53 protein-coding genes and 6 tRNA genes (2 of these 59 cut by a window edge) are annotated in these 56603 nt (G+C 60.2%); 35 read left to right on the top strand and 24 right to left on the bottom strand.

Annotated features, from left to right (window positions below):
* The 5 genes from J2X43_RS25635 to J2X43_RS25615 form a co-directional block, all read right to left on the bottom strand.
* A protein-coding gene (locus tag J2X43_RS25635; RefSeq protein ID WP_112388097.1) for a phasin family protein crosses the window boundary here: on the bottom strand, nt 1-354 show its 5' portion. The gene continues 18 nt to the left of window position 1, outside the view; only the first 354 of its 372 coding nucleotides appear in the window; the start codon lies at nt 352-354; its stop codon lies off the left edge, out of view.
* A 230-nt stretch (nt 355-584) separates the two neighbouring features.
* On the bottom strand, nt 585-1031 hold the full coding sequence (locus J2X43_RS25630; RefSeq protein ID WP_310299078.1) for a DUF3597 domain-containing protein: 447 nt from the start codon (nt 1029-1031) through the stop codon (nt 585-587).
* A 149-nt stretch (nt 1032-1180) separates the two neighbouring features.
* Nucleotides 1181-1384 (bottom strand): DUF3126 family protein, encoded by a 204-nt coding sequence (locus J2X43_RS25625; protein ID WP_112388095.1) that lies wholly within the window; start codon nt 1382-1384, stop codon nt 1181-1183.
* A gap of 138 nt (nt 1385-1522) precedes the next feature.
* A complete protein-coding gene (gene cysE, locus J2X43_RS25620) occupies nt 1523-2356 on the bottom strand; it encodes a serine O-acetyltransferase (protein WP_112388094.1) in 834 nt (277 codons plus the stop codon).
* 132 nt (nt 2357-2488) lie between these two features.
* On the bottom strand, nt 2489-3268 hold the full coding sequence (locus J2X43_RS25615; protein ID WP_310299076.1) for an alpha/beta hydrolase: 780 nt from the start codon (nt 3266-3268) through the stop codon (nt 2489-2491).
* 158 nt (nt 3269-3426) lie between these two features.
* Here J2X43_RS25615 and J2X43_RS25610 point away from each other — a divergent pair, with 158 nt between their 5' ends.
* Nucleotides 3427-3672 (top strand): zinc-finger domain-containing protein, encoded by a 246-nt coding sequence (locus tag J2X43_RS25610; RefSeq protein ID WP_112388092.1) that lies wholly within the window; start codon nt 3427-3429, stop codon nt 3670-3672.
* A 28-nt stretch (nt 3673-3700) separates the two neighbouring features.
* Nucleotides 3701-4843 (top strand): FAD-dependent monooxygenase, encoded by a 1143-nt coding sequence (locus J2X43_RS25605; protein WP_310299073.1) that lies wholly within the window; start codon nt 3701-3703, stop codon nt 4841-4843.
* Here the strand turns inward: J2X43_RS25605 and J2X43_RS25600 are convergent, their stop codons facing one another.
* Complete coding sequence (locus tag J2X43_RS25600; protein WP_310299069.1) at nt 4844-6034, bottom strand: cystathionine beta-lyase; 1191 nt, start codon at nt 6032-6034, stop codon at nt 4844-4846. It lies immediately after the preceding gene.
* A gap of 370 nt (nt 6035-6404) precedes the next feature.
* Between J2X43_RS25600 and J2X43_RS25595 the strand changes: the two genes are divergently transcribed.
* The 4 genes from J2X43_RS25595 (at nt 6405) to J2X43_RS25580 (ending at nt 10675) form a co-directional block, all read left to right on the top strand.
* Nucleotides 6405-7430, top strand: coding sequence for an amino acid ABC transporter substrate-binding protein (locus tag J2X43_RS25595; protein WP_112388089.1), 1026 nt, complete (start codon nt 6405-6407; stop codon nt 7428-7430).
* A 94-nt stretch (nt 7431-7524) separates the two neighbouring features.
* Entirely contained in the window at nt 7525-8727 is a 1203-nt protein-coding gene (locus tag J2X43_RS25590; RefSeq protein WP_310299064.1) for an amino acid ABC transporter permease, read from the top strand.
* A 1-nt stretch (nt 8728) separates the two neighbouring features.
* Nucleotides 8729-9883 (top strand): amino acid ABC transporter permease, encoded by a 1155-nt coding sequence (locus J2X43_RS25585; protein WP_112388087.1) that lies wholly within the window; start codon nt 8729-8731, stop codon nt 9881-9883.
* Nucleotides 9884-9901: 18 nt separating this feature from the next.
* Nucleotides 9902-10675: an amino acid ABC transporter ATP-binding protein gene (locus J2X43_RS25580; RefSeq protein ID WP_112388086.1), complete on the top strand. Its 774-nt coding sequence runs from the start codon at nt 9902-9904 to the stop codon at nt 10673-10675.
* Between the two features lie 59 nt (nt 10676-10734).
* On the opposite strand, the gene J2X43_RS25575 is transcribed toward J2X43_RS25580, so the two are convergent.
* The gene (locus J2X43_RS25575; protein ID WP_310299061.1) at nt 10735-11466 is read right to left on the bottom strand and encodes a hypothetical protein; all 732 of its coding nucleotides are present in this window, start codon (nt 11464-11466) and stop codon (nt 10735-10737) included.
* A 356-nt stretch (nt 11467-11822) separates the two neighbouring features.
* Here J2X43_RS25575 and J2X43_RS25570 point away from each other — a divergent pair, with 356 nt between their 5' ends.
* The 3 genes from J2X43_RS25570 to J2X43_RS25560 all read left to right on the top strand — a co-directional run bounded on the left by J2X43_RS25570 (nt 11823) and on the right by J2X43_RS25560 (nt 12818).
* Entirely contained in the window at nt 11823-12107 is a 285-nt protein-coding gene (locus J2X43_RS25570; RefSeq protein WP_112388084.1) for a hypothetical protein, read from the top strand.
* A gap of 170 nt (nt 12108-12277) precedes the next feature.
* On the top strand, nt 12278-12604 hold the full coding sequence (locus tag J2X43_RS25565; protein ID WP_310299056.1) for a hypothetical protein: 327 nt from the start codon (nt 12278-12280) through the stop codon (nt 12602-12604).
* A 138-nt stretch (nt 12605-12742) separates the two neighbouring features.
* Nucleotides 12743-12818: transfer RNA gene (locus J2X43_RS25560), tRNA-Thr, on the top strand.
* A gap of 40 nt (nt 12819-12858) precedes the next feature.
* On the opposite strand, the gene J2X43_RS25555 is transcribed toward J2X43_RS25560, so the two are convergent.
* The 3 genes from J2X43_RS25555 to J2X43_RS25545 form a co-directional block, all read right to left on the bottom strand.
* Nucleotides 12859-12935: transfer RNA gene (locus J2X43_RS25555), tRNA-Arg, on the bottom strand.
* 49 nt (nt 12936-12984) lie between these two features.
* Complete coding sequence (locus J2X43_RS25550) at nt 12985-13290, bottom strand: ETC complex I subunit (protein WP_112388167.1); 306 nt, start codon at nt 13288-13290, stop codon at nt 12985-12987.
* A gap of 170 nt (nt 13291-13460) precedes the next feature.
* Nucleotides 13461-15104: a phosphoethanolamine--lipid A transferase gene (locus tag J2X43_RS25545; RefSeq protein WP_310299634.1), complete on the bottom strand. Its 1644-nt coding sequence runs from the start codon at nt 15102-15104 to the stop codon at nt 13461-13463.
* Nucleotides 15105-15296: 192 nt separating this feature from the next.
* On the opposite strand from J2X43_RS25545, the gene J2X43_RS25540 reads away from it, so the two are divergent.
* Nucleotides 15297-15373 (top strand) — tRNA-Pro (locus tag J2X43_RS25540).
* A gap of 57 nt (nt 15374-15430) precedes the next feature.
* Nucleotides 15431-15640: a hypothetical protein gene (locus tag J2X43_RS25535; RefSeq protein WP_310299053.1), complete on the top strand. Its 210-nt coding sequence runs from the start codon at nt 15431-15433 to the stop codon at nt 15638-15640.
* 7 nt (nt 15641-15647) lie between these two features.
* Here the strand turns inward: J2X43_RS25535 and J2X43_RS25530 are convergent, their stop codons facing one another.
* On the bottom strand, nt 15648-16124 hold the full coding sequence (locus tag J2X43_RS25530) for a DUF192 domain-containing protein (RefSeq protein WP_310299050.1): 477 nt from the start codon (nt 16122-16124) through the stop codon (nt 15648-15650).
* A gap of 12 nt (nt 16125-16136) precedes the next feature.
* Nucleotides 16137-16715 (bottom strand): cold-shock protein, encoded by a 579-nt coding sequence (locus tag J2X43_RS25525; RefSeq protein ID WP_112388009.1) that lies wholly within the window; start codon nt 16713-16715, stop codon nt 16137-16139.
* A 195-nt stretch (nt 16716-16910) separates the two neighbouring features.
* On the opposite strand from J2X43_RS25525, the gene gloA reads away from it, so the two are divergent.
* The 3 genes from gloA to J2X43_RS25510 all read left to right on the top strand — a co-directional run bounded on the left by gloA (nt 16911) and on the right by J2X43_RS25510 (nt 18834).
* Nucleotides 16911-17351, top strand: coding sequence for a lactoylglutathione lyase (gloA, locus tag J2X43_RS25520; RefSeq protein WP_310299046.1), 441 nt, complete (start codon nt 16911-16913; stop codon nt 17349-17351).
* Nucleotides 17352-17504: 153 nt separating this feature from the next.
* Nucleotides 17505-18572 carry a D-Ala-D-Ala carboxypeptidase family metallohydrolase gene (locus tag J2X43_RS25515; protein WP_310299045.1) on the top strand — a complete coding sequence of 356 codons (1068 nt, stop codon included), beginning with the start codon at nt 17505-17507 and terminating at the stop codon, nt 18570-18572.
* A 187-nt stretch (nt 18573-18759) separates the two neighbouring features.
* Nucleotides 18760-18834: transfer RNA gene (locus J2X43_RS25510), tRNA-Glu, on the top strand.
* A 183-nt stretch (nt 18835-19017) separates the two neighbouring features.
* On the opposite strand, the gene J2X43_RS25505 is transcribed toward J2X43_RS25510, so the two are convergent.
* Nucleotides 19018-19185, bottom strand: a complete 168-nt coding sequence (locus tag J2X43_RS25505) for a hypothetical protein (protein ID WP_016553479.1) — start codon at nt 19183-19185, stop codon at nt 19018-19020.
* A gap of 253 nt (nt 19186-19438) precedes the next feature.
* Between J2X43_RS25505 and J2X43_RS25500 the strand changes: the two genes are divergently transcribed.
* The 6 genes from J2X43_RS25500 (at nt 19439) to rfbA (ending at nt 25122) form a co-directional block, all read left to right on the top strand.
* Nucleotides 19439-19513: transfer RNA gene (locus J2X43_RS25500), tRNA-Glu, on the top strand.
* A 207-nt stretch (nt 19514-19720) separates the two neighbouring features.
* A complete protein-coding gene (locus tag J2X43_RS25495) occupies nt 19721-21706 on the top strand; it encodes a glycosyltransferase (protein ID WP_310299042.1) in 1986 nt (661 codons plus the stop codon).
* An 8-nt stretch (nt 21707-21714) separates the two neighbouring features.
* Nucleotides 21715-22281: a dTDP-4-dehydrorhamnose 3,5-epimerase gene (gene rfbC, locus J2X43_RS25490; protein ID WP_310299039.1), complete on the top strand. Its 567-nt coding sequence runs from the start codon at nt 21715-21717 to the stop codon at nt 22279-22281.
* 18 nt (nt 22282-22299) lie between these two features.
* Nucleotides 22300-23355, top strand: a complete 1056-nt coding sequence (gene rfbB / locus J2X43_RS25485; RefSeq protein ID WP_310299036.1) for a dTDP-glucose 4,6-dehydratase — start codon at nt 22300-22302, stop codon at nt 23353-23355.
* A 2-nt stretch (nt 23356-23357) separates the two neighbouring features.
* Nucleotides 23358-24242: a dTDP-4-dehydrorhamnose reductase gene (rfbD, locus tag J2X43_RS25480; RefSeq protein WP_310299033.1), complete on the top strand. Its 885-nt coding sequence runs from the start codon at nt 23358-23360 to the stop codon at nt 24240-24242.
* A gap of 10 nt (nt 24243-24252) precedes the next feature.
* Complete coding sequence (rfbA, locus tag J2X43_RS25475) at nt 24253-25122, top strand: glucose-1-phosphate thymidylyltransferase RfbA (protein WP_310299030.1); 870 nt, start codon at nt 24253-24255, stop codon at nt 25120-25122.
* A 3-nt stretch (nt 25123-25125) separates the two neighbouring features.
* Here the strand turns inward: rfbA and recJ are convergent, their stop codons facing one another.
* From recJ to J2X43_RS25455, 4 genes are all read right to left on the bottom strand, one after another.
* Nucleotides 25126-26931, bottom strand: coding sequence for a single-stranded-DNA-specific exonuclease RecJ (recJ, locus tag J2X43_RS25470; RefSeq protein ID WP_310299027.1), 1806 nt, complete (start codon nt 26929-26931; stop codon nt 25126-25128).
* A 107-nt stretch (nt 26932-27038) separates the two neighbouring features.
* A complete protein-coding gene (locus tag J2X43_RS25465) occupies nt 27039-28361 on the bottom strand; it encodes a homoserine dehydrogenase (protein ID WP_112388165.1) in 1323 nt (440 codons plus the stop codon).
* 64 nt (nt 28362-28425) lie between these two features.
* Entirely contained in the window at nt 28426-29643 is a 1218-nt protein-coding gene (locus tag J2X43_RS25460; protein ID WP_112388164.1) for an LL-diaminopimelate aminotransferase, read from the bottom strand.
* A 223-nt stretch (nt 29644-29866) separates the two neighbouring features.
* A complete protein-coding gene (locus tag J2X43_RS25455) occupies nt 29867-30283 on the bottom strand; it encodes a hypothetical protein (protein ID WP_112518643.1) in 417 nt (138 codons plus the stop codon).
* A gap of 127 nt (nt 30284-30410) precedes the next feature.
* On the opposite strand from J2X43_RS25455, the gene J2X43_RS25450 reads away from it, so the two are divergent.
* The 6 genes from J2X43_RS25450 (at nt 30411) to sthA (ending at nt 37794) form a co-directional block, all read left to right on the top strand.
* Complete coding sequence (locus J2X43_RS25450; RefSeq protein ID WP_310299023.1) at nt 30411-32270, top strand: class I poly(R)-hydroxyalkanoic acid synthase; 1860 nt, start codon at nt 30411-30413, stop codon at nt 32268-32270.
* Nucleotides 32271-32513: 243 nt separating this feature from the next.
* Entirely contained in the window at nt 32514-33773 is a 1260-nt protein-coding gene (locus tag J2X43_RS25445; protein ID WP_112518645.1) for a DUF2778 domain-containing protein, read from the top strand.
* Nucleotides 33774-33931: 158 nt separating this feature from the next.
* Entirely contained in the window at nt 33932-34768 is an 837-nt protein-coding gene (gene map / locus J2X43_RS25440) for a type I methionyl aminopeptidase (RefSeq protein WP_112518646.1), read from the top strand.
* 7 nt (nt 34769-34775) lie between these two features.
* Nucleotides 34776-35603, top strand: a complete 828-nt coding sequence (radC, locus tag J2X43_RS25435; RefSeq protein ID WP_112518672.1) for a DNA repair protein RadC — start codon at nt 34776-34778, stop codon at nt 35601-35603.
* Nucleotides 35604-35696: 93 nt separating this feature from the next.
* On the top strand, nt 35697-36287 hold the full coding sequence (locus J2X43_RS25430; protein ID WP_112518647.1) for a dual specificity protein phosphatase family protein: 591 nt from the start codon (nt 35697-35699) through the stop codon (nt 36285-36287).
* Between the two features lie 100 nt (nt 36288-36387).
* A complete protein-coding gene (gene sthA, locus J2X43_RS25425) occupies nt 36388-37794 on the top strand; it encodes a Si-specific NAD(P)(+) transhydrogenase (RefSeq protein ID WP_112387995.1) in 1407 nt (468 codons plus the stop codon).
* A gap of 6 nt (nt 37795-37800) precedes the next feature.
* Here sthA and J2X43_RS25420 read toward each other — a convergent pair whose 3' ends face one another.
* From J2X43_RS25420 to J2X43_RS25400, 5 genes are all read right to left on the bottom strand, one after another.
* Nucleotides 37801-38328 carry a PAS domain-containing protein gene (locus tag J2X43_RS25420; protein ID WP_310299018.1) on the bottom strand — a complete coding sequence of 176 codons (528 nt, stop codon included), beginning with the start codon at nt 38326-38328 and terminating at the stop codon, nt 37801-37803.
* 180 nt (nt 38329-38508) lie between these two features.
* Nucleotides 38509-39987, bottom strand: a complete 1479-nt coding sequence (tig, locus tag J2X43_RS25415) for a trigger factor (RefSeq protein WP_310299014.1) — start codon at nt 39985-39987, stop codon at nt 38509-38511.
* 177 nt (nt 39988-40164) lie between these two features.
* A tRNA-Leu gene (locus J2X43_RS25410) sits at nt 40165-40249 on the bottom strand.
* Between the two features lie 153 nt (nt 40250-40402).
* On the bottom strand, nt 40403-40993 hold the full coding sequence (locus tag J2X43_RS25405; protein ID WP_310299008.1) for a GDYXXLXY domain-containing protein: 591 nt from the start codon (nt 40991-40993) through the stop codon (nt 40403-40405).
* The gene (locus tag J2X43_RS25400; RefSeq protein WP_310299005.1) at nt 40990-42093 is read right to left on the bottom strand and encodes a DUF2157 domain-containing protein; all 1104 of its coding nucleotides are present in this window, start codon (nt 42091-42093) and stop codon (nt 40990-40992) included. Before J2X43_RS25400 ends, J2X43_RS25405 begins: the two co-directional genes overlap by 4 nt.
* An 854-nt stretch (nt 42094-42947) precedes the next feature.
* On the opposite strand from J2X43_RS25400, the gene J2X43_RS25395 reads away from it, so the two are divergent.
* Together J2X43_RS25395 and J2X43_RS31150 are read left to right on the top strand one after the other, a co-directional pair.
* Nucleotides 42948-43094, top strand: coding sequence for a DUF1127 domain-containing protein (locus J2X43_RS25395; protein ID WP_112387991.1), 147 nt, complete (start codon nt 42948-42950; stop codon nt 43092-43094).
* A gap of 294 nt (nt 43095-43388) precedes the next feature.
* Nucleotides 43389-43532 carry a DUF1127 domain-containing protein gene (locus J2X43_RS31150; protein WP_074061123.1) on the top strand — a complete coding sequence of 48 codons (144 nt, stop codon included), beginning with the start codon at nt 43389-43391 and terminating at the stop codon, nt 43530-43532.
* Between the two features lie 277 nt (nt 43533-43809).
* Here J2X43_RS31150 and J2X43_RS25385 read toward each other — a convergent pair whose 3' ends face one another.
* Entirely contained in the window at nt 43810-44577 is a 768-nt protein-coding gene (locus J2X43_RS25385; RefSeq protein ID WP_112387990.1) for a response regulator transcription factor, read from the bottom strand.
* An 860-nt stretch (nt 44578-45437) separates the two neighbouring features.
* On the opposite strand from J2X43_RS25385, the gene J2X43_RS25380 reads away from it, so the two are divergent.
* The 7 genes from J2X43_RS25380 (at nt 45438) to trmFO (ending at nt 56421) form a co-directional block, all read left to right on the top strand.
* Nucleotides 45438-46478, top strand: coding sequence for a fibrinogen-binding protein (locus tag J2X43_RS25380; protein ID WP_112387989.1), 1041 nt, complete (start codon nt 45438-45440; stop codon nt 46476-46478).
* A 140-nt stretch (nt 46479-46618) separates the two neighbouring features.
* Nucleotides 46619-48691: a hypothetical protein gene (locus J2X43_RS25375; protein ID WP_310299001.1), complete on the top strand. Its 2073-nt coding sequence runs from the start codon at nt 46619-46621 to the stop codon at nt 48689-48691.
* Between the two features lie 105 nt (nt 48692-48796).
* On the top strand, nt 48797-51145 hold the full coding sequence (locus J2X43_RS25370; protein WP_310299631.1) for a type I secretion system permease/ATPase: 2349 nt from the start codon (nt 48797-48799) through the stop codon (nt 51143-51145).
* A gap of 6 nt (nt 51146-51151) precedes the next feature.
* Nucleotides 51152-52498 carry an HlyD family type I secretion periplasmic adaptor subunit gene (locus J2X43_RS25365; RefSeq protein WP_112518651.1) on the top strand — a complete coding sequence of 449 codons (1347 nt, stop codon included), beginning with the start codon at nt 51152-51154 and terminating at the stop codon, nt 52496-52498.
* Nucleotides 52499-52580: 82 nt separating this feature from the next.
* Nucleotides 52581-53072 carry a hypothetical protein gene (locus J2X43_RS25360; RefSeq protein WP_112387985.1) on the top strand — a complete coding sequence of 164 codons (492 nt, stop codon included), beginning with the start codon at nt 52581-52583 and terminating at the stop codon, nt 53070-53072.
* 186 nt (nt 53073-53258) lie between these two features.
* Nucleotides 53259-54917 carry a GNAT family N-acetyltransferase gene (locus J2X43_RS25355; protein ID WP_310298994.1) on the top strand — a complete coding sequence of 553 codons (1659 nt, stop codon included), beginning with the start codon at nt 53259-53261 and terminating at the stop codon, nt 54915-54917.
* Nucleotides 54918-54987: 70 nt separating this feature from the next.
* Nucleotides 54988-56421 (top strand): methylenetetrahydrofolate--tRNA-(uracil(54)-C(5))-methyltransferase (FADH(2)-oxidizing) TrmFO, encoded by a 1434-nt coding sequence (trmFO, locus tag J2X43_RS25350; RefSeq protein WP_310298991.1) that lies wholly within the window; start codon nt 54988-54990, stop codon nt 56419-56421.
* A 4-nt stretch (nt 56422-56425) separates the two neighbouring features.
* Here trmFO and J2X43_RS25345 read toward each other — a convergent pair whose 3' ends face one another.
* Nucleotides 56426-56603: the end of a hypothetical protein gene (locus J2X43_RS25345; protein WP_310298988.1), read on the bottom strand. The gene runs 293 nt beyond the window's last position; only the last 178 of its 471 coding nucleotides appear in the window; its start codon lies off the right edge, out of view; it ends in the stop codon at nt 56426-56428.

Here is a 56603-nt window from a genome sequence, read left to right as displayed (position 1 = left end):
CGCCTGTGCGGCAGCTTTCGCGGCCTTCACGACCGGGGCCGGAACCTGCGCCTCGTAGGATTTGTAGGCGCCCTTGGCGAGGTCGGAATACATGTCGCCCATCTTGGTGGCTTCAGCGACGAAGCTTTCATAGGACGATTTCACGAAACTGCTCTGCAGGTCGAAGGCAGCCTCGATGCTGCGAACGCCCGAAAGCGCTTCGAAATGCCTGACGGTGTCTTCAAACGATTTCTTGGAATATTCCACGGCTTCGGTGGCAATTGCCTGGAAGCCCTTGGCGCTATCCGAATAGCTCTTGAGCATCGTGTCCATGGCTTCCTTGCTCTTGCGGCTCGTATCGTCAAAGTTGAACATGCGCATCCTCCTCTTCGGCTCTGCAGCAAAAATGGTAGCCGCAAACCATCAGGAGTCAAGAGATTTTGTGCGATGCAAAACGACTCATGCGTGCATTCATGATGCCGCATATTCTCCGAGAAAAGATGAACGTACGTCGGTCGTTGATTTTTCAGACATATATCAGTCACGCGCAACCAGAGGCTTCGCCGGTAGCCAGCGAAGCCTCGAAACACATTGCGTTTACCGGCTCAGTCGAGCAGATCGGCGGGCACCTTGCCGCCATTCTCGGAGAGCTTTTTCATCAGCGCCTTGTGCAGGAACATGTTCATCTTGGCGGAGTCGCCCGTGTCACCGGAGTAGCCAAGCTCGGCTGCCAGCTCCTTGCGCTCGGCCAGGCTTGCATCCATGCCGACGGCCTTCATGAGATCGACGATCGAGCGGCGCCAGTCGAGTTTCTGGCCGCTTTTCTTCACCGCAGCATCGAGGATCGGGACGATATCGACGGCAGCCGCGGCCGCCTTTGGCGCAGCGGAAGCCGCGGGTGCGGGTGCAGCGGCGCCAGACGCAGCTGCGGGCGCTGCTGATGGCGGGGCCGGAGTTGCGGCCGGTTCAGCCTTCGGCGCGGTTGCCTCCGCAACGGGAGCCGCCTTAGCCTCCCCGAAAATCGCGTGCTTGATCTTGTCGAAAATTCCCATGTCCCAGGCCTCCATGATGATTGATCGCATTCGCAATCACTAAAATGGAGCAGAGAGCGGCGCGATCCAGCGTTGAGGACCGATTGCGTGCCATAAAACGCAAACGGGCCGCAAAAGCGGCCCGTCACGCAATGTCAATCGGCGCCGGATCAGAGATCGACGTCGAGGATCGCCATCGAGAAGTTATAGGAGCGATCACCGTCCTCGTCGTCGATATAGACGACACCCAGGAACTCCTCGCCGAGGTAAACTTCAGCCGAGTCGTTCTTGCGCGGACGCGCCTTCACGACGATCTCCGGGTTGAGCGTTTTCTTGAAGTAGGCGTCGAGCTTCTTGAGTTCTTCGGGCTTCACACTTGATCTCCTAGCGGTCTCTGGTGGCCGCTTCTTGCACACGAAAAGTGGCGCTGTAAAGGTTGAGACAAGCCAACGTGCCCGGCTTTCCCCTTGCGATTTTCGCCAGCTTTTTCAGCCTCTGCGAATATGACCGGCTCAGATATCCGCGCCAATCACCTGGTCCATGACCCGCGACGGCTCCGAACACCCTGCGGTGCCAACGACCTTCGCCGGCACGCCTGCGACGGTCGTCTTCGGCGGAACGGCCTTCAAGACCACCGAGCCTGCCGCAACGCGCGAGCAGTAGCCGATCTCGATATTGCCGAGGATCTTCGCCCCAGCTCCGATCAGCACGCCGCTGCCGATCTTCGGATGGCGGTCTGCGCCTTCCTTGCCGGTACCGCCGAGCGTCACGCCATGCAGGATCGAAACGTTGTCGCCGATCACCGCCGTCTCGCCAACGACGAGACCGGTTGCGTGATCAAGAAAGATGCCTCTGCCGATCCGCGCCGCCGGATTAATATCCGTCTGGAAGACGCTGGACGAACGGCTCTGCAGATAGAGCGCCAGATCGCGGCGTCCACGGTTCAGCAGCCAATGCGCCAGACGATGCGTCTGCAGGGCATGGTAGCCCTTGAAATAGAGTACGGCCTCCATGAAGCGGAGGCATGCGGGATCGCGGTCATAGATCGCCTGGATGTCGACGCGCAGGATGTCGCTCCATTCCGGCCAGTCCGACAGCATTTCGTCGAAGGCCTGGCGCAGCAACGTTGCCTGCATATCCGGATGGTCGAGGCGTTCACAGATACGGTGGATGACGCATTCTTCCAGCGAGCGGTGATTAATCACCGTCGAATAAAGGAAAGCCGCCAGTACCGGATCCTTCTCGGCTGCAATGCGCGCTTCTTCGCGCAGGCTGTCCCAGATCGGATCCATCACCTTGAGCGGGCTTGCGGCTTCAAGAGGACGAATGTCTGTCTTCGCGACCATTACCGGTCTCCTCATTTCCCGTGGGAACGTCAGTGTATAGAGCAAAACGGCTGTAACATAAATGGGTCGGGCCGCCAGCGCTTTCTAGAATGATTTTTCCGTGAATATCCGCTCAACGGCGGCATGTCACCGTCAGGCGACCTTCTCGTAAAACTCCAGAACCGCTTTCTTGAAAACCCTGTCGCCGACAGCCAGCATATGGTCGCGGCCCGGGATATCGAGCGCTTCGGCATTTGGCATCAGGGCGGCAAGCTCCTGAGGCGAACCCGCAATGTCGTCCTTTGTTCCGACGCCGATCAGCGTCGGCGCTTCGATCTTGCCCATGTCGGACCGGGCGACGAGATCGCGGGATCCGCGAATGCACATGGCCAGCGCTTCGCGGTCGCTCTTCGTTTGCTCTGCAAAGGCGCGGAACATCCGGCCGCGGTCATGGGTGACGGCATCCAGCGACGGCGCCAGCAGCGCGTCGGCGATCGGGTCCCAGTCGCCGACGCCATCGGTCATGCCGATGCCGAGGCCGCCAAGCACCAGCGAGCGGACGCGGTGCGGATTGGCGAGTGCCGCAAAGACCGAAATGCGCGCGCCCATCGAATAGCCCATGACGTTTGCTTCGGGGATGCCGAGATGATCGAGAAGCGCCATTGCGTCCGCCGCCATAATCCACGGGCGGTAGGCTTCGGCATCATGAGGCTTGTCGCTCGCACCATGGCCGCGGTTGTCCATGGCGATCACGCGGTAACCGGCATCGCCCAGCGTCTTCAGCCAGCCCGGATGCACCCAGTTGACGCTCGCCGTCGAGGCGAAGCCATGAATGAGCAGGACCGGCGCGCCATTCGGGTCGCCTTCGTCGAAATAGGCGAGTTTCAGGCCGTCATGCGTGAAGCTGGAGAATGCAGGCGTATTCAAATTCATAAAGGCAGGCCCCTGTTTGCGCCGGACCATATTTTATCGCTGCCGCGAGGTGAACCCCGGCGGGCAAAAAACCATGCCGCTTGCGGCGCTTTGGCTCTACACATTTGCGGCGAAGGACGGTAATGTCCGGCCAAATTTCAAAGCATTCGGAGACAGACATGGCCGGCCACAGCATTCCTCACTTCCAGAACGACGGCGGACACCGCGTGATCGAAGTCGGTGTGAAGGAATTCATGTGCACCGGCGCATCCGTGCCGTTCGACCATCCGCATATCTTCATCGACATGGGCGACGACAACGAAAAGGTCTGTTCCTATTGCTCGACGCTGTTTCGTTTCAATGGCGCGCTGAAGGCCAACCAGACGAACCCGGCCGGCTGCGTTTTCCATGTGAAGGCCGCCTGATCATTCTCTCCTGAAGATCGGACAAACGATGCCGGTCGAGCACGCCGCCATTGCGGGCGCCGGAATTGCGGGCCTGACAGCCGCGCTGGCGCTGACCAAACGGGGCATCCGTTCCGATATTTTCGAACAGGCCGGCGAACTCGCAGAAGTCGGTGCCGGCCTGCAGCTTTCCCCAAATGCATCGCGCATTCTCCGTGAACTCGGCGTTCTCGCCGAGATCGAAAAATGTTGGCTCGAGCCGGAAATGATCCGGCTCGTTGCGGGCGACACATTGCGGCAACTCGCCGCCGTTTCCGCCGGCCGTTTCGCCCGTGAGCGATGGGATGCGCCATATGGTGTCCTGCACCGTGCAACGCTTCAGCGCGTGCTTCTGGATGCGGTGCGCGCCAATCCGCTCTGCCAGCTGCACCTTGGTACTCCAATCGAATCCGCAGGCTTGCCGTCTAATGGCCCGGGCGTGCTGATCGGCGCGGACGGCGTCTGGTCGAAGACGCGAGCCGCGATCGATGGTTCGCCCTCGCCCCGATTTTCCGGCAACATCGCCTATCGCTTCACGATCACAGCCGCCGCGGCGCCTGACTTTCTCGACACGAACAGCGTCTCGGCGTTTCTCGGTGGATCGGTGCATCTCGTCTGCTATCCCCTGAAGGAAACGGCGAGCTTCAATCTCGTCGCCATCACCAGCGGCAATGAAAACACCGAGCGGTGGGATAGCGGCGCGGCGAGTCACCAGCTGGAGACCTTGCGTTCACGCTTCCGCGGCTGGCATCCCGAAGCTCTGTCCCTGCTTCGCAATATCGAGCCGACCTATTGGCCGCTCTACGAAGCATCCGAGGGATCGTGGCAGGACGGGCGCGACCGCGTGCTGATCGGCGACGCTGCGCATGCGATGATGCCGTTTGCCGCCCAGGGCGCGGCCATGGCAATCGAAGATGCCTATGAGCTGGCTTATTTTCTGGGCAGCAATCCCATCGAGCAGGCCCTGCCCCGCTTCGAGGCGCATCGCGCGCCGCGGATCGCCAAGATCCGCAAGCGCGGCGCATTCAACCGCTTTGCCTATCACGCCCGCGGCCCTGTCAGGATCGGGCGTGATATCGTCTTGTCGATGAAACCGTCGCAAAGCCTCGCGACGGATCTCGACTGGATTTACGGCTACCGGCCGCTCGGCTGATCAGACGGCTTTGGCCGCCGCAAAGCCCCGCTCGATATCGGCCTTGATATCGGCCACGTCTTCGAGACCGATCTGCAGACGGATCAGCGGACCGCCTTCCGGCGCCTTGGCGATGCGGCGGTCGTTCAGGTTGACGTGAACGGCCAGGCATTCGAAGCCGCCCCAGGACCAGCCAAGCCCGAAAATGCTGAGCGCATCGAGGAAGGCATGCGCCTTCGCCTTGTATTGCGCGGCGGAATCGACCTTGAGCACGAAGGAGAAGATGCCGCTGGCGCCCTTGAAGTCACGCTTCCAGATATCGTGACCCTTGAAGCTCGGCAGGGCCGGATGCAGCACCTTGGCCACCTCTTCGCGGCCTTCCAGCCACTTGGCAAGGGCCAGCGCGCTTTCATTGTGACGCTCCAGGCGGATACCCATGGTGCGCAGTCCGCGAAGCACCTGATAGGCGTCGTCAGGTGCGCCGCAGATGCCGAGCGTGACGTTGGCTTCTTTCAGCTGCTCCCAATGCTTGGCATTGGCCGAAACGGTGCCCATCAGGATATCGGAATGGCCGGCCGGATATTTGGTCGCCGCGTGGATCGAGATATCGACGCCGAAATCGAGTGGGCGGAAATAGACGGGGGTGGCCCAGGTATTGTCCATGGCAACGATGGCGCCATGCTTGTGGGCAATTGCGGCAATCGCCGGAATGTCCTGCATCTCGAACGTGTTCGAGCCGGGCGCTTCCGTATGGACGAGCCTGGTATTCGGCTTGAAAAGCTGCTCGATGCCGGCACCGATGGCCGGATCGTAATATTCGACCTCGACGCCCATGCGCGTCAGCATGGTGTCGCAGAAATGGCGGGTCGGCGTGTAGACGGAATCGACGATTAGCGCGTGATCGCCCGAAGACAGAAATGCCAGGAACGGCACGGTAACGGCAGCAAGGCCCGACGGCACGAGGATCGTGCCCGCGGAACCTTCGAGCCCGTCGATCGCCTCACAGAGCGCATCGGTGGTCGGCGTGCCCCGGGTGCCATAGGTGTATTTCTGCCCGCGTGTTTCCATCGCCTTGGCATTCGGAAACAGCACCGTCGATGCGTGGACGACGGGCGGATTGACGAAACCGTGGTATTCCGAAGGGTCGTTGCCGATATGCGAGAGGCGGGTGTTGATACCGGCGTTCTGCAGGAGACCGTCTTTGTCTTTCATAGTCTGAAATAGCCTTTGGCGAGGGATGCAATGGGCGAGTTTTGGACCTCAGGAAAAGTCGGGTCAACCCCGTAGCCGCGACGGGCCGAAAATTACCCGGAACGTTACTTTCGCAGATATATCAGTGAATTGCGCGGTATTTTTCCGCAAAACACTGCCCAAATACTATCCAACTGCCTATCAGAACGGCGCATTTTGCCAAAATGCCGAATTTTGCCGCATTTATTAGCCGCGACACTTGACCGTATTGGCATTTGCGACTGTGATAGAACCACTCGCGCCGGGAGGGTGTCGAGAAATTGGGGGGACAGGGTTTTCTTCGCCTCTCCTCCCACAAAAACATAAGACAACAGATAAAAGGTTGGGAAAAATGAAGATTAAGCTCCTGTCCGCCGCCGTCGGCGCAGCAGTTTTCGCTCTTGGCGCCCATGCGGCCTCGGCAACCACTCTTGAAGACGTGAAGGCAAAGGGCTTCGTTCAGTGCGGCGTCAACTCGGGCCTCCTGGGTTTCGCGCAGCCTGACGCATCCGGCAACTGGGCCGGCTTCGACGTTGATTTCTGCAAGGCCGTCGCTTCCGCCGTCTTCGGCGACCCGACCAAGGTCAAGTACACGCCTCTGTCCGCCAAGGACCGCTTCCCGGCCCTGCAGTCTGGCGAAGTCGATGTTCTCTCGCGTAACACCACCTGGACGATCAACCGCGACACCGCTCTCGGCTTCAACTTCCGTCCGGTCACCTATTACGACGGTCAGGGCTTCATGGTTCGCAAGAGCCTGAACGTGAAGTCGGCTCTCGAACTCTCCGGCGCCGCTGTGTGCGTACAGTCCGGCACCACGACCGAGCTCAACCTCGCCGACTACTTCAAGTCCAACAACCTTCAGTACAATCCGGTCGTTTTCGAGAAGCTCGAAGAAGTCAACGCTGCCTATGATTCCGGCCGTTGCGACGTCTACACGACCGACCAGTCCGGCCTCTACTCGCTGCGTCTGACGCTGAAGAACCCCGACGAGCACATGATCCTTCCGGAGATCATCTCCAAGGAGCCGCTCGGCCCGGCAGTGCGCCAGGGCGACGACCAGTGGTTCGATATCGTTTCGTGGACGGCTTACGCCCTCGTGAACGCTGAAGAATTCGGCATCACCCAGGCAAATGTCGACGAGATGAAGAACTCGCCGAACCCGGATATCAAGCGCTTCCTCGGCACCGAAGCCGATACCAAGATCGGTACCGACCTCGGCCTGACCAACGAGTGGGCCTACAACATCATCAAGGGCGTCGGTAACTACGGCGAAGTCTTTGAACGCAACGTCGGTCAGGGCAGCCCGCTGAAGATCGCACGCGGTCTGAACGCGCTGTGGAACAAGGGCGGCATCCAGTACGCACCGCCGGTTCGCTAAGCTTCTGATATAAATGCCGGAAAGGCGGGAAACCGCCTTTCCATCTTCCAAAGAAAAAAGCCCAAAAACGGGCACATAGGGGATTAGGCTCGGCATGACGCAAGAGGCTGTGCACACGACACCTTTGCCGGAGAGCCGCTGGACGCTCCAGTCGGCACTTTACGACCCCAAATTCAGGGGCATATTTTTCCAGGTTCTGACCGTACTTCTGCTGGCGCTGTTCGTGGCATGGGTCGCTCACAACACCGCGCTCAACTTGCAGCGCAGCAATACGGCATCTGGCTTCGCATTTCTCAACGGACGCGCCGGCTTCGAGATCGGCCAGTCGCTGATCCCGTATTCGAGCGACTCGACATATGGCCGCGCGCTTGTCGTCGGCATACTCAACACCATTCTGGTCGCCGTGACCGGCATCATCACCGCGACGATCATCGGTTTCGTCGTCGGCATAGGACGCCTGTCACACAACTGGCTGATCGCCAAGCTGTGCACCGTCTATGTCGAGGTGTTCCGCAACATCCCGCCGCTGCTCGTCATCTTCTTCTGGTATTCCGGCGTTCTGGCCGTGCTGCCGCAGCCGCGCGAATCCGTGCACCTGCCGTTCAGCATGTTCCTGAACAATCGCGGCCTCGCCTTTCCCAAGCCGATCTTCGATACCGGCATGTGGGCTGTCCTCGCAGCCTTGGTGATCGGCATCGTCGCCACGGTGATCATCGCCCGCTGGGCGCACAAGCGCCAGGCGGCAACAGGCAAGCAGTTCCATACGATCTGGGTGTCGATCGGACTGATCGCCGGCCTGCCGATCCTGGCCTTCCTGGCGGCGGGTCTGCCGATGACCTTCGACGTTCCTGTCGCGGGCAAGTTCAATCTGACCGGCGGCTCCGTCGTCGGGCCGGAATTCATGTCGCTGTTCCTGGCGCTGTCCTTCTACACCGCGGCCTTCATCGCCGAAATCGTGCGTGCCGGTATCCGGGGCGTGCCGAAGGGACAGTCGGAAGCGGCAGGCGCACTCGGCCTGCATCCATCCTCCGTCACCCGCCTCGTCGTGGTGCCGCAGGCCTTCCGCATCATCATCCCGCCACTTACCAGCCAGTATCTCAACCTGACCAAGAACTCGTCGCTGGCAATCGCCGTCGGCTTCTCGGATCTCGTTGCCGTCGGCGGTACGACGCTCAACCAGACCGGCCAGTCGATCGAAGTCGTGGTCATCTGGATTGCCGTCTACCTCACCCTCAGCATTCTGACGTCGCTGTTCATGAACTGGTTCAACGGCAAAATGGCACTGGTGGAGAGATAAGATGTCGGGTTCCAACATTTCTTTCGTCCGCAACGCCATGCTGCAGCCGGAGCCGGCTCCATCCAGCGAACGCGGCGCAATCGCCTGGATCAGACGCAACCTGCTGGCGACCCCGAAGGACATCATCCTGACGGTGATCGCCATCGCAGTTCTTGCCTGGGTGCTGCCGCACATGATCAACTGGCTGTTCATCCAGGCCGTCTGGACCGGTACGGACCGCACCTTCTGCGCCACCACCGTTCAGGGCGGCACGCAGCCGGATGGCTGGAGCGGCGCCTGCTGGGCCTTCGTCAACGCCAAGCTCGACCAGTTCGTGTATGGCCGCTACCCGCTCAGCGACCGCTGGCGTCCGACGCTTGTTTTCATCATGTTCGCCGCCCTGCTGGTGCCGATGCTGATGCCGTCGATGCCGCGCAAGGGGCTGAACGCTCTGCTGCTCTTCGTGGCGCTGCCGCTCGTTTCGCTCTGGCTGCTGTATGGCGGTCTCGGTCTCGAAGTCGTGGAAACCCCGCTCTGGGGCGGCCTTCTGGTGACGCTCGTCGTCTCCTTCGTCGGCATCGCGGTCTCCCTGCCCTTCGGCATCATCCTGGCGCTCGGGCGCCGCTCGAAGATGCCGGTCGTGAAAATGGTCTGCGTCATCTTCATCGAAGTCATCCGCGGCATTCCGCTGATCACCGTCCTGTTCATGGCCAGCGTCATGTTGCCGCTGTTCCTGCCGCAGGGCTGGAACGTCGACAAGCTGCTGCGCGCCGTGATCGGCGTGTCGATCTTCGCGTCGGCCTATATGGCCGAGGTCATCCGCGGCGGTCTGCAGGCCATTCCGAAGGGCCAGTACGAAGGCGCGGATTCGCTTGGATTGGGCTATTGGCAGAAGATGCGCCTGATCGTGCTGCCTCAGGCGATCAAGCTCGTCATCCCCGGCATCGTCAATACGTTCATTGGCATGTTCAAGGATACCTCGCTGGTCTCGATCATCAGCATGTTCGACCTGCTCGGCATCGTCCGTCTGAACTTCTCCGACGGCAACTGGGCATCAGCCGTAACACCGTTGACAGGTCTGATCTTTGCGGGTTTTGTCTTCTGGATTTTCTGCTTCGGCATGTCTCGCTATTCGGTGTTCATGGAACGCCATCTCGACACCGGCCACAAACGATAAGAATTGAGGGTAACAAATATGGCTGAAGCTCAAACCAAGAAGCTCACCGTCTCCACGACCGAGGTCGCCGTCGATATCGTCAACATGAACAAGTGGTATGGCGATTTCCACGTTCTGCGCGACATCAACCTGAAGGTCATGCGCGGCGAGCGCATCGTTATCGCCGGCCCGTCGGGCTCCGGCAAGTCGACGATGATCCGCTGCATCAACCGTCTGGAAGAGCACCAGAAGGGCCAGATCGTCGTCGATGGCACCGAGCTTACCAACGACCTGAAGAAGATCGACGAAGTGCGCCGCGAAGTCGGTATGGTGTTCCAGCACTTCAACCTCTTCCCGCACCTGACGATCCTGGAAAACTGCACGCTGGCGCCGATCTGGGTGCGCAAGATGCCGAAGAAGCAGGCGGAAGAAGTCGCCATGCACTTCCTGAAGCGCGTCAAGATCCCGGAGCAGGCAAACAAATATCCCGGCCAGCTCTCCGGTGGCCAGCAGCAGCGCGTGGCGATCGCCCGCTCGCTCTGCATGAATCCGAAGATCATGCTGTTCGATGAGCCGACCTCGGCGCTCGATCCTGAAATGATCAAGGAAGTGCTGGATACGATGGTCGGTCTGGCTGAAGAAGGCATGACCATGCTCTGCGTGACCCACGAAATGGGTTTTGCCCGCCAGGTCGCCAACCGCGTGATCTTCATGGACCAGGGCCAGATCGTCGAGCAGAATTCGCCGGCCGAATTCTTCGACAATCCGCAGCACGAGCGCACCAAGCTGTTCCTCAGCCAGATCCTGCATTAAGCGGATAACAGATCAGAAAAAGCCGCCGGAGCGATCCGGCGGCTTTTTTGTTTGCGGCTCTAGCGGGATGCCAGCGTCCGCAGCATCTTGCAGAGACCGGTCAGCCCGGCATCATAGCCACCAGAGGCAATGTCGCGGCAGCGAACCAGCATCTTCCTCTGATCACTGGCATCCATCCTGCTGAATTCGCGGGTAACCGCACTCGGCGTCATCCCGCTTCCACTGCCGCCGCCAGATGCACCACCACCGGACGAGCCGCCGCCGATACCAAGGCCGAGATTGGCACCTGCGCCATTTCCGATATTTGCGCCCGCATTGGCATTGATGCCGTTCGCCCCGCCGATCGACGCGGTGACATCCGTATTGAGGATATTACCATTGCTGCCGCCGACAGTTGCGCCGGCATTGGCGTTCACACCGCTGCTGCCGCCAGCCGATACGCCGGCATCGACGTCCGCGAGGCTACCACTGCCGCCGGCATTGGCGCCGACCGCCGCATTCACGCCATTGCTGCCGCCAACGCTGGCTTTCACATCGGCATCAACGAGACCGCCGGACCCGCCGACCGTGGCGTTGGTATTCGCATTGATGCCACCGGAGCCACCGACGGAAGCGCCGACATTGGCGCCAACGCCGCCGGAACTGCCGGAGCCGAGACCGACACTGGCATTGACGCCGTTGCTGCCGCCGATGGAGATATCGAGAGCGTGCACAGAACTGACCGGCATGACGAAAATCGAGCAGGCGGATGCGAGGACGGCGATCGTGGTCCTCGAATGAGCGTAAGTCATGATATTCCTCCGTTTTCTCAATGCCGGATCACCGGCAGCCGAAAATCGACGGAACGCGCGCACCTTCGATCAAATGGACAGGGCCTCCAGCCCGGTCCTTGGACACGGCCGTTGGCCGGTCCGTGGACTTGGCCATCGCGGTCAGATCCATGAAAAGCGAACGCAGTAATATTAGCATTGTTTCACGCAAGAATGAGCCACGGTTACCGCGAAGCAAAGATCCGCCCAAGGCGTGACGGAAGCGTACACTTCTTCGCCAACAGGCGGCGGTTGGCGAATCGCTGTGATACCGGCCATAGACAAGAGCGAGCGAAAGCCTAATTGCCTGAGATAACAAACAACCGACGGAGCGCCCGATGAAACTCTCTCTTGCCGCAGCGATCATCGCGGGTGCTGTTCTTTCCGGCTGTACGGCGACCGGCGATATCTCCGGCCCAGGCCTGGCACCGATCCCGGGCAGCATCACCTATAATGGCCAACCCCGGACGAAGCTGACCAAGTCGCCAATCGGCTCACAGTTTCCGCACACCTTCGTCGACAATCGCGGCCGCGAGGTCGAGGAAACTTACATCATCCGGCCGGACCGCAGCCTAATGATCGCCAATCGCGTCTATCGCCCGATCTTCCGCTGGAACGATTGATTCCGGCAAACAGGCCTGCGTTTCCGGTGACGGTCCAGCGCTCGTCCCTTGCCGCATGGAACGGCTCTGCGATGCTGCCGCGGGCCGGACAACGACAACAGCAATGACCGCCTCGGGAACAAATAAGCGTGAATGTCAGTTTCCCTCCCATGTGAAGAGGAGAAGAGACAATGACATACGATCCGAACAACCTGAATGACCCGAACCGTCCGCTGGATCCGGCAGGCACTCCCGACTACCGGACCACGCCCGTTGGTGCTCAGAAATCCAACGCCTGGGTAGGCTGGGTGGCAGCGATCGCCGTGGTCGCCGTCGCGGCCTTTGCCTATACGGAGTGGAACGGCACGCCGACTACCGACCCGCAGACGACGGCATCGACGCAATCGGAACCGGCAGCACCGGCACCGGCTCCCGTAAAGCCGATGGCACCGGCCGATACAAACGCTACTCCGGCCCCGGCTACGCCGCCCGCAGCCGGTGGCAACACCCCGCAGTAAACGAGAAAAGGCCCGGTTCATCACCGGGCCTTTTTCAATCATCATGCCTTCGGCATCATGTGCATTAAGCTTACCGGCTAACCGTCCGGCGAAGAACGCGTTGAAGCCGCGGCACGCCGGAGGCATACAATGCCTCACGCCCCTCGTAGCTCAACGTCAGAGCAGCTGCACCGTTAGCAGCCGATCCAGGTTCAATTCCTCGGCAGGGGCACCAAGGCGCCGCTTTTGCGTTCAAAATTTTCGGAAAAAAGAAATGGCGACCCCTGCAGGATTCGAACCTGCGACCACCTGCTTAGAAGGCAGGTGCTCTATCCAGCTGAGCTAAGGGGCCATCCGGCCGCTATCCAGCGATAGCGGCGAAACGCGGCATGCACGGACGCTCAGTGCGTCCAGGGCTGTGTGCGGGTATAACGGAAATTATCCGGATAGGCGACGGTCTGGCGGATCGGATCCTTGGGCTGCAGCACCCGGTATTCGATGCCGTTGCGCTTGGCATAGGCTTCGGCCAGTTCCTGGCTTTCGAAGGTCAGCTTGACCTGCTGGCGCATGTCGCCCGAAGAGGTGTAGCCCATGATCGGATCGATCTTGCGCGGCTGCTCCTGATCGAACTCGAGCACCCAGAGATGCGTCTTGGCCTTGCCGGACTGCATGGCGGTCTTGGCTGGACGGTAGATCTTGGCAGACATCGCTGCATTCGCCTCCGGATACGCGGACAACATCCGCTGGAATTTCAAACTGCCGCGCCGTCACCAGCACGGTTCCCTCCGCGCTATCTAACGCAAAGAGATGAATTTTGCTTATCCGCGAATCCCTGCGGTTTCAAGAAAAAAGCCGAGCCGCACCCAACTGCCGCTGCTTACTTGGCGGCAAGCTTGTCCGTGGGCCGCCGGCAGGGGGAGATAAGGTCGAGCGACGCATCGCGAACGCTGGTTTCCACCTCCATCAGGCCGAGAACGCTGTGGAAGAGATTGTCGTGCGAGGCAGGCAGCTTGGCGCGAGCGGCAATGCAGGCGGTGTCGAGCCGCGTCTCGCTGGCAAAATCATCCGACAGCCACAGCGCCATCGGCACATGCGTCTGCTCCTTCGGCGCGATGAAATACGGCGCGCCATGCAGATAGATGCCGTTTTCGCCCAGCGATTCGCCGTGGTCGGAGAGATAGATCATCGAACCGGCCAGCGCGGCCTGATGCGCCTTCAGCTTGTCGATCACCGCGGCCAGCACCTGGTCGGTCATGACAACGGTGTTGTCATAGGCGTTGGTGATTTCTTCCGGCTTGCAGGTGGCGAAATCGGCGGCGCGGCAATCGGGGGTGAAGCGCCGGGCACTGTCGGAATAGCGCAGATAATAGGCCGGGCCGTGGCTCCCCAGCTGGTGCAGCACCAGTACGCTGTCGCCCTTGACGCTGGAAAGCCAGTCATCGAGTTTGTCGAGCAGGATGGTGTCCAGGCACTCGCCGTCCTTGCAGAACCGCGGATCGCGGCTGTCGGGCAGATACTTGTACTTGATGCGGTCAGCGACGCCGTACATGCCGGTATCGTTGTCCCACCATTCGACGCCGACCTTGGCATGGCCGAGAACGTCGATCAGGTTATCGGTCACCAGCCCCTTGCGGTAGCTGTATTCCGTCCGCTTGTAGACGGAGAACATGCAGGGAATGGAGACGGCCGTCTCCGTGCCGCAACTGGTGACATCGGGGAAGAAGGTGACGCCGCGCGCCTTCATCTCCGGATTGGTATCGCGGCCATAGCCGCCGAGCGAAAAGTCCTGCCCGCGGGCAGTCTCTCCGGCAACGATGATCAGCACCCGCGGCTTGGCCGGGGAAGCCGCCGGGATCTGGTGCGCGTCCGTGCCGATCGGCTGGCGCACGAGATTGAGATTGTCGCCATAGGTCGCGGTGAAATAGACGGCGCTGCCCAGCGGAAAATGCGGATTGATCGTCATCATCAAATCGCGATGGATGCGGCCGACGGCGGCATAGGTCGGATAGAAGCCCATGCCGATCACCGCGATGACTGTGATGCAGGGCACGATCACCGCCATATTGTGCAGAAACTTGCTGGGGAACGGCCGGTGGACGACGCGCACGGCAGCAATGAACAGCGACGGCAGGACGCCGGCCAACAGCATGTAGAGAATGAATTTCGTGGTGATCAGGTGCTGCGCTTCCGACTGCGTCGTGACGGCGGCGTTGCGGATCATCTCGCGGTCGATGATGACGCCGAACCTGTCGGTGAACCAGGCGGCTGCGACGGCCGCCAGCAAAAGCAGAATCAGCACCGGCTTGATGAGATATTTGACCGAAACGGTGACGGCGATCGCCACCGTCAGCGCGATCATGCCGATAACGAATCCGACGAAAGCTAACCGGTGGCCGTCGAAATAGACGTAGGCCCGGCTCCAGAACGTGTAGTTGGCAACGGCGAGAATATAGAGCGAAACGATGACGGCGAGCGTGATGCTGCCGATCTTGGGGCGCATCCGCGCCGTCTTCAATGTCATGGCCATGCTATCAGGTTTGCTCCGCGCCGGGCGGACCATCCGACTCAAGCCTCTGGCCGCCCATCTTAAAATCCGGGCGACCATGGAGAGGCTTCCTGACACTATCCTGAATGCAAAAGCCGCATTTAAGGATGGGACAAACGCGTTTTTGATATTGCAGCCCCCCGGCGAAGCGTGTATTGCCCCCTCACACGGAGTGTAGCGCAGTCTGGTAGCGCATCTGGTTTGGGACCAGAGGGTCGGGAGTTCGAATCTCTCCACTCCGACCATTTTTCCCTAGATTTCTATGGTAAGCAGGCGGTCGTCCGCTGGTATGGGAGCCGGTTATGCAAGTCGAAATCCCCTGCCCTAAATGCGGCAAGACCCGTATGAATTTCCCGCGCCCGCAGCCGCTCGATAACGACATCATCAGCTGCTACAGCTGCAATTTCGAGCTTGGAACCTATGGTTCGGTCAAGGCGAAGATGGCGCGCTTCATGGAACGCATGCGTCAGGCTGCGGTGACCCAGACGCAGGCTGCAAAGAAGAAGCAGTAAACTTCCCTTATTTTTTCGTGATTGTCGCGCTGGCGGCCTTGTCGCCTGTTTTGATGCCGAGATTCTTGACGGTTCCGGCGTTCAGCTCGACGACGTATTTCACATCGCCCATCGAATCGATGATGTCCTCCGAAAAGGGCACGGCATTTTCCTTGATGTGACGGATGACGCCCTTGCTGTCGATGAACAGCATATCGAGCGGCAGGATGGTGTTCTCCATCCACATCGTCACCCGGCGCGACTGCCCGAAGTCGAACAGCATTCCGGCATTCTCAGGCATTTCCTTGCGATACATCAACCCATACTGACGCTGCTCGTTCGTCGAGGCGATCTCGACGGTGAAGTTCAGCATCTTGCCGGAGGCCGTTTGCACGGCCAGCGGTTCCTTGTCGAAGGCCATCGGCTGTTGCTGCTGGGCAAAAGCGGGTGCTGCCACAATGAAAAAAAGCGCCAATAAGGCGCCTTTGATTCTATGCATTCTCATCAATCCTGAACATCAGTGGGCGCGGCTTGCCGGGCTCGGCATATCCGGGTGAATCTCGGCGGCCATCAGACCCTTGTCACCGGGCCCGAAGCGCACCAGCACGACCTGGCCGGGACGCAGCTCGGTGAGGCCGAAGCGGCGCAGCGTTTCCATATGGACGAAGATATCTTCCGTGCCTTCGCCGCGCGTCAGGAATCCGAAGCCCTTGGTGCGGTTGAACCACTTCACCAGAGCCCGCTCCAGGCCGCTCGTCGCGGTGACCTGCACATGGGTGCGCACCGGCGGCAGCTGCGAGGGATGGATTGCCGTGGACTGGTCCATCGAGAGGATCTTGAAGGCCTGATAGCCACGTTCGCGGCGCTGGATAAGCGCGACGATGCGGGTGCCTTCGAGGATCGTCTGATAGCCATCGCGGCGCAGGCAGGTCACATGAAGGAGCACGTCCTGCATGCCGTTGTCGGGGACGATGAAACCGAATCCCTTGGCGACATCGAACCACTTAACGACACCGGTGATTTCAATGAGATCGACGCTATCCCCCGATAGCTCTTCGAGCTCAATGAACTCCTTCGATGAAATCCTATCAGCCATGTCGCCAGCCCCTCATTACGCGTCACACTGTTACGGTTAACTGATTCTTGAAATCAAGATTAACATCTTGGTAACGGATAAGCGCAAGTCCTGTTTTCGGTTATTCCCAGTTGCTGATTTTAGCGTCATGTCTTGCCCGAAGCTGACGTCCGCTCGCCTATCCGGGTTATGACCCAACATTCGAAAGGAAATAGAATGCGTTATCTCCATACCATGGTCCGCGTGAAGGACCTCGATGCCTCGCTGCATTTCTACTGCACATTGTTCGGACTGAAAGAAATCCGTCGCTCGGAGAACGAAAAGGGCCGTTTCACGCTCGTTTTCCTTGCTGCCACCAACGACATTTCCGACGCTGAAGCCTATGGCGCCCCCTGCCTCGAGCTGACCTATAACTGGGACACGGAGGATTATACCGGTGGACGCAACTTTGGTCACCTCGCCTATGAGGTGGATGACATCTACGCCACCTGCCAGCAGCTGATGGACAGTGGAATCACCATTAACCGCCCGCCCCGCGACGGCCGCATGGCCTTCGTCCGCTCTCCGGACGGCATCTCGATCGAGATTCTGCAGAAGAGCGGCAGCTTGCCGGCAGCCGAACCTTGGCTTTCCATGGGCAATACCGGCGTCTGGTAGGCCGAGGCTTTAGTGAGGCTTGCGGCTTTTGCGATTTCCGGCCGGAGGTGCCGGTTCGCACTTGCCGCATCGAGCCGCCGCAGGCACCTTCCGGTCAATTCCTGCAGTCGGGCTAGCGCCGGGCTGCTTCAGTTTTGACCGGAGAGCCTGCGCTTGCCCCATCTTCGAACCCGTCCGTGCCTGCTTCTTGCCGCAGTCTCGACGCTTGCGCTTGCAGGCTGCGTGTCCGACCAGAAGGCACTCGATTCTGCGGCTGCTGCACCCGCGCCGGCCGCCGCGCAGCAGGCGGCGAGCGCTCCCGCCGGCCAGCCGGGCGCCAAGACGGCAGGCTATCGCGACCCGATGGTGGCAGCGGCCGGAGGCCAGCAGCAGGCAGCGGCGATGTATCCCAATGCCGCGAACATGCCGCCCGGCGCACCGCAGATGCAGCCCGCCAATATCGGCGGCATGGCTATGCAATCGACCCGCATCAATGCCAATGCGATGAGCATCTTCTCGGCGCAGCCCGCACCGCCTCAGAACAACCGCACCTCGACGGTCATCCAGCCGGCCGATGCAAACGCCTATGCGCCGGTGCAGGGCGGATTTGCAACGTCGCGCGGCGGCGTCTTCGGGACGCCCCAACAGCAACAGCAGCCACCGCAGGGCGAGATCCTGCCGCCGCAACAATCGTCGCAGAATACCAGCACCCAGGTTGCGCCCTATCAGGCAGCGTCGCTGGCAACAGGCAGCCTGCAGGGCGCCTCCACCAACGCGCTTTATGCCGCGCCGAAGCAGAACCTGCTCGGCAGCCTCTCCGGGCTCCTGCAGAAGGCCTCGCTGCCCGGCATGACACGCGTGGCGCCGAATGGCATCCATGTGCAGAACGCCAATGTCGAGGTCAGCTGTTTCAAGCCCAACCTCCTGAACGTCATCAAGACGGTCGAGACCCATTTCGGCCGCCCGGTGATCGTCACGTCGGGTTACCGCGATCCGGAGCACAACCGCCAGGTCGGCGGCGCCGAGGAATCGATGCACAAGAGCTGCGACGCCGCCGACATCCAGATCGACGGCGTCTCGAAATGGGATATCGCCAGCTATATCCGCTCGCTTCCCGGCCGCGGCGGTGTCGGCACCTATTGCCACACGGATTCGGTCCATCTCGACACCGGAAACAATCGCGACTGGAACTGGGGATGCGGCGCCCGGCGCAACACGCCGCCAAGCGCCCGCGCCATCTGACAAACGGCGCGGCTTTTGCCGTAACGCGAAGTCAACCACTATGCGTCTCCGAAAGAGCTTGCGCAGAGCATTGATTTAACTCGAAAAAATCCCGCCGATCGTGGCGTGTCATTTTTTTGAAGGAAATACGAATTTCCCGCTTGCGGGATTCAAAGACCCTGACTATAAGGGCGCCACCACGAAGGAAGCGCCCTTCGTCTATCGGTTAGGACACCAGATTTTCATTCTGGGAAGAGGGGTTCGACTCCCCTAGGGCGTGCCACTTCTCTCTTTCATTTTCAATGATCGAGACGCTTGCGGAGCGATCTGCTTCTTCCTGTTTCCATCCAGAAAAACTGGCTTTTCGAGTATTCTTCGCGACGGCGGATTGTCATCGTTGGATGGCGATTAGAATCCTTTGGTGCGCGGCCGGCAAAGAAAGCCCCGCCGAAGAGGGGCTCTCTCCTTAACCGTCATTGGCTCTCGCCTTCGGACCTTCCTTGCTGCTCACCGAGGCGGTCTTGCCGTCAGGCTGCTGGCCGAAATAGGTTCCGCCGAGATGGCCGCCACCGCTGGTGTTTTCGACCTGACGCTCGGCGCGCTTCTGGATTTCCTTCACATCAGTCTTGCTCATATCTGTCTCCATTGTTGAGGTGGTGACATCTGGAAAACCGGTGGCGGCGGAATTCGTTTCAATCTTTTTGGGTCAGTGGCTGCAAACCGCGTTCTGCCGATCCTACCGCGAGGCGCGGCATCCCCTGTATTCCAGGGACTTCGGCGCCTGCTGCAAGGTATTTCCACAAGCTCAGAAAAAATCTACGGAATTTCGCATTTTACCGCTTGCGGGTCAGAAAGGTGCTGACTATAAGGGCGCCACCACGAAGGAAGCGCCCTTCGTCTATCGGTTAGGACACCAGATTTTCATTCTGGGAAGAGGGGTTCGACTCCCCTAGGGCGTGCCACTTCTCTCTCGATTTCGGAGAGAATATTTTCAAGTTGTCGTGGACTTTCACACTCAGCAAAAACACACTCTCGACGTAGCGATATCCGACCGTCGTGCGCACTGCGCATCCAACAGGGTGGCGCAAGCTTCAATGCCAATAGTCCGGCCCGGATAGCCTCGCGGGAATCTCTCTTTCCAGCGGAGGCGGCATTCGAAGGACGCGACTTTGACGATCAACCAGCAGATTCCGACCACCCTGCCCGCAGGATTGCCGAGCCTTCAGCAATTGACCGGAAAGGCGCAGCAATCTGGATCGGTGATTGTCTACCAGCCTTATCTCGACGCTAAACAGCGGGCGAATGTCGATTCGGCCGCCCTGCCCTTCGACATTTCCTTCAATACGCAATCGACGACGCGCGAATATGAACTCTTCCGGATACTGCACGAGCACCATCTGCAGGCCGGGCTGCAAGAGGACGTGTTCTGGGGACTGCTCTCCAGCAAGTTCGAGACCAAATCGGTCTCCAGCCTGCAGTCCTTCATCACGGAAGCGAGAAAAGCGCGCGCCGGCGGCGGCGATGCCTATCTCTACAATCCGCTGATCGGCCACGCCGCTGTTTACAGCAACGTCTGGGAACACGCGATGATGGGCGGCCATCCCGGTATGGAGCCGGTGTTCGGCCATCTCAAGGATATGGGCTATCCGATCGCGCCGCCGCAGGGCCGCACGTCATTCTTCTTCTGCAACTATTTCGTCGGCAATCAGAAATTCTGGTCCGGCTATTTCGCCTTTTGCGAACATATCCTGCAGGCGCTGGAGCAGGAAGCTGCGCGCGGCACGCCGGCCGGACGTGCCTATAGCGGCACGGCGAATTACAGCCGCGACGGCAATGCCGCAATGCGGCCCTTCGTGATCGAACGGCTGCTTGGGCTCTATATCCCGCATGCGGTGGCAAGCGGCATGAAAGTCTCCGCCTTCGTGCCCTCCGCCGAGGATTTCGAATGGAAGTTCGGCACCCGGACCGGCCAGCTGCTCCACAGCCTCTACGGCCGCAAGGAAGCGTTCCTGCAGACGCGTGATCCGGCGAAGCTCGAGCTGTGGCAGGAAGGCCGGATGCCTATCGTCAAGCAGCCCCAGTTGATCTGGACCGGCGACGATCCGCCCGACTGGACGCCGCGTGGCAATTTCCCCAAGGGCAAGTCGCGGCCGGCGAGCGCGTCGAGCGCCGGCGACCAATCGCTGCCCGCACCGAATGCCGCCGCCTTGCAGGCGATGAGCCAGCCCCTGGCACCGCTCTCTGTCGCAGAACCGGTTGCGTCAGGTCTTTCGGGCTTGCAAGCGTTCGAGGGCGGCTGGGATGCGCATAAGGACCGGCACTGCATCTGGATCGTCACGCCCAAGGGTTACAATCACAGCCATGCCTTCGATGAAGTGGCGCTCGGGCTGCAGGGCGCGTTCGAGGAGCTTGGCGGCTCGGCGCCGATCGTGCGCGAGATGAGCGAATTTGCGGGCCGCTCGCCGATCGTCTATGGCGGCAATCTGCTGCCGCCGGAGATCACCGCGCATCTGCCGAAGGACAGCGTCATCGTCAATCTCGAGCAGGTATCAGACGACAGCACCTGGATGAACGAGCGTTATACCGCCGTTCTCAAGTCCTTTCCCGTGCTCGACTACAGCCCGCGCAACAGGCGGAACCTGGCGGCCAAGGGCATCGATCACGCCGGTGTTCTCGAAATCGGCTATAGCGAGGTGCTGACGCAGATCGAATGGGCGCCGGTGAAGGATATCGACGTCCTGTTCTATGGCTCGATGAACGATCGCCGTCGCGATATCCTCGTGGCTCTCCACGAGGCGGGGCTGAAGGTTGTCCATCTCTTCAACGTCTACGGTGCCGAGCGCGACGCCGCGATCGCCCGCGCCAAGATCGTCATCAACATCCACCACTATGAAAGCGGCGTCTTCGAGATCGTCCGCATCTCCTATCTCCTGGCGAACCGCGTCTGCGTTCTGACCGAAGGCGATATCGAGGATCCGGATCTCGAGCCGTTCATGGGCGGCCTGGCAGTCGAGCTCTATGAGGATCTCGTTGAGCGCTGCAAGGAGCTTATTGCCGATGACGAGGAGCGCGAGCTCATCGCAGCCAATGGATTTGCAGCCATGCAAAGCCGCTCGCAGGCGGATATGCTGATGAGCGTGATGCAGGCCGGATAGAAAAGACCATGCGTATCGAGACCACGACGATCGAGGGTATCCTGAAGATCACGCCGGCGCGGCATGGTGATCACCGCGGCTATTTTTCCGAGGTGTTCAAGGACGGATGGTTTCGCGAGAATGTCGCCAACATTACCTTTGTTCAGGACAACGAGTCGCTTTCGGCACAAGTAGGCACGCTGCGCGGGCTGCATTTTCAGACGCCACCCCTCGCCCAAGGAAAACTGGTGCGCTGCCTTCAGGGCGCCATTCTCGACGTCGCCGTCGATATTCGCCAGGGATCTCCGACATTCGGCCGGTGGGTCGGCGAAGAGCTGACGCCCGATAACGGTGCCCAGCTTTGGGTACCGGCAGGCTTCGCACATGGCTTCGTGACGCTCGCTCCGAACAGCGTGATCAGCTACAAGGTGACGGCGCCCTACAGCCCGGAACACGACCGCGGCGTCCTGTGGAACGATCCTGATATCGGCATCCGCTGGCCGGTCCAGGAGACGGATGCGGTGCTTTCGGACAAGGACCGGAAGCTTCCGAAGCTTTCCGATATTCCAGGCCATTTTCAGTTTTCAGCACAGTAATTCAGGGGATTTCCGGCAATGCGTGTCGTCGTAACGGGGGGAGCAGGCTTTATCGGTTCGGCGCTGGTGCGTCATCTGGTGAGCGAGATCGGCGCCGAGGTGCTGAATATCGACAAGCTCGCCTATGCCGGAAATCTGGCCTCGCTGACATCTGTCGAGAATGCCGCCAACTACCGCTTTCTGCAGGCCGATATCTGCGACCGGGCGAAGATGCAGGAAGCCTTCGCCTCGTTCCGCCCTGACATCGTCATGCATCTGGCCGCTGAAAGCCATGTCGACCGGTCGATCTCCGGTGCTGGCGATTTCATCCAGACCAATATCGTCGGCACCTTCAGCCTGCTCGATGCCGCGCGACACTACTGGGATGGCCTCGATGCGGGACCCAAGGCGGCGTTCCGCTTCCTGCATGTCTCGACGGACGAGGTTTATGGTTCGCTCGGCGATCAGGGCCTGTTCGAGGAGGTGACCGCCTACGACCCCTCCTCCCCATATTCTGCCTCGAAGGCTGCGAGTGACCATCTGGCGATCGCCTGGCACCGGACCTACGGGCTGCCGGTCGTGGTCTCCAACTGCTCCAATAATTACGGACCCTACCACTTCCCGGAAAAGCTCATTCCGCTGATGATCCTCAACGCGCTGGAGGGCAAGCCGCTGCCGGTTTACGGCAACGGCGCCAATATCCGCGATTGGCTCTATGTCGAGGATCACGCGCGCGCGCTGTTCACGATCGCCTCCCGTGGACGCCCGGGTGAAAAATACAATGTCGGCGGCCGCAACGAGCGCCGCAATATCGAGGTGGTCGAGCGCATCTGCGCCATTCTCGACACCGTGTTTCCGGACAAGGCCTCGCATTCGCGCCTGATCACCAATGTCACCGACCGGCCTGGCCACGATGCGCGCTACGCGATCGACGCGACCAAGCTGGAGACGGAGCTCGGCTGGAAGGCTGCGGAGAATTTCGACAGCGGCATCGACAAAACTGTGCGCTGGTATCTCGACAATGAATGGTGGTGGCGCCCTCTGCGCGACAACGTCTATTCCGGCGAACGCCTTGGCGTCTTCAAGGGACGATGACGATGCGCATCGCCGTAACGGGTAGAGAGGGTCAGGTCGCACGGTCGCTTCTGGCGACAGCACCCTCAGGCATTGAGGTGATCGCGATTGGCCGCCCTGAGCTCGATCTTGCCAATCCCGCTAATGTGCTGCCGGCTCTGGCAGCCGCACAGCCCGACGTGATCGTCTCAGCCGCAGCCTATACGGCTGTCGATAAGGCCGAGAGCGAGCCTGATTCAGCTTTTGCCGTGAATGCAGCTGGTGCCGGCGCCGTATCCGAAGCGGCGGCCAAGCTTGGCATCCCCGTCATCCACCTCTCGACCGACTACGTGTTCTCCGGCGAGAAGCCGGCGCCCTATGTCGAGACCGATCTAACCGGTCCGATCTCGGTCTATGGCAGCACCAAGCTCGAAGGGGAGCTGCGGATGGCGGCGGGCAATGCCGATCACGTCATCCTGCGTACTGCCTGGGTCTATTCGCCCTTCGGCGCCAATTTCGTGAAGACGATGCTGCGGCTTGCCGAAACGCGCGACGAGCTGCGCGTCGTCGCCGATCAGCAGGGGTGTCCGACATCGGCGCTTGATATTGCCGAGGCGATCTTCGCCATTGCGGCGCGTTTGAAAGCCGATCCGGATCCCGCGCTGCGCGGCACGTTTCATCTGACCGGGACCGGCGAAGCCACCTGGGCCGATTTCGCCACCGAGATCTTTGCACAATCGCGAGCGATCGGCGGCAACAGTGCCGTCGTTACGCCCATCACCACTGCCGAATATCCGACGCCCGCGAGGCGCCCCGCCAATTCGCGGCTTTCGGGCGACAAACTCGCTGCCACCTACGGCATCCGCTTGCCCGACTGGAAAAGCTCGACGGAAATTGCGGTCAAAGCCATTTTGAAAAATGCGATTTGAGGAGACTAAGATGAAGGGGATCATTCTAGCGGGCGGCACCGGCACCAGGCTTCATCCGATCACCCAGGCGGTGTCGAAGCAGCTGATGCCTGTCTACGACAAGCCGATGATCTACTATCCGCTGACGACGCTGATGCTGGCCGGGATCAACGACATCCTGATCATCACCACGCCGCACGATGTCGAGGCCTTCAAGCGGCTTCTCGGCGACGGTTCGCAATGGGGCATTTCGCTGAGCTACGCGGTTCAGCCCAGCCCCGATGGTCTGGCACAAGCCTTCATCATCGGCGCCGATTTCATCAACGGCCAGAATTCCGCGCTGGTTCTCGGCGACAACATCTATTTCGGTCACGGCCTGCCGGAGATCATGAAGTCGGGGACGGTGCGCACCAAAGGCGCCACGGTCTTTGCCTATCACGTCACCGATCCCGAGCGTTACGGCGTCGTCGAATTCGACGGCAAGATGAACGCGCTGTCGATCGAGGAAAAGCCGAAGCAGCCGAAGTCGCAGTGGGCGGTGACCGGCCTCTATTTCTACGACCAGCAGGTCGTCGATATCGCCGCCAATCTGAAGCCGTCACCGCGCGGTGAATTGGAGATCACCGATGTCAACCGCACCTATCTGGAGCGCGGCGAACTCTTCGTCGAGCTGATGGGCCGTGGCTATGCCTGGCTTGATACCGGCACGCCCGATAGCCTTCTCGATGCGGCCGCCTTCGTCAGCACGCTGGAGAAGCGACAGGGCTTCAAGATCGCCTGCCCCGAGGAAGTGGCGTGGCGCATGGGTTATATCAGCCAGGGCGATCTGGCGAAGCTTGCAGAAAAGCTCGGCAAGAGCGCCTATGGGCAGTATCTCACCAAGCTCTCGGCCGACTGGTAGGGCTCACTTCGCCGGCGCCGCATCGGAAACGCGCAGCTGGATGCGGCGCGAGCCCTGGTAATGGTCTGCGCCGAGCGAGCCTGCAACATGCAGATTGGCGCCGCGTGAATTGAGCAGCAGGTTCCCGAGAGCGGTATCGGCGGCGCGGAAGGCGATGCCATCGAGACGGGCGCCGTCCATGGCTTCCAGCGTCACCTTGACGTGCTTTTCGCCGACCGTCCTGACATCGCGCAGCCGATGGGCGGGGATCGCGAAGACCGGTTGCGAATGGCCGGAGCCGTAGGGGCCAGCGGTTTCCAGCCGGTCGATGAGATCGAGCGTGGCGCCGCTGGCGCCGATCGCGCCATCGATCTTCAGCGTTTCGTTGGCGACCAGATTGGCGACGGTCTTTTCGGCGCGTTCAGTGAAGAAGCTGCGCAGGGCGCCGAGCTTTTCGCGCTCGACCGTCAGACCCGCGGCCATCGCATGTCCGCCGCCCTTGATCAGCAGCCCCTCATCAACGGCAGCGCGGACCATGCGGCCCATATCGAAGCCGTTGATCGAGCGGCCGGATCCTGTGCCGCGACCTGAGGGATCGAAAGCGATGGCGAAGGCCGGGCGCTTGAACTTCTCCTTCAGCCGTGCGGCCAGAACACCGACGATCCCCGGATGCCACTTGTCGCGGGCGGTCACGATGACGGAAGCACCCTGGCCATCGCCATACTCCGCCATTGCCTCGGCCTCCGCTTCCTGCAGCATGGCGGCTTCCATGACCTGGCGGTCGCGGTTCAGTTCGTCGAGCTTCTGGGCGATCGTCTCCGCCTCGCCGGCATCGTCGAGCGTCAGCAGGCGGCTGCCAAGGGCTGCATCGCCGATGCGGCCACCGGCATTGATGCGAGGGCCGACGAGAAAGCCGAAATGATAGGGTGTGACCGGCCCGGAGAGACTGGCCTTGCGAAACAGGGCGGCAAGACCCGCATTGCTCTGGTGGCGCGCGGCGACGAGGCCCTTGACGACGTAGGCGCGGTTTAGGCCCTTCAACGGGACGACATCGCAGACCGTGGCGAGCGCCACGATATCCAGCCATTGCAAGAGGTCGATTGCCAAAATGCGCTTGTCGCCGGCTTCGCGCAGCAATCTGAGCGTGGCCACCAGCACCAGGAAGACCACGCCGGCGGCGCAAAGATGCCCCTGGCCCGAGAGATCATCCTCGCGATTGGGGTTCACCAGCGCGTGGCAATGCGGCAGGGCGTGTGTCACCTGATGGTGATCGATGACGACGACGTCGATATTGCGCGCCTTGGCGGCGTCGAGCGCCTCGTGGCTGGTCGATCCGCAATCGACGGTGACGATGAGTTTCGCGCCGTTGTCGATCAGCTGGTTGATCGCAGCAGCATTCGGTCCATAGCCTTCGAAAATGCGGTCCGGAATATAGATCTCGGCCTTGACGCCGAAATGGGCGAGGAAGCGGTACATCAGGGCCGATGAGGCGGCACCGTCGACGTCATAATCACCGAAGATCGCAACATTCTCGCCGCGCCGGATGGCTTCCGCCAGGCGCTTTGCCGCCTTCTCGCAATCGGTCAGCTTGTAGGGATCGGGCATCAGGCTGCGGATGGTCGGATCGAGGAACTCGACGGCTTCATCGACAGCAACGCCACGGCCGGCAAGCACGCGCGCAATCAGATCCGGCAGGCCATGGACTTGGGACATGGCGAGTGCGCGGTTCTGCCCGGCCTGGTCGAGCCGCGAAATCCAGCGATTGTCGAGAATGGATTTCTCCACCCCGAGGAACGCGCGCTGTACCGGATCAGCGGCTATATCCACCATTCTGCCAATGCCCCATGATGTCACCGCCCCGTGACGGGGCGGCAAAAATTGCATAGCACATTTATGCAGGCTTAAGGCCGGTGGCAACGCCCGGGCTGGCGTTACCCTCAGTCTTCCTTGGGGCGCTCGATGCGGATGACCTGCGGTTCGCCGACGAGATAGCCCTCGCCCTTGATCGCGGCAACCGCCTTGCGAACCGAATCCTCGGTCGTCGCATGGGTCACGAGGATGATCGTCTGATGATGCGACGGCGACAGGTGCTGTTGCGAGCGCTGCACGATCGATTCCAGCGAGATGTGGTTTTCGGCCATGCGCGTTGCGACGCTGGCGAAAACGCCGGTGCGGTCGAGAACCGTCAGGCGGATGAAGTAGCCGCCTTCGTGGCTCTGCATCTGCGCCTTGCGATAGGGCTCCAGCGACTTGGCCGGATGACCGAGAACCGGAACGCGCTGGGCACCCGGCTGGCTCTTGGCGATATCGGCGATGTCGCCGAGAACCGACGAAGCGGTTGCATTGCCGCCAGCACCCGGGCCGACCATCAGCAGTTCGCCGAGAATATCGGATTCGATCGCCACGGCATTGGTGACGCCATCTACCTGGGCGATGACGGAATCAACCGGCACCATGGTCGGATGAACGCGCTGCTCGATGCCGGTTTCGGTGCGCTGGGCAACACCGAGGAGCTTGATGCGGTAGCCGAGATCGGCAGCCGCGCGAATATCTTCGATCGAAATGTTGGTGATGCCTTCGAGGTAGATGTCATCGGCAGCGATCTGATTGCCGAAGGCCAGCGTCGTCAGGATCGACAGCTTGTGCGCCGTGTCGTTGCCTTCGATGTCGAAGGCCGGATCGGCTTCGGCATAGCCGAGACGCTGTGCTTCGGCGAGGCAATCGGCAAAGGACAGGCCTTCCTTCTCCATCTTGGTGAGGATGTAATTGCAGGTACCGTTCATGATCCCGTAGATGCGGGAGATCGAATTGCCGGTCAGCGATTCACGCAGCGCCTTGATGACGGGGATACCGCCCGCAACAGCCGCTTCGAAGTTGAGCAGCGAGCCCTTCTCTTCCGCGATCTTGGCGAACTCGACGCCGTTGTAAGCAAGGAGCGCCTTGTTGGCAGTCACCACATGGAGACCGCGGTCGAGCGCGGCTTTGACGGATGCCTTGGCAGCGCCCTCGGCACCGCCGACGAGCTCGACGAAAACCTCGATATCGGCCTTGGCGGCCAGCTCTTCCGGCGTATCGTACCAGGTGATGCCATCGAGATTGATGCCGCGATCCTTGGTCTTGTCGCGTGCCGTCACGGCCGTAATGTGGATCGGACGCCCGCAGGTGGCGGCAAGCTCGTTGCTCTTCTTCTGGATGATACGGACGAGCGAGGCACCGACGGTACCAAGACCCGCAATGCCGATTTTGAGGGCGTCTGCCATGAAGCGATCCTGAATGTTCATGAGTGGCAGCCGCAGAGCGCGGCTGCCGATTGGGGGGTGTCTATCAGCGGTGTGCGTTCAGAGAGATGACGTTGTGCATCGTCTCGTCGGCCGTCGACAGAAATTTCTTGATGCTGCGTGCGGCCTGGCGGATGCGGTGCTCGTTCTCGACCAGTGCGAGGCGAACATAATCATCGCCCATTTCGCCGAAGCCGATGCCCGGTGCCACGGCAACGTCGGCCTTTTCGACCAGCAGCTTGGAGAATTCCAGCGAACCGAGGTGACGGAACTTCTCCGGGATCTTCGCCCAGGCGAACATCGTGGCAGCCGGCGGCGGCACTTCGAAGCCGGCCTTGCCAAAGCTCTCGACCATGACGTCGCGGCGGCGCTTGTAGACGTTGCGGACCTCAGCGATGTCAGAGCCGTCGCCATTGAGCGCGTGGGTTGCTGCAACCTGGATCGGCGTGAAGGCGCCGTAATCGAGATAAGACTTCACGCGCGTCAGAGCGGCGATCAGGCGCTCGTTGCCGACGGCAAAGCCCATGCGCCAGCCGGGCATGGAAAAGGTCTTCGACATCGAGGTGAATTCGACGGTGACGTCGATGGCACCAGGAACCTGCAGAACGGAGGGCGGCGGTTCGCCGTCGAAGTAGATTTCCGAATAGGCAAGGTCGGACAGCACGATGATGTCGTGCTTCTTCGCGAAGGCGATGACGTCCTTGTAGAAATCAAGCGTCGCGACGAAAGCCGTCGGGTTCGACGGATAGTTCAGGATCAGCGCCAGCGGCTTCGGGATCGAGTGGCGCACGGCGCGCTCGAGCGGCGCGAAGAAATTCTCATCCGGCTCGACCGGGATCGAACGGATCACGCCGCCTGCCATCAGGAAGCCGAAGGCGTGGATCGGATAGGTCGGGTTCGGGCAGAGGATGACGTCACCAGGCGCGGTGATCGCCTGCGCCATGTTGGCGAAACCTTCCTTGGAACCGAGGGTCGCGACGACCTGCGTATCCGGGTTGAGCTTCACGCCGAAGCGGCGGGCGTAATAGGCGGCCTGCGCGCGGCGGAGGCCCGGAATACCCTTGGAGGACGAATAGCGATGCGTGCGCGGGTCCTGAACTACCTCGCAGAGCTTGTCTACAATGGCTTTCGGGGTCGGCAGGTCAGGGTTTCCCATACCGAGATCGATGATATCGGCGCCGCCCGCTCGCGCGCTTGCTTTCAAACGGTTGACCTGTTCGAAAACATAAGGCGGCAAACGCCGGACTTTGTGAAACTCTTCCATTTCATTCCCCATGGAAATGCGGCCACCGCGGCCGCGCTCGAAGTTCGTCCTGTTCCCGGCTGCTTGCGATACGAACTTCAGAATCGCATGCGCCGTATTCATCAGACTGTCTGCAGGCGGCGATTCTTTGACGGATGCCGCAGCTGCGAAGCATTATCGGGAAAATTTACGTCTCCCGCCAGCTGCGGAAGGCTTTGCGTGCAAATTGCCTGAAAGGCAAGGCCTACTTGGTGATTTCCGAGAGTGTGTCGGTGCCGTGATCAGCCGCAAGCTTGCGGTATTCGGCAACGCGGCGCTGATACTCAGCCTCGGAAATCGTGCCCGCCTTGCGCTGCGCGCCAAGCGCAGTCAGCTTGGCCTGCAGGCCCTTGGCCTCGTCATCGTTCATCTGAACGTTGGCGGCCGTCAGAGGCGCACCAAAGGACGGATAACCGTCCCTATAGTGCGAAAGGCCGCTCTCGGCCGGAGCCTCACCCTTGGTGGCGGTCATCACGACCGCCGTGGGGGCCGCTCGCCTGGCGGCAAGGGCTGCCTTCCCATCCGGCGTCGACGTGCAGCCGGCAAGCGTCATCGCCGCGGCCGCGGCAATGATTGCCATGCGGGTTGCGATTGCGATGCCAGAGCTGCCGTTGTTCGTCATGCCAGATCTTCCAAATCCTCAAGCCTCTGCGACTGTTAAATTTGTCGCAGCAACAAAGCAATAGCACGAGCGTGGTTGTGTTGAACTTGTTTTATCGATCTTGCACGATGTACAAATCGATTTCAGGATGATTGCTGCCGCCCGGAGGAAACGTGTGACCGACAGCAAGACAGGCGACAAGGGAAAGCCGCAAGGCTTCGAAACGGCAGACCTCGATCCCTATCTGATGAAGGATCCCGAGGCGATGGCGATGAATTTTGCCCGCGCCCTCGAAAATCTCGGCAAGGCCGCATCGGCATGGCTGGCGCCCCGCGAACGGGGCGATGTCAGCGACAAGGCCGCCGAGCCGATGACCGACATGGTCAAGACGCTGTCGAAGATCACCGAATATTGGATGTCCGATCCGCGCCGCACCTTCGAGGCGCAGACACAGCTGATGAGCAGCTATTTTGGCGTCTGGATGCGCTCGATGCAGCGGATGCAGGGCGAAGCGGCCGAACCCGAGCCCGAGCGCAAGGACAAGCGGTTTTCTGATCAGGACTGGGAGAAGAACCCGTTCTTCGATTTCCTGCGACAGGTCTATTTCATCACCGCCGACTGGGCCGAGAAGATGGTGACGCAGACCGAGGGTCTGGACGAGCACACAAAGCACAAGGCCGGCTTCTACATCAAGCAGATCACCGCGGCGCTCTCGCCCACCAATTTCGTCGCCACCAACCCGCAGCTTTACCGGGAAACCATCGCCAGCAGCGGCGAAAACCTGGTGCGCGGCATGAAGATGCTGGCCGAGGATATCGTTGCCGGGCACGGCGACCTGAAGCTTCGCCAGACCGACATGACGAAATTCGCCGTCGGCCGGGATATGGCGTTGACACCGGGCAAGGTGATCGCCCAGAACGATATCTGCCAGATCATCCAGTACGAGGCGTCGACCGAGACGGTGCTGAAGCGCCCTCTCCTGATCTGCCCGCCTTGGATCAACAAGTTCTATATCCTCGACCTCAATCCGCAAAAGTCGTTCATCAAGTGGTGCGTCGATCAGGGCCAGACGGTGTTCGTGATCTCCTGGGTCAATCCCGATTCGCGCCATGCCGACAAGGACTGGACGGCCTATGCCCGCGAGGGCGTCGATTTCGCGCTGGAGACGATCGAGAAGGCCACGGGCGAAAAGGACGTCAACGCCGTTGGCTATTGCGTCGGCGGGACGCTGCTGGCCGCAACGCTGGCGCTGCATGCCAAGGAAAAGAACAAGCGCATCCGCTCGGCAACGCTGTTCACCACGCAGGTGGATTTCACCCATGCCGGCGACCTGAAGGTCTTCGTCGACGAGGAGCAGCTGCAGGCGCTCGAAGCGCATATGCAATCTGTCGGCTATCTCGACGGCTCGAAGATGGCGACGGCATTCAACATGCTGCGCGCCTCGGAGCTGATCTGGCCCTATTTCGTCAACAACTACCTGAAGGGCGAAATGCCGATGCCCTTCGATCTGCTGTTCTGGAATGCCGATTCGACGCGCATGGCGGCTGCCAACCACGCCTTCTATCTGCGCAACTGCTATCTCAAGAACGCGCTGACCGCGGATGAGATGATCCTCGACGGCAAGACCGTGTCGCTGAAGGACGTGAAGATTCCGATCTACAATCTGGCGACCCGCGAGGATCATATCGCTCCGGCAAAGTCGGTATTCCTCGGCAGCCAGTTCTTTGGCGGCAAGGTGGATTTCGTTGTCACCGGATCGGGACATATCGCCGGCGTCGTCAATCCGCCGGACAAGAAGAAGTATCAGTACTGGACCGGCGGCCCTGCCAAAGGCGATTACGACAGCTGGCTCAACAAGGCCGAGGAAAATCCAGGTTCCTGGTGGCCGCACTGGCAGGCGTGGATCGAAGCCAAGGACGGCAAGCGCGTGCCCGCCCGCAAGCCCGGCGGCGCCTCGCTGAATGCGATCGAGGAAGCACCGGGCAGCTACGTGATGGAACGGGCATAGGCTATACCTGCCTCCGATCGGCCGATTTTTAGCCCGATTTCGCCGCCAGAAGAACCGAACCAGAATCTTTTTTGGGCGGTCCTTCATGCTTATAAAGAAATTGGAAACCATAATCCCGCATAGTTCCAGACAGTTGATTATGTGCGGGATGCCTCAATTAGGCCCTCTTGCTTCATTATCGGCTCCGGCGAAAGCGTCCTGCGTAAGCCGCCGGTAGAGTGACGCGTTTGGAAACCGAGTAATATGGCGTTTGCTGTCGAGACGTGTGAAAGCGTCAACCCTTTCGGCTGGGCGATTTTTGGCTCGGCAAAGCTCCTCCGGCTCGTGCCGGTCATCGCTGCCATCGGCCTTGGGGCCGCTGTATCGACATGGGCGCTCGCATCGGTCGCAACGATGCACTCGTCGGCTATGCCGGAACGCGAAGACAAGCGGCTGTTTGCGGATATCGCCATCGCGCCGATGGCGCCTGTGCATCACAACGCATCGGCTGCCCATACGCTCGTCCACATCGGCAAATTTTCCCGGCTGCCCGGCCAGATCACCGTGTCCGATCGCATGACGGCAGAGGTGCAGTCGAAATCCTCCAAGGACATGGTGGCGCTGATGCAGCGCCGCGGGCTCTCGGCGCTTGCCATGCGCAACAACGGCAGTGAAATTGCCTCTGCCCTGAAGCAGCAGGCGGAAACGATTGCAAGCGCTGCGGCATTCTCTGCCGTCACGGTTCCGGCCTCCCTCCCTGCGCCAGTCCAGGTCGCCACGGTCAAGGCGCCGCAACCGGCGCCGACCATGGCAGCTGCAGAAGCTCTGCCACAACAGAAGCCGGAAGCCGCCGCTGCACCGGCCGTCGAGACCGCGCTTGCCGAGAGCGTCGTTTCCGACGCACCGTTCGGCCTCGTTCTGTCGGAAAGCGGCGACGTGCCGCTGCCGATGGCACGCCCTAACCGGCCGAAGCCTGCTGCCGATGCACCGGTCGCCGCACTCGCCTATGCCAAGGTAGATCAGGACGACGATGACGGCGACATGCCGAAGATCGGCCGGCCGGCGCTTGCCCCAGTCGCCCGCAACGGCATTGCGATCTACGATATTTCCGCCGGCACTGTGTACATGCCGAACGGCGAGCGCCTCGAAGCCCATTCCGGCCTTGGCGCAATGCGCGACAACCCGCGCTATGTTAGCCAGAAGATGCGCGGACCGACGCCGCCGCATACCTATAATCTCCAGATGCGCGAAGCGTTGTTCCACGGCGTCGAGGCAATCCGCCTGCATCCCGTCGGCGGCCCAGGCGCCATCCATGACCGCGTCGGGCTGCTTGCCCACACCTACATGCTCGGCAAGCGTGGCGATTCCAACGGCTGCGTATCGTTCAGGGACTACAAGCGCTTCCTGGCCGCTTTCAAGCGCGGCGAAGTCAAACAGCTCGTCGTCGTGCCGAAATACACCGGCGGCTCGACGGGCTCCTCGCCCAAATCGACGCTGGCATCGCTCTTCTCCAAGCAATCCTAAGTCCAGTATCTGCATTTGATCGATGAGGCGGCCCAGGCAACTGGCCGCCTCATCTGCGTTATGCTGGCACAAATCGCGACAGGCCCATTGATCGGCATGGACGAACCCGGCATAGCTGCATTATGTACGACAAGGACAATTTCCGCTAAGGCCCTGCAATGGTGAATTATATCGAAGCCGCATCGGCGCCGCCGAAAAATACCGGCGCAATCAGGCTCTATGGCCCCGAGGCTTTCGAGGGTATGCGCAAGGCGTGCCAGGTGACCGCCCGCTGTCTCGACGAGCTGGCGGCGATCGTCAAGCCCGGGCTTGCGACTGATGCGATCGACCGTTTCGTCTTCGAATTCGGCATGGACAATGGCGCCTATCCGGCGACACTGAATTATCGCGGCTACACGAAATCGACCTGCACCTCGATCAATCACGTCGTCTGCCACGGCATTCCCGATGCCAAGCCACTGCGCGATGGCGACATCGTCAATATCGACGTCACCTATGTGGTCGACGGCTGGCACGGCGATTCGAGCCGCATGTATCCGGTCGGTCAGCTGAAGCGCGCGGCCGAACGGCTTCTCGAGGTCACCCATGAATCACTGATGCGCGGAATTGGCGCCGTGCGTCCGGGTGCCCGCACCGGCGCGATCGGCGAAGCGATCCAGACCTATGCCGAAGCCGAGCGCTGCTCTGTCGTGCGTGATTTCTGCGGACACGGCGTCGGCGGCCTGTTCCACGATTCGCCGAATATCCTGCATTACGGCCGCGCCAACGAGGGGCCGGAATTGCGGGAAGGCATGATCTTCACCATCGAGCCGATGATCAATCTCGGGCGTCCTCATGTGAAGGTTCTGGCCGACGGCTGGACGGCAGTCACCCGCGACCGCTCGCTTTCGGCGCAATACGAACACACCGTCGGCGTCACCGCCAGCGGATGCGAGATCTTCACACTGTCGCCCGGTGGTCTCGACCGTCCGGGGCTCGCGCCGCTCAACGGGTGAAACGAAGATGGCGAAAGGCCCGGTTCTGACTTCCGATGACGAACTGCCTTTCGACGATTTGCCTGTCGGCGAACCGGATATCGACGAGCGCCTGTTCTTTGCCGAGCAGCCCGCAAAACCCTCGATGGCGAAAGCGGCTTCAGCACCGCCTGCCCTTGGCGGAGAGCAGCATTATCACGGCCACCGCGAGCGGCTACGAAACCGCTTCCGCGAAAATGGCGACGGGGCGCTGGCCGATTACGAAATCCTGGAGCTTCTGCTTTTCCGCCTGATCCCGCGGCGCGACACCAAGCCTATCGCCAAGGCCCTGCTTGACCGCTTCGGCACGCTCGCCGCCGTCTTCGGCGCGCCGGCCGGGCTGCTGCAGGAGGTCAAGGGCATCGGCGAGACGGTGGCGCTGGATCTCAAGCTGATTGCCGCGGTGGCGCAACGCACGCTGAAGAGCGAGCTGCGCAACAAGCAGGTGCTCGGTTCCTGGTCGTCGGTGATCCAGTATTGCCATGCGGCGATGGCGCACGAAACCCGTGAGCAGTTTCGCATTCTCTTCCTCGACAAACGCAACGCGCTGATCGCCGACGAGGTGCAGGGGCGCGGCACGGTCGATCACACGCCTGTCTATCCGCGCGAATTGGTGAAGCGCGCGCTGGAGCTTTCGGCAACCGCGCTGATCCTGGTTCACAACCATCCCTCCGGCGACCCGACGCCTTCGCGCGCCGATATCGACATGACGAAAATGATCATCGATACGGCAAAGCCGCTCGGCATAACGGTTCACGACCACATCATCATCGGCAAGGACGGCCATGCCAGTCTTAAAGGCCTCAGGCTAATCTAGCTACCGTCACAGTTTCCTTCAGGTGTCTGTCAGCTTCGGCTCGCAAAGAGCGCATGCTGCTCTTCTCGCAGCGCGACCCGAGCTTGAGATTCGATGACACTGAGATTTCCGCGCCTGACCATTTCCCCGATCGCCAAACGCATCCTCAGCCTCACCGGCCTGCTCTTGCTGCTGATTGGCGGCTACTATATCCATCTGCTGGCGACGAACAATTTCCACGCCGTCGTGCCCGGGGAAGTCTATCGTTCCTCGCAGCCTTCCGCCTCAGCGATCGCCCGGCTGGAAGGCAGTTACGGCATCAAGACGATCCTCAATCTAAGGGGCGAGAACGGCAGCAAGAGCTGGTACGACAGCGAGATCGCCCAATCGAATGCGCTTGGGATCAAGCATATCGACTTCCGCATGAATTCCTCAAAGGAGCTGACGCCTGAACAGGCTCTGCAGCTCATCGCCATCATGCGCGACGCGCCGAAGCCGCTCCTGATCCATTGCCAGGCAGGCGCAGATCGCACGGGGCTTGCCTCGGCGCTCTATCTCGCTGCCATCGCCGGCAAGAGTGAAAAGGTCGCGGAGGGCCAGCTGTCGCTACTTTACGGCCATATCCCCTACTCGTTTTCGCATGCTTTCCCGATGGATATTACCTTCGAGAAGATGGAACCCCTGCTTGGCTTCGGTAATTCTTGATACCAGCGCCTTAAACCATCTGTAACATTGACCAGCTACCGGTGAATGCGCGACATTTTGCGGCGCAATATTTGATTCCTCTTCCAGCCGGGGCTGAGCCATGTTCCAGTACGATCTCGTTGTTGTGGGCAGCGGTCCCGCAGGCCGCCGTGGCGCCATTCAGGCAGCCAAGCTCGGCAAGAAGGTTCTGGTCATCGAACAGGGCAAGCGGGTGGGCGGCGTCTCCGTCCATACCGGCACGATCCCGTCCAAGACCTTGCGCGAAACGGCACTCAATCTTTCCGGCTGGCGCGAACGCGGTTTCTACGGCCGGGCCTATCGCGTCAAGGACCAGATCAGCGCAGAGGACCTGCGCCGCCGCCTGCTGATCACCCTTGATCATGAAGTCGAAGTCCTGGAACATCAGTTCGCCCGCAACCGCGTGCAGCATATGCGCGGCAAGGCGAGTTTCATCGACGCGGCGACGCTGCAGGTCGTCAAGGATGACGGCGAGACGATCCAGGTCTCTGCGGCAAGCGTGCTGCTTGCCGTCGGCACCAAGCCGTTCCGGCCCGACTACATGCCCTTCGACGGCAAGGCGATCATCGACAGCGACGAGCTGCTCGATATCGAGGAACTGCCGCGCTCGATGGTGGTCATCGGCGCCGGTGTCATCGGTATCGAATATGCGACGATCTTCAGCGCGCTCGACACCGCCGTGACCGTCATCGACCCGAAGTCGACAATGCTCGACTTCATCGACAAGGAAATCATCGAGGACTTCACCTATCAGCTGCGTGACCGCAACATGAAGCTGCTGCTCGGCCAGAAGGCCGACAAGGTGGAGAAGCTCGACAATGGCAAGGTGCAGCTGACGCTCGACAATGGCCGCCACCTGGTCACCGATATGGTGCTGTTTGCCGCCGGGCGCATGGGTGCCACCGATACGCTCAACCTGCCGGCCATAGGCCTCGAAGCCGACAACCGCGGCCGCCTGAAGGTCAATCCGGAAACCTTCCAGACCTCGGTACCGAACATCTATGCCGCCGGCGACGTCGTCGGCTTTCCGAGCCTTGCCTCGACCTCGATGGAACAGGGCCGCATCGCGGCACGAGTCGCCGTCGGCGCCGTTGCCAAGGAGCCGCCGAAATACTTCCCCTACGGCATCTATGCCGTTCCCGAAATCTCGACCTGCGGCCTGACCGAGGAAGAGATGAAGGAGCGCGGCATTCCCTATGAATGCGGCATCGCCCGTTTCCGCGAAACCTCGCGCGGCCATATCATGGGCCTTGATACCGGCCTTTTGAAGCTGATCTTCTCGCTGAAGACGCGGCGCCTGCTCGGCGTCCATATCGTCGGAGAAGGCGCCACCGAGCTCGTTCACATCGGCCAGGCCGTGCTGAACTTGAAGGGTACCGTCGAATATTTCGTCGAGAACACCTTCAACTATCCGACGCTTGCCGAAGCCTACAAGATTGCAGGCCTCGACGCCTGGAACCGCATGGGCGATATCAAATCGGAGCTTTGAGTCGGCTCAGTTAGCCAGCAAACCATCTGGTTTCATCCAGTCGAGTTCGCCGAGCGCCGCCTGCAGGTGCTTGGCAACGGCGTGGTTACCTTCGCGAACGGCGATATCGTAGGCCGTGAGGCAGTATTTCACCAATGGCTTGGTCAGCATCGGCTCATCGGACACCGGACAAATGATGCCGGCATAGAGCGACGGGATGCCCGCCTTGTCGCGGAAGCAGCGGCCAAAGACCATCACATAGCTGTAGCGACCGTCTGCCTGGCGCGTCCGGTAGCTCTGCTGCTCCGGCTCGCCTGTCGCGATCGATTCGTGGATGGCGGCAGCCACATTCGCGCGGTCTTCCGGATGAATGCGCTCGATATAGATGTCCAGCGGCAGTCCGTGCTCGGTCTTGACGTAATCAAGCCCGAAAAGCTCAGCGACCGCACCATCGGCATAGAGCAGGTTCGCCACGATATCCCAGGTGAAAAAGCCGGACTCTGCCGCCTGCCAATCGGCCTGCTCGGACTCAATGGCGCTGTTCTGGAAGGCCAAGATTTTCCCCTTTGCACATCGTCGCAATCCAGAAGTGTAAAGGATCAGCTTCACACTGCAAGGCACTGATTAGCAAATATGAAACTTCTTCACAGCCTCGGAGTCAGGACGCTCGATGACAAACGAAAAGGCCCCGCCGCAAGCGGCGAGGCCTTCGAAAATCCATAAGGGATCAGCCGATTATTCAGCGTCGCCTTCGGAAGCCTTCTTCTTCGGAGCAGCCTTCTTCTTCGGAGCTGCTTCTTCACCTTCGGAAGCTTCAGCCTTGGCAGCTGCCTTCTTCTTCGGGGCGGTCTTCTTGGCGTCCTTGTCGGAGCCTTCGCCTTCTTCGTCGGCGAGCAGCTCTTCCTTGGTGACCTTCTTGTCGGTGACGTCGATTTCGGTCAGCAGATGGTCGATGACCTTCTCTTCGAAGATCGGAGCGCGGATCGAGGCGGCTGCACCCGGCTGGCTGCGGAAGAACTCGAGGATCTGCTTTTCCTGGCCCGGATACTGGCGCAGCTGTTCGTAGATCGCACGCTGCATTTCGTCTTCGGACACTTCGACGCCGGCCTTTTCGCCGATTTCGGAGAGAACGAGGCCGAGGCGGACGCGGCGTTCAGCGAGCGTCTTGTACTCTTCCTGCGCCTTGTCTTCGGTCGTGCCTTCGTCTTCGAACGAGCGGCCGGACTGTGCGAGGTCGTTGTTCACCTGGCTCCAGATGCCGTTGTATTCAGCGTCAACGAGCGACTTCGGCGTGTCGAACTTGTACATCTCGTCGAGCTGGTCGAGGATCTGACGCTTGACCTTCTGGCGGGTCAGCGAGCCGTACTGCGATTCGATCTGGCCGCGGACGATTTCGCGCAGGCGGTCAGCCGATTCGAGGCCGAGCTTCGTGGCCAGTTCGTCGTTGATTTCGGTTTCGCCCGGAGCGGCAACGTCCTTGACGGTGACGTCGAAGGTGGCTTCAGCGCCAGCGAGGTTCTTGGCCGGGTAATCGGCAGGGAACGTCACGGTGATGGTCTTTTCGTCGCCAGCCTTGGTGCCGACGAGCTGTTCTTCGAAGCCCGGGATGAAACGGCCGGAACCGAGAACCAGTTCGGCGCCCTGATCGGTGCCGCCGTCGAAGGCAACGCCATCGACCTTGCCGACGTAATCCATGGTGATCCGGTCGCCGTCAGCAGCCTTGCCCTTCTTGGTTTCGTAAGAGCGGGCGCTCTCGGCAACCTTCAGGACCTGTTCGTTGACTTCTTCGTCGGAGATATCGACGACTTCGCGGGTGATCTTGATGCCCTTGGTGGACTTCAGTTCGATCGGCGGCAGGACTTCGTAGGACAGCGTGAATTCGAAGTCCTTCTCAGCGGCGAGGATCTTCTCGGCTTCGTCCTTGTCTTCGGTCATGGCGATTTCCGGCTGGGTAGCGGACTTTTCGCCACGGCTGGAAAGGATCTGGGTCGGCTGTTCGCGGACGATCTCGTTGACGAGGTCGGCCATGATCGACTTGCCGTAGACCTTCTTGAGGTGAGCCGGCGGTACCTTGCCCGGACGGAAACCGTTGATACGGACCTTGTCCTTCACGTCGGCAAGACGCTCGTTCAGCTTGCTTTCCATGTCCTTGGCCGGGATAACGACCTTGATTTCGCGCTTCAGCCCTTCAGCGAGCGTTTCGATAACCTGCATGTCTTCCTACCTTCATTTCGTTGGCGGCCGTGCCCAGACGCCTTCGTTTCGATGAGCACGACGCCGGACAATTTGGCCGCGCGTGGCTTTGTTCTTCAAATTCCAATACATCCCGCCGTTAAGGGGGACGGCGCCATCCTGCCGGGTAATCGGGATATCCCGCCTGCAAGCCAGCTTTGGTGCGGGTAGAGAGACTTGAACTCCCACGCCTTGCGGCACCAGAACCTAAATCTGGCGTGTCTACCAATTTCACCATACCCGCGTTCGCAAAACCGCATGCATATGCCTGCGCATGAGGCCTTCCGGAGCGCGGCGTCTCTATATCACCCGATTTGGTAGAGGCAAAGGAAAAATGAAGGCCCGATGACAGCGATCAACCGCCCGGCGAGCGGCAATCCACAGGCCTCTCCTCCAATCAGTAAAGCGGCTCCTCATAGGCTGCCTTCCCATCGACGAGAAGGCTCCTGATCTGCGCCGTTCCATCGGCCGAAACACGGGCCGCAACCGAGACCTGACCATCCTGCCGGGCCTCCTCAAGTGGCTTGCCCTCGCCCTCGGGAACATAGTAGCGCTCGATGCCATACTCGAGGCGCATGCTGTCGCCGCCGGCCGGGCCATAACTATAGAAAGGCTGGCTTCTGATAACCACACTGCCGCCCTCTTCCGGCAGCGCAGAGAATGACGATTCGGCGACGTTCCAGAAGCCATCGGCCTGCGGCTTCAACCGCACCCATAGCACCTGTTCGCCGGCGGCCGACGGAAGCCCGCCCTTGACGCTGCTGACCGGCACGGAGGAGATGTCATAGTTCAGGACGACGTAATCGCCGCGCAGGAAGTCGCGCGGATCGACGGGCGCAGTCTTGAGGACGACCTCCGCGCCGCTGCGCAGGATCGCAGCACGGCTCTCTATGATATAGCCGAGTACCGCGGTCTGCAGACCGGCAGCGATAAGCGCCGCTACCATATAACGCGTTGCCGGATTGCGGCTCGAGACGATAGCGCTCATTGGGCCACCTCCGCCTTTTTTCCACCGAAGCGCCGTTCCAGCCGGATCACCAGCCACGCGACCAGAGCAACGAAGACGCCGGAGAGAAGGAAGAGACTGGATGTGCCAAGGATCGAGCCGACCGTTTCCGATGCGAGATAAAGGACGTCGGCGGCAAACATCAGATAGGCCAGATAGCGAACGGCGCCATTATCCCGGCCCTGTAGCGCGATTGCCAGTACAGCGATGGCCAGCGTGATCAGGCTGAGAACGACAAGCGCGCCGCCTTTCTCCAGTTCTATGTTGAGAAGCAGCAGGCCGACGGTGGCGATCAGGAATGCGTAGAAGGCCGGTGCAGCCCCCGCGGTCTTGACGAAGACGGAATTGCGTAACGGCGGCAGGCTGACGGCCAGGAACACCGCGAGACCGCAGACCACATAAGCTGCGGCCAGCCAGAAATCGTCGTGCAAGGTATAAAGCCATGCCAGCCAGCCGACCACTAGGAAGTAGGCAAGGTGGCGTGACCGGCCAGCGTCGGTGTAGCGAACCAGCGCAATGAGGACGACGCTCATTGCCAGCGGCGCCCAGGCGCCGGCACCAACCCAGCGGGTGTCGTAATTGCTGAGATAGACACCAAAGGACGCCCAGGAGAGAAAGCCCGCGATTGCCGTTGCCGGACCCGAGCGGAAGAGCGCGGCCGAAATGGCAGCGATGGCGAACCAGAGATACATGACCGTCTGCTCGTCGCCGGACAGATGATACATCTGCCCGATCAGCGATATGGCCCCGCCGAAGCTGAGGACGCCGACGACAAGCAGCGCATTGGCTGCGGCGATTGCACCACGGGCGAACAGGGCGGCAGCGCCGAGATAGGCCATCCAGATCACGGCCAGGATCGCGCCGGCGCGCACCAGCCGTGGAATGGCCTCCCAGTTGGACGCGACGAGCAGCAGCAGGGCCGCACCCAGCAGGACAGCGGCCAGTACCATCAAGACGCGGCCGAGACTGAAGCTCGCCGGACGGCTGTCATATTCCCCGAGCAGCAGTTCGGCAGTCGCCTCGGGGATTAATCCCTTGCCGACCCACACCGAAAGATCACGCTCCAACCTGCCTCGATACATATCAGCCTCCGCCCCCGTGATGGCATCCGCTAGCGTTATCGCCGGTGATCCGGTTAGGCAATCCCGCGCTCGAAATGCAAGAAACGCCCTGCATGAACTTGGTACGCTTCTTAACCGACAGTTAACGCCAATGTTCTAATATATGGTCATTGTAGAAAGGCATGCACGATGCGCATAGCCACTATGAAAATATTGCACTGCAAAATATTCATTAGTCATACTATTTAGATCATCAAGAAGCGCGGGCGTGGCAGCCCGGCCCGGTTAACCGGAAGCCTGCGGATATGATGTCCGTATAAAGAATTCGGAGATGCGCACTCCTCCTCCCAGCGCACTCCGATAGACTGACAACACTCCTCCTCCCAGTTGTCAGTCACCTACATGACGCCCACCGGATCCTCCCCCGGTGGGCGTTTTGTTTAACAGGTGGTTAAACGATTAAATCAGCCGGAATGCATATATGCCGCTTGATGTCTGCGGATCGAGCCGGCGGCGCGCGAGAATCTGTAGACAGATATCCCGCCGTCAGCCGGAAATGTTGGGCGCTGCCGCGGCGGCGCCTACTCCGGGCATTCGGCTTCCCCCTTTGCGCGCATCGAAAACACTCTCAGCCGCACCTGGCGCCAGGTCACCGGCAATAGGCACGCTGGGGGAATATCATTCTGCCTATTCATTGACCAGAAAGCGGCAAAACCATGTAATTCACGGCGCCAGACCTGCGCAAAGCGCATAGGTGACTTGAAATCTTGTCTCTATTCGTTCTTTGCGGTGCAGCATATATTCAGCCCATCAAATGAAAGCCAGCGCGGATAGGCTGCAGCTGGCAGATGCGAACCCTCGGAAAGGGGATCAAAATGAACATTACTCGCTCTTTCAACAACTGGCGCAAGTACCGTCAGACCGTTAGCGAACTCGGCCGCATGAGCAACCGCGAATTGCACGACCTCGGCATCGACCGGTCGGAAATCCATCGCGTCGCTCGCGAGGCAGCCGCCCGCTAATTCAGGCGATCAGCGGCCTCCCAAGCTGATCTCCTTCTCAAAACGCCCGGTGCTCACGCAACGGGCGTTTTCTTTTGTCTGAAATTTACACTTTCGTAAGAGTTGCAGATAAAAAGGCTCAATTTAGCCGCTCAAAAAATCACACCTGCGCATTTCGCGGGCAGATCATTGCACAAACGCATAGCAGATGCCTTTTCTTTGCACTGCACAATATGACAGAGATCCACTATATGAATGTCCAAGCGCAGAGACGGCGATGACGCCGGCCGCGAGACACTTCTAAGGATGAAGACAATGAACCCGATCCGCATTGCAAAGAGCTGGATTAGCTACCGCCGTACGCTCAACGAACTCGGCAACCTGTCCAACCAGACCCTCTCCGATATCGGCATCAGCCGCTACGAGATCCGTAACATTGCATCCCGTTCGTTCCGCTAATCAGCGGCGAATGCGATACACCCAAAACGGCGCCGCTAGGCGCCGTTTTCGTTTTCAGGCCTGTTCCCAAGCCGGCAAGTCGCCGGTGCTCACCGTTGAACCGCCGCCCGTTCAAACGAACGCGGATTCATCAGATTCTTTGTGATTGAGAATTATGCGCGCTTTGCGCTTCGCCTCGCTGCGGACACGCGCGTCGGCGTATCGACGTCTGCAACGCTGCGGCTGGAGAAGCCGCGCTGTTTCGCGCGGCCTGCTCATTGGTCATATTGACCGGTAATCAGTTCCGCCATCTTCCCGTCGGATTGTTCGCTTCGCTGCTGAAGAACCGCGAGGCTGCTTCGGTGCGATTGCGCACATTCATCTTCTTGTAGATGTTGCGGACGTGAACCTTGACCGTGTTCTCCGACAGATGGAGTTCATCGGCAATGATCTTGTTCTGCGTGCCCTTGCAGATCAGATCAAGGATCTGCACCTCGCGCGTCGTCAGGGACGACATATCGCCCTGTCTCAGCCGCATCGCCCCTGCCCCGGCCACCGCAACGGAGCGTGCCTCGTAAAGCGAGCGCTCGGGTGCCTGGTTGGTCAGGCGGTTCAGCAGTGCCGACGGGAAATGCTCGCCACCCTTCATCAGAAGATCGACAGCTGCCATGAACACGTCGAGCCTCAGGTTGAGCGGCAGGACGCCATCGATGACGCGGGCCTCGACGAGCCGGTTGATATAGGGCTCCATCATGTCGATCGCTTCGACGACGAGACCGATCGATGTCGCGGGGTGATTTTCCCTGACAGTCGCCAGAGCATCGCTGAGCTCCGTTCCGGTAATGTGGTAGAAGAGAACCAGCGTGGCGTCGTTGGCATCGTTCTGCAGCATGGCCTTGGAATAGCCCCTGCTGATGACTTCGCAACTCGGAAACTTCTTCGCCAGCGCCTCGACGAGGCATTCGGAGAACAAGTCGGCATTCGCAATGACAAGTATTGTGTCCCCGGCCGGACCGAACTTTCGGCTCTGATCGGCATCACCAGTCTTCGACGCAGTCATGAACATTTACGCCTCCCCATAGCGTTACACGTTACAAATGCTTTGAGTGATACTTCCGGGCGGCCCGGACGGGCACCCCTCGTAATTCCCGTCTTCATTAGTTAGCCATTTCTTAATTATGGTAATACGAAGTTCCATTGAAGGAAATGGCCCAAACGGGTTAGTTTTTGTAAATATACAATGACATTTCCTATTGTTCTGGTTGTATCCACCCCATCCTAGATAACTTATGGGGTATATAGTCGGTTATTTTTGGTCCTTTATGGTATTTTCGAACCAATAGTAGGCGCGTCGTCTTTTTCACTCTTTTGGACAGCGCCAATTAACCGGAATGTTACTTATGCAAGACTTTTGACTTAGAGGTGGAGCGAAACGAAGCGGCCCAATTGCCCGCAAATGGGGGTGGCTGCATGCGGTTTCATTGCCAGCGAACAGAGGTCATCTTGAAACGCCTTGATCAGTCCGGGCGAGCCACAGTGAGTTCCAACGCGCTAGCCCGAATTGGTATCTAGGAAGCTCGGTTCTTCTCGGTCAAAGTCGTATTGTCGCTCAATTGCGGCACCGGAAACGCGGAATATCCCCTCGCGACGGCGATATCTCTGCTTTTCCATTGGGGCAACTCAAACAACTGAAAGCATGAAGTCTTCAATCACATGATTGCGGAGCTAGATCTGTGCGTCCTTGTACTGAGTTACGCGCAATCCAATACATCAGGTTTGGCCAACAAACCGGAATTGAACCGCAGATGACCAGGTAATGCATACATCTGCATATGAGTAATCAGTATCGGAGTAAGCGCGAGTAAAATCCCATTTGAGATGAGAGGGATTTCGCACACTGCTCCGAATTCCTTTGGAGGAAGCGAAATGAGCCAGAATTATCAGCCGGGCGGCGACACCGAGACCAATAACATCGGTGCGCTTGCAGACGGCTTCCTGGGCAATACCGCAATCAATGATCCGGACACTTCGGATAATTCCACCGCTTATATTGGCGGCCTCGCCAATGGCGACAATCGTGACAACACCACCAATACCGACAACAGTGATAATAGCGATAACAGCGACAACAGTGATCACAGCGACAACAGCTCGGATATCACCGTCGATGCGACGCTCGACCTGCTGAACGGCAACAATCGCGACAACAGCTACGATTGGGACTACGACAGCAAGACCACGAATACGACGACCAACACCAACATCAACGACGCTGATACCAATGTGAAGTCCGACTATGACTGGAGCTACGACAGCAAGTCGTACAGCGACAACGATATCAACACGAAGACCGACACCGACATCAAGACGGTCACCGATACCGACGTCAAGACGACCACGACATCGGACAGCTTCAATACGGCTGACAGCTTCAACAAGACCGACAACGACACGACGAACACGGCCGACAGCTTCAACAAGACCGATACCGACTTCGCGACCATTCACGACGTCAAGGACTTCGACAATCTTGGAGTGGCCGGCAACGACGTCAACTTCAATCTCGGTGACAACTTCTCCTTCACGCTCGACATCGACAACATCCTGAACGGTGCCTTCAACAACGGCAACGCCTTCAGTGCCATCCAGGCAAACCACCTGGCGGACCAGGACACGTCCTGGGGCATGAAGATGGATGCTTCCAACGCCGACAACAAACTGTCGGTGGATGGCGGTAACGCGCATGGCGCTGACGGCATGGACCTCAGCCATCATGGCGGCTGGACCGGCGGCGCAGGCGACGACGTCAACGGTTCGAGCGTTGCGGACGCATCTGCGATCCTTGCGAATTCGGGTATCCACATGGAACTCGTGCAGGGCGCGAACATGCTCAGCAACACGTTCGATGCGATCGGACATGACTCGCATACCACGGGCCAGGACTCGCACGACGGCGGTGCCGCGTAACCTCAAGCAAAGTCCAAGACCTGCTGCACCGGCGTTCGCGCCGGTGCAGTTTGGCGGCTTGAAACGCAGCACACGAGAGTATCCAAGGGCGGATATGCTGCAGATCAGGCCGCACACCGTGTCAAACGGGAGGGGCCATCATGCATAGCGAGAAGATTTCCGAAATCATTGCGCACTTCATCGGTCTATTCGATACGGCGGTCGAAGAGGCGAGAGCACGCAATGTATATGCGGAAGGGGCGCGCCCGAATGAGGACGTCGCCATCCAGCCCGAGGACGAAATCCGGGCGGCGGCGTTTTCATCGGATCTGCAACTCAAGGACTTCGACCCGAGCGCACCGTACCGCTCGTTGGCCTACGACATCAATTTCGCCCATCCGCGCTTTTATGGGCACGCCTTCGAAGAGAGTCTGGCGAAGCTTTCCGACCTCGCGCATCGCGACTTCAGCGGCCTCCATTATATCCCGAGCTTCAGCATGCCCGGTGAAGATCCGGAGCTGCAGGTCTTTCAAGGACCGGGCTCAATGGTTGCGCATGTCGCGCAGGTGAACATCCTCTACGACGACGACTATCTGAACATGACGGACCGCGATGCCGAATTCCGGGATACGAGCTTCGTCACCGCGCAACTGCTTTATCTCCAGGAAAAGGCCGAAGCTGCGTTACCATTCATCAGTCTCGACCGCACAGACAGCGCCGATGCGCTGAAGACGATTGCCGACAACATTCATACCTATGTCAACTCGGTCCTCGAGTCGGGAACACCCGGCCCTGACGGCGAGCTGCAGACTTATGGCAGCGACGACACCGATACGAGCGGGCAGACTTATAGCTATGTCGATGCAGGCCGCGACATCGGCGGCAACGAGCTGACGGGTGCAATCTACATCAACGGCAAGCTCGCCGATGCAGCGCCCGTTCTCGACGACTATATGCCTGACAGAGGCATCGCGAAGCCGCCGGAAGATCCCGAGACAGGCAAGACCGACCTGCCGATCGAGCAGCATAGCGGACCACTCAACAGCCTCGACGTGGCCGCCGGCGCCAATGTGCTCGCCAATATCGTCGCCATCACCGATACCGCCGTCATATCCTCGGTGACCGCAGTGATGGGCAACTACCATCAGATCGACGCGATCTCGCAGAGTTACGTCTACAGCGACCATGACCATATCGACAGCATGTTCGACACCTCGGGAAGCGCTGCGACTGTTGCCAAGAACATCGCGAGCTTCCAGCGCAGCGTCTATGACGACGGCGCCTCTCAACACGCGACTTCAGCCGATACAGGCCACGATCCGATCTTCCCGACCGCCTGGCGCGTCAGCGTCGTCGATGGCGACGTGTCCTTCGTCAACTGGATCGAGCAGTATCACTTCATCAACGACAACGACACGATGACGATTACCGCCACGGGCACGGAAGCAACCGTGCTGACGGGCGGCAATGCATCCGTGAACTTCGCGTCGATGTTCGGCATCGGCATGCAATACGATCTGGTGATCGTTGGCGGCAACGTCCTAGACATGAATGTCATTTCGCAGATCGCCGTCCTCTATGACAACGATTGGGCGCGCGGCGAACCCGGCGCCCCGGGGGCGACCATCCAGTCAGGCAACAACCTGATCTGGAACCTGGCCGAAATCCACAATGTCGGCGCCAACGACCGTTTCCAGGCGATGCCCGACTACATGGTGCAGACGCAAAAAGCGATCGAGGAGCGTGACGCATCGATGCCGGCTGGGCTGGCGCATGACGCAAACTTCGCCGGCCATGCCGGACTTAACGTCCTCTACATCACCGGCAATCTTTACGACGTCAACGTCATCAAGCAGGTCAGCCTGCTCGGCGATTCAGACGACGTGACACACGCTATCTCGGCAATCGCCCAGAACAACCAGAATGCCACGATCCATGTCGATACCGGCAGCAACGCTGTCGTCAATATCGCGCAGATCCTGGATTACGACACGTTCGGCCATACGACCTATCTCGGCGGACAGCTCTATTCGGATGCCATCCTGATCCAGAGCGGCCTCGTCGAACACGACACCTCCCAGCCGCAATCCGCGCCACTTGCAAATGAGGTCATCGCATTTCTCGGCGATGACGCAACGCATCACGCAGGCTCCGAGGACGCCACAATCAACGGCGGCCACGATCTTTCATGGACGCTGACCCACCCGGACGTGATGCAAGGCGTCACTGCATAGTTTTGAGTAGAGGGAAACGCTCCCATGAATCACATTCCAAAGAACACCTTCACCGGAAGCCGGACTTTGGGACTTGGCCGCCGCGGCAGTGCCTTCGACGAGGACATGACCGACGAGTGCATGTCGGCGATCGACGATGCGGTGGCGAACCTCCGCCAGCTAACGGCAAAGCGTGCTGCCGCAAGAGCTGCGGCACAGGCCGAATCCGCCGCGCGCGCCGATGGGGCGTTCCGCGCTGCTGCGGTTGAAGATATTGCCGAAGTTCCGGCAGCCGCCGCTGAGGCCGAACCCTCCGTGGCCATCGATGCTGAAGCGGACACCGTCGTCGAAGCAACGTCCGAGGTTGAGGCCAAGACCGCGGAGCCCGTGATCGAGCTTGTCGCCGAAGCGCCCGCTCCGGAGCCTGAAATCATCGCGCCCGCAGAACCGATCGCCGCTGCTGCAGAACCCGTTGCGCCCGTGATGGAGAAAGCGGCACCGGTTGAGGAAGAGACTGTCGCGCGCCGGACGCCTGAGAGCCCGGAAATTCCCATTGCCATACCCGAGGCCGCGCCTGAACTGAAACAGAGCCCTGCCGCCATTCCCTTCGGCAAGACCATCGAAGGCAATACCGGTCCGCTACAGGACAACGAACGCCGGCTGAAGACTGGCGGCGGCGGCAATGGCAAGGATACCGATTCAGGTGGCGGCGGTGGCGGAGGCGGCGGAAACGGCGCCAATTTCCACAAGCGCAGCGAACCGGTGAATTTTGCTGCCAGCTTGGCCAAGGGCATTGCCGCGATCCGGCGCAACATGGTGATCGTCATGGCCTTCACCATTGCGATCAACGTGCTGCTGCTGGCGATCCCGCTCTATCTCTTCCAGATCTCCGACCGCGTGCTGACCAGCCGGTCGATCGACACGCTCGTCATGCTGACCATCGCCGTGCTCGGCGCCGTGCTGATCCAGGCATTTCTCGATTCCATCCGCCGCTTCATCCTGATGCGCACGGCCGTCGAACTCGAAGTGCAGCTCGGCGCGCCGATCCTCAGCGCAGCGGCCCGCGCCTCTCTGCACGGAACCGGCAAGGACTACCAGATCCTGCAGGATTTGCAGCAGCTGCGCGGCTTCATCACGTCGGGCACGCTGATCGCCTTCCTCGATGCACCGCTGATGCCGCTGTTCATCGTCGTGGTCTATCTCGTCCACCCGCATCTCGGCATTATCATCATGGTCTGCTGCGCGGTGCTCTTCTTCATCGCCTATCTGAACCAGCGCTTCACGGCGCGCCCGTTCGCCGAAGCCAACGGTTATCTCAACCGGGCGAATTTCCATCTCGATTCGATGGCCCGCAATTCGCAGATTATCAACGCACTGGCGATGATCCCGGAAGCCGTGAAGATGTGGGGCCGGGAAACGGCAGGATCGCTGAAAAGCCATGTCGCCGCCCAGGACCGCAACATCATCTTCTCGGGCATCTCCAAGGCCTGCCGGATGATCACGCAGGTAGCGCTGCTTGGCTGGGGCGCACATCTGTCGCTGTCGGGCGAGCTGACGGGCGGCATGGTGATCGCCGCTTCGATCGTCTCCGGACGCGCGCTGGCGCCGATCGAAGGCGCGATCGAAGGCTGGCATCAGTTCAACCGCTCTGCCGCCGCCTATGGCCGCATCAAGCAGCTGCTGATCAATTCGCCGCTGAACTTCCCGCGCCTGCGTCTGCCCAATCCGGAAGGACGCCTCGACGTCGAGCGCATCCTCTTCGTTCCGCCACCACAGAAGAAGGTCATCCTCAACGGCATCTCCTTCTCGCTGAAGAAGGGCGAATCCCTTGCTGTCATCGGCAATTCGGGTTCCGGCAAGACGACGCTCGGCAAGATGCTGGTTGGTTCGATCCTGCCGACCTCCGGCAACGTGCGCCTCGACCTCATGGACCTGCGCAACTGGGATCAGCGGCAGTTCGGCGAAAGCATTGGATATCTGCCGCAGGATGTGCAGCTGTTCCCGGGAACGATCAAGGCCAACATCTGCCGCATGCGCGACGATGTCGAAGATCACCAGATCTACGAAGCGGCCGTGCTTGCCGACGTCCATGAGCTGATCGCCAGCTTCCCGCAGGGCTACGAGACGGTCGTTGCCGCCGACGGTGCGCCGCTCTCTGGCGGCCAGAAGCAGCGTATCGCGCTGGCCCGCGCCTTCTTCGGCAGCCCGAAATTCGTGGTTCTCGACGAGCCAAACTCGAACCTCGACACGCAGGGTGAGGCAGCCCTTGCCCGCGCGCTGATCCATGCCAAGAAGCAGGGCATTACCACCGTCACCATCACGCAACGCCCTGCCCTGCTGCAGTGCGTGGACAAGATCCTTCTGCTCAAGGATGGCTCGGTCGGGATGTTCGGCGAGCGCATGGAAGTGCTGCAAGCCATCCAGGGCAACAACAACAACAACAACAATCGTCCCCAGCCGCGTATCGAAGGTTAAATCGAAATGGCGAGTACCACTCTGCAGACGAGCAACAATCCCGTCGAATGGTATAGCGAGGTTCCGCGCTCGATCCGCTATCACAGCATCATCGGCCTCAGCGTCCTTGCTGCTTCCTTCGGCAGTTTCGGCATCTGGGCCGGCACGGCGCCGCTGGCCTCGGCGATCATCGCGCAGGGCAGCTTCGTTGCCACGGGCAATAACAAGGTCGTCCAGCATCTCGAGGGCGGCATCATCAAGGACATGCGGGTGAGTGAAGGCGACGTCGTCAAGGAAGGTGACGTCCTCCTGACCCTCGACCCGACAGCGGCGCTGTCGAATGACCGCATGCTCAAGCTCCGGCGGCTACGCCTGGAGGCGGTTGTCGCCCGGTTGCGGGCCGAAGCTGCCGGCGACAAGGACCTGAAGATCCCCGCGGTCGTCATGGCCGAGGCCAGCGATCCGGATGTCGGTTCGATTATCCAGAGCCAGAATATCGTGTTCCGCAGCAAGCAGGTCAAACTTGAAGAACAGCTGAACCTGATCGACAAAAACATCGCCTCGCTCGACTTTCGCTTCAAGGGTTATAGCGGCCAGAAGGACTCCTTCGAACGGCAGCTTTCACTGCTCACCGAAGAGCGCGATTCCAAGGCCCGCCTCGTCAAGGTCGGCTACATGCGCAAGACCGACCTGCTGGCGATCGAACGCGCCATGGCTGACGCGATGGGCGATATTTCGCGCTTGCAGGGCGAACTGAACGAGAGCGAAGCCGAAATCGCCAAGTTCCGCCAGGAAGCCGTTATCGCCGTCAACTCCAACAAGCAGGCCGCGCTCGATGCACTTGAAAGCGCTGACTCCGATCTCGACAGCGTGCGCGAACAGGCCCGCGAGGCGCAGGGCGTGCTCGAGCGGACAGTGATCCGTTCGCCCGTCAACGGTACCGTGATCCGTGCCTACTACCACACCGCGGGCGGTGTCATCACCACAGGCAAGCCGATCATGGAAATCCTGCCGGCGCATGTGCCGCTGATCATCGAGGCGCAGGTTCTGCGCACGTCGATCGACCAGCTGCATGAAGGTCAGACGGCCGCCATCCGCCTCTCGGCGTTGAACCGCCGCACGACGCCTGTTCTGAACGGCAAGGTGTTCTACGTCTCGGCGGACTCGATCGAAGAGAATGCAGGTCTGCAGACCAAGGATGTCTATATCGTCCGCGTCGAAATACCGGATTCGGAGATTGCCAAGGTGCATGGGTTCCATCCGGTACCCGGGATGCCGGCAGATGTGCTGATCCAGACATCGGAGCGGACATTCTTCGAATATATCACCAAGCCGATCACCGACAGTATGTCGCGGGCCTTCAAGGAGCGCTGACCGCCCTAGTACGAAGAGATTAGAAGCCTCCCGTTCCGATCTGCAGTATTGTCCTTCACGGGATCGGTTGTTGGAGGCTTCTATGGCGGCCATGTCTGACGTGCTGTTGCGGGTTGGGCGCCTGAACTATGTCTGGACCAATACCGAAAGCCTGCTGATCTATGTCATTGCCCACCTTCTGAAAGTCGAGAAGGACGCGGCGATCGTCGTGTTCCTGACGCTGAACACCACGCGCGCCCGCATCGACCTCGTCGAGCGGCTCGCCAAACTGCACTCCACGCCGCCGGCGGACCGCAAGGCGGTGCTTCAGACAATGGGCCGGCTGAAGCGGGAATCGCGGATGCGCAACAAATACAATCACTGCATCTATTCCTTCGACGACAACGGCCAGATCTCGTCCACGCAGCTGATGCGCCTTGTCGAGGACGACAAGGAAATCCGCTACGGCAAGGTCGAGCAGCTCGATGAGAAAGAGATCCAGGCGCTGGAACACTCGATCGCCGAGATCGTCGCTATCAGCAAATCGCTCTGGGAATTCATCCACGCCAGCGAGCATGCGTCGGCCAACATCTGATCCTATAAAACAGCAGGCTTGCCAAACACATCGGCAAGCGCCGGGATTACCCGCTCAGGGCCCCATAACCCGCAAATGCTAGCCCGATTTGATGCCGGTGTTTTATCCGAACGGCATATTTGATGGCCGCCGTTTCCCCATAGAATGCAGGCTCCCGAACTGTGTAAGGGGTGTTGGGAGGGGGCAATGCGCATTGACGTGATCGACACGGACGCTGGATTCGACCAGCTCCGCGAGCAGTGGGACCGGGTCTATCTGCATGACCCCCACGCACAGCATTTTCTCTCCTGGATCTGGCTCAGATCCTATCTTGCACGGCGGAACCGCTGGTTTGTTCTGGCCTTGCGGGAAAAGCCGGAAGGTTCACCTTACGTCGCCTTCTTTCCGTTACGGGTTCTTACCCAGCATGACGAAAAGACCGGCCTGTTCTTCGACGAGATCGTCATGGCCGGCAATTATTCGGCTGATTATGCCGGGTTTCTCGCTGATCCCGCCTATGAGCGTTTCGCCATCGAAGGCTTCGCGCGCTATCTCAGGCAGCAGAACTGGACGCATCTGAAAGTCGAGTATTTCTATGGCTCGCCGGAGCGGCGCAAAGCCTTCCTGCGTGAACTCGAAGGTCCGGACGTGATGTTTCGCGACAGCGCGATCCGCAACGCCGACAATATCGACAACTGCGTCTGCCCAGTCGTCCTGTTGCCCGACAGCTTCGATGGCTATCTCGACAGCAGCATGAGCAGCCAGTCGCGGCAGAAGCTGCGGCGCTTCCTACGCAAACTGGATTGCGGCGAAGAGTTCCGCATCACCATGGCGACCCCGGAGACGGTCGATCGCGATCTCGACATCCTGTTCCAGTTCTGGCGGACGAAATGGCTGGCGAAGAAGGGGGTGGAACGGATCGACAAGCTGATCAGCGCGACACGCACTTTGCTGATGGACAGCTTTGCGACCGGCAATCTCGACGTGCCCGTGCTCTGGCATGGCGACCGGCCACTCGGCGTGCTTGCCAACATCGTCGACCGGCGGAAGAAAGCCATCCTGTTCTACATCACCGGCCGCGACGAAGAATGGAAGACGCCCTCGCCCGGTCTCATCCTGCACGGCTACTGCATTCGCCGCGCCATCGCCGACGGTTTTGCGACCTACGATTTCCTGCGCGGCACCGAGCCCTACAAATACATGTTCGGCCCAGAGGAGCGACAGCTTTCCTGCACCGTCTTCCGCACTCGGACCGGCCAGAATCTTGGTGGCGTCATCAACCGGCGGAGCATCGATTTCGTCTATGAGCGGGCGCTGGAAATGTACCGGCGCGGCGAGAAGGCCTATGCCGAGGTGGCATTCAAGCAGCTTGCGGTTACCGTTCCCGGCCATATCGGCGCCGAATTCGGTCTCGCCAGCCTGGCGTTCGACAAGGGTGAGCTGCACAATGCCGAGGCAGGTTTCACGGCGCTTGTCGGACGCGTCAAGGACGTGGCGCCCGTCTATCTGAAACTCGGAGAAACGCAGCTGGCGCTCGGCAGCTATGACAAGGCGGCGCTCACCTTCGGCAAGATCATCCAGAATGCCCCCTTCGACGCGCAGGCGCATTACAAGCAGGGTGTGGCGCTCGCCGGCGCCGGACGCAAGGAGGAGGCAGCCCGCGTATTCTCAATGATCGAGCGTTACGATTTCGAGGACGCGATGCAACAGACCTATGTCGAAAAGTCACGCGAAGCCCTTCGGCGCATTGTCAGCGAACAGAGGCCCGCTCAGAAGGTCAGGGCAGCCAAGCCAAAGAAAGTCGCGAAGCGACCGATGCAGCGTCCCGTCCATCTCCAGCTGGAGCGGGAACCGGCGTTCAGCTGACTTCCCGCAAGCGGTTGGTTTTTGAACGCGGGAGTTTCCTGCGCTGTCGAGGCGTGATAATCAGCCGCGCATGAACAAGACCTCTTCCCATTCCCCCATCCACGTCGTCGGCGGCGGCCTTGCAGGCTCCGAAGCAGCCTGGCAGATCGCCCAGGCCGGCGTTCCCGTCATCCTCCACGAGATGCGCGGCGTCCGTGGCACCGACGCGCACAAGACGGACGGCCTTGCCGAGCTCGTCTGCTCGAATTCCTTCCGCTCTGACGATGCCACCAGCAATGCCGTTGGCGTCATCCATGCGGAAATGCGCCTGGCCGGTTCGCTGATCATGGCCTGCGCCGACAAGCATCAGGTACCGGCAGGCGGCGCGCTCGCCGTCGACCGCGACGGCTTTTCTGATGCAGTAACCAAGGCGATCCACGAGCATCCGCTCGTCACCGTGGTGCGCGAGGAAGTCACCGGCCTGCCGCCGAAGGAATGGGATCTGGCGATCGTCGCCACCGGTCCGCTGACGGCGCCGTCGCTCGCGGAGGCCATCCAGGCTGAAACCGGCGCCGATGCATTGGCCTTCTTCGATGCCATCGCGCCGATCGTCTACCGCGAAAGCATCGACATGGATATCTGCTGGTATCAGTCGCGCTACGACAAGGTCGGCCCCGGCGGCACCGGCAAGGACTATATCAACTGCCCGATGGACGAGGCGCAGTACAACGCCTTCATCGACGCGCTGATCGCTGGCGACACCGTCGGCTTCAAGGAATGGGAAGGCACGCCCTATTTCGATGGCTGCCTGCCGATCGAGGTGATGGCCGAGCGTGGCCGCGAAACGCTGCGCCACGGGCCGATGAAGCCGATGGGGCTTACCAACGCCCACAATCCGACTGTCAAGGCCTATGCCGTGGTTCAGCTGCGCCAGGACAATGCGCTCGGCACGCTCTACAATATGGTCGGTTTCCAGACGAAGCTGAAATACGGCGCCCAGGCGGATATCTTCCGAATGATCCCGGGCTTGGAAAATGCCGAATTTGCCCGCCTCGGCGGCTTGCACCGCAACACCTATATCCATTCGCCGACGCTTCTGGACAGCTCCCTGACGCTGAAGTCGCGGCCGGGCCTGCGCTTCGCCGGGCAAATCACCGGCTGCGAAGGCTATGTCGAAAGCGCCAGCGTCGGTCTTCTGGCCGGACGTTTCGCCGCTGCCGAGCGGAAGGGCGAAGAGGTCTCGCTGCCGCCGTCCACGACGGCCCTTGGCTCGCTGCTCGGCCACATTACCGGCGGCCATCTCGTCACCGACGAAGAGCCCGGCAAGCGGTCGTTCCAGCCGATGAACATCAATTTCGGGCTGTTTCCCGAATTGCAGCCGGGCTCGATCGTCAAGCCTGAGGGCGTCAAGCGCTTCCGAGGCAAGGACAAGACGATCATGAAGCGGCAGCTGATCGCCAAGCGGGCGCTTGCCGATTGCGCAGAATGGCTCGGCCAGAGCGTGCCGCTGGCCGAAAGCGCCTGACGGCTTATTGGTTGCTGGCTGCCGGCGCATCTGCCGGCGGCAGCACCAGATCAGCATCGGCGACATAATTGCCGAGCAGCCACAGCGAGACCTCGGACGCTTCCTTAGCGGAAACGAATTCGAAGGTGCTGTTCTGATGCGGGTGGTCGAGGAACTCGATCACCAGTCCCTTGGCGGTCTCC

Origin of the sequence: Rhizobium sp. BE258 (assembly GCF_031457345.1) — a bacterium.
Classification (GTDB): domain Bacteria; phylum Pseudomonadota; class Alphaproteobacteria; order Rhizobiales; family Rhizobiaceae; genus Rhizobium.
This window is presented reverse-complemented; position numbering and strand designations above follow the sequence as displayed.

Coding starts and splice junctions, on each gene's coding strand:
- J2X43_RS25630 (WP_310299078.1), bottom strand. CDS start 1,031: ATGGGAATTTTCGACAAGATCAAGCACGCGATTTTCGGGGAGGCTAAG.
- cysE (WP_112388094.1), bottom strand. CDS start 2,356: ATGGTCGCGAAGACAGACATTCGTCCTCTTGAAGCCGCAAGCCCGCTC.
- J2X43_RS25615 (WP_310299076.1), bottom strand. CDS start 3,268: ATGAATTTGAATACGCCTGCATTCTCCAGCTTCACGCATGACGGCCTG.
- J2X43_RS25610 (WP_112388092.1), top strand. CDS start 3,427: ATGGCCGGCCACAGCATTCCTCACTTCCAGAACGACGGCGGACACCGC.
- J2X43_RS25605 (WP_310299073.1), top strand. CDS start 3,701: ATGCCGGTCGAGCACGCCGCCATTGCGGGCGCCGGAATTGCGGGCCTG.
- J2X43_RS25600 (WP_310299069.1), bottom strand. CDS start 6,034: ATGAAAGACAAAGACGGTCTCCTGCAGAACGCCGGTATCAACACCCGC.
- J2X43_RS25595 (WP_112388089.1), top strand. CDS start 6,405: ATGAAGATTAAGCTCCTGTCCGCCGCCGTCGGCGCAGCAGTTTTCGCT.
- J2X43_RS25590 (WP_310299064.1), top strand. CDS start 7,525: ATGACGCAAGAGGCTGTGCACACGACACCTTTGCCGGAGAGCCGCTGG.
- J2X43_RS25585 (WP_112388087.1), top strand. CDS start 8,729: ATGTCGGGTTCCAACATTTCTTTCGTCCGCAACGCCATGCTGCAGCCG.
- J2X43_RS25580 (WP_112388086.1), top strand. CDS start 9,902: ATGGCTGAAGCTCAAACCAAGAAGCTCACCGTCTCCACGACCGAGGTC.
- J2X43_RS25575 (WP_310299061.1), bottom strand. CDS start 11,466: ATGACTTACGCTCATTCGAGGACCACGATCGCCGTCCTCGCATCCGCC.
- J2X43_RS25570 (WP_112388084.1), top strand. CDS start 11,823: ATGAAACTCTCTCTTGCCGCAGCGATCATCGCGGGTGCTGTTCTTTCC.
- J2X43_RS25565 (WP_310299056.1), top strand. CDS start 12,278: ATGACATACGATCCGAACAACCTGAATGACCCGAACCGTCCGCTGGAT.
- J2X43_RS25550 (WP_112388167.1), bottom strand. CDS start 13,290: ATGTCTGCCAAGATCTACCGTCCAGCCAAGACCGCCATGCAGTCCGGC.
- J2X43_RS25545 (WP_310299634.1), bottom strand. CDS start 15,104: ATGACATTGAAGACGGCGCGGATGCGCCCCAAGATCGGCAGCATCACG.
- J2X43_RS25535 (WP_310299053.1), top strand. CDS start 15,431: ATGCAAGTCGAAATCCCCTGCCCTAAATGCGGCAAGACCCGTATGAAT.
- J2X43_RS25530 (WP_310299050.1), bottom strand. CDS start 16,124: ATGAGAATGCATAGAATCAAAGGCGCCTTATTGGCGCTTTTTTTCATT.
- J2X43_RS25525 (WP_112388009.1), bottom strand. CDS start 16,715: ATGGCTGATAGGATTTCATCGAAGGAGTTCATTGAGCTCGAAGAGCTA.
- gloA (WP_310299046.1), top strand. CDS start 16,911: ATGCGTTATCTCCATACCATGGTCCGCGTGAAGGACCTCGATGCCTCG.
- J2X43_RS25505 (WP_016553479.1), bottom strand. CDS start 19,185: ATGAGCAAGACTGATGTGAAGGAAATCCAGAAGCGCGCCGAGCGTCAG.
- rfbC (WP_310299039.1), top strand. CDS start 21,715: ATGCGTATCGAGACCACGACGATCGAGGGTATCCTGAAGATCACGCCG.
- rfbB (WP_310299036.1), top strand. CDS start 22,300: ATGCGTGTCGTCGTAACGGGGGGAGCAGGCTTTATCGGTTCGGCGCTG.
- rfbD (WP_310299033.1), top strand. CDS start 23,358: ATGCGCATCGCCGTAACGGGTAGAGAGGGTCAGGTCGCACGGTCGCTT.
- rfbA (WP_310299030.1), top strand. CDS start 24,253: ATGAAGGGGATCATTCTAGCGGGCGGCACCGGCACCAGGCTTCATCCG.
- recJ (WP_310299027.1), bottom strand. CDS start 26,931: ATGGTGGATATAGCCGCTGATCCGGTACAGCGCGCGTTCCTCGGGGTG.
- J2X43_RS25465 (WP_112388165.1), bottom strand. CDS start 28,361: ATGGCAGACGCCCTCAAAATCGGCATTGCGGGTCTTGGTACCGTCGGT.
- J2X43_RS25460 (WP_112388164.1), bottom strand. CDS start 29,643: ATGGAAGAGTTTCACAAAGTCCGGCGTTTGCCGCCTTATGTTTTCGAA.
- J2X43_RS25455 (WP_112518643.1), bottom strand. CDS start 30,283: ATGACGAACAACGGCAGCTCTGGCATCGCAATCGCAACCCGCATGGCA.
- J2X43_RS25450 (WP_310299023.1), top strand. CDS start 30,411: ATGATTGCTGCCGCCCGGAGGAAACGTGTGACCGACAGCAAGACAGGC.
- J2X43_RS25445 (WP_112518645.1), top strand. CDS start 32,514: ATGGCGTTTGCTGTCGAGACGTGTGAAAGCGTCAACCCTTTCGGCTGG.
- map (WP_112518646.1), top strand. CDS start 33,932: ATGGTGAATTATATCGAAGCCGCATCGGCGCCGCCGAAAAATACCGGC.
- radC (WP_112518672.1), top strand. CDS start 34,776: ATGGCGAAAGGCCCGGTTCTGACTTCCGATGACGAACTGCCTTTCGAC.
- J2X43_RS25430 (WP_112518647.1), top strand. CDS start 35,697: ATGACACTGAGATTTCCGCGCCTGACCATTTCCCCGATCGCCAAACGC.
- sthA (WP_112387995.1), top strand. CDS start 36,388: ATGTTCCAGTACGATCTCGTTGTTGTGGGCAGCGGTCCCGCAGGCCGC.
- tig (WP_310299014.1), bottom strand. CDS start 39,987: ATGCAGGTTATCGAAACGCTCGCTGAAGGGCTGAAGCGCGAAATCAAG.
- J2X43_RS25405 (WP_310299008.1), bottom strand. CDS start 40,993: ATGAGCGCTATCGTCTCGAGCCGCAATCCGGCAACGCGTTATATGGTA.
- J2X43_RS25400 (WP_310299005.1), bottom strand. CDS start 42,093: ATGTATCGAGGCAGGTTGGAGCGTGATCTTTCGGTGTGGGTCGGCAAG.
- J2X43_RS25395 (WP_112387991.1), top strand. CDS start 42,948: ATGAACATTACTCGCTCTTTCAACAACTGGCGCAAGTACCGTCAGACC.
- J2X43_RS31150 (WP_074061123.1), top strand. CDS start 43,389: ATGAACCCGATCCGCATTGCAAAGAGCTGGATTAGCTACCGCCGTACG.
- J2X43_RS25385 (WP_112387990.1), bottom strand. CDS start 44,577: ATGTTCATGACTGCGTCGAAGACTGGTGATGCCGATCAGAGCCGAAAG.
- J2X43_RS25380 (WP_112387989.1), top strand. CDS start 45,438: ATGAGCCAGAATTATCAGCCGGGCGGCGACACCGAGACCAATAACATC.
- J2X43_RS25375 (WP_310299001.1), top strand. CDS start 46,619: ATGCATAGCGAGAAGATTTCCGAAATCATTGCGCACTTCATCGGTCTA.
- J2X43_RS25370 (WP_310299631.1), top strand. CDS start 48,797: ATGACCGACGAGTGCATGTCGGCGATCGACGATGCGGTGGCGAACCTC.
- J2X43_RS25365 (WP_112518651.1), top strand. CDS start 51,152: ATGGCGAGTACCACTCTGCAGACGAGCAACAATCCCGTCGAATGGTAT.
- J2X43_RS25360 (WP_112387985.1), top strand. CDS start 52,581: ATGGCGGCCATGTCTGACGTGCTGTTGCGGGTTGGGCGCCTGAACTAT.
- J2X43_RS25355 (WP_310298994.1), top strand. CDS start 53,259: ATGCGCATTGACGTGATCGACACGGACGCTGGATTCGACCAGCTCCGC.
- trmFO (WP_310298991.1), top strand. CDS start 54,988: ATGAACAAGACCTCTTCCCATTCCCCCATCCACGTCGTCGGCGGCGGC.